The organism is Sphingomonas sp. 2R-10, from assembly GCF_030062225.1.
Taxonomy (GTDB): domain Bacteria; phylum Pseudomonadota; class Alphaproteobacteria; order Sphingomonadales; family Sphingomonadaceae; genus Sphingomonas.
The window spans coordinates 1-57,262 of the sequence record NZ_JASCXF010000006.1 but is presented as its reverse complement, the minus strand read 5'-3'; the positions used below and the strand labels follow the sequence as shown (position 1 = coordinate 57,262).

Annotated in this window: 52 protein-coding genes (1 of these 52 cut by a window edge); 20 read left to right on the top strand and 32 right to left on the bottom strand. The window is 63.3% G+C overall.

From position 1 onward, the window contains the following. Positions 1 to 3,091: the 5' portion of a DEAD/DEAH box helicase gene (locus tag QLH51_RS04205; protein ID WP_283514288.1), read on the bottom strand. It extends 506 nt beyond the left edge of the window; the window shows 3,091 of its 3,597 coding nt (coding positions 1–3,091); the start codon lies at positions 3,089 to 3,091; its stop codon lies beyond the left edge, outside the window. A 294-nt stretch (positions 3,092 to 3,385) separates the two neighbouring features. On the opposite strand from QLH51_RS04205, the gene QLH51_RS04200 reads away from it, so the two are divergent. The 4 genes from QLH51_RS04200 (at position 3,386) to QLH51_RS04185 (ending at position 9,067) form a co-directional block, all read left to right on the top strand. Next, positions 3,386 to 3,520, top strand: a complete 135-nt coding sequence (locus tag QLH51_RS04200) for a DUF4113 domain-containing protein (protein ID WP_336620694.1) — start codon at positions 3,386 to 3,388, stop codon at positions 3,518 to 3,520. Positions 3,521 to 3,696: 176 nt separating this feature from the next. Next, positions 3,697 to 4,809: a hypothetical protein gene (locus tag QLH51_RS04195; RefSeq protein ID WP_283514286.1), complete on the top strand. Its 1,113-nt coding sequence runs from the start codon at positions 3,697 to 3,699 to the stop codon at positions 4,807 to 4,809. A gap of 382 nt (positions 4,810 to 5,191) precedes the next feature. Further along, complete coding sequence (locus tag QLH51_RS04190) at positions 5,192 to 6,085, top strand: hypothetical protein (protein WP_283514285.1); 894 nt, start codon at positions 5,192 to 5,194, stop codon at positions 6,083 to 6,085. Positions 6,086 to 6,109: 24 nt separating this feature from the next. Further along, positions 6,110 to 9,067, top strand: coding sequence for a TrlF family AAA-like ATPase (locus QLH51_RS04185; RefSeq protein WP_283514284.1), 2,958 nt, complete (start codon positions 6,110 to 6,112; stop codon positions 9,065 to 9,067). A 3-nt stretch (positions 9,068 to 9,070) separates the two neighbouring features. On the opposite strand, the gene QLH51_RS04180 is transcribed toward QLH51_RS04185, so the two are convergent. The 3 genes from QLH51_RS04180 to QLH51_RS04170 form a co-directional block, all read right to left on the bottom strand. Further along, entirely contained in the window at positions 9,071 to 9,388 is a 318-nt protein-coding gene (locus QLH51_RS04180; protein ID WP_283514283.1) for a hypothetical protein, read from the bottom strand. 164 nt (positions 9,389 to 9,552) lie between these two features. Next, the gene (locus QLH51_RS04175; RefSeq protein WP_283514282.1) at positions 9,553 to 9,822 is read right to left on the bottom strand and encodes an HU family DNA-binding protein; all 270 of its coding nucleotides are present in this window, start codon (positions 9,820 to 9,822) and stop codon (positions 9,553 to 9,555) included. 100 nt (positions 9,823 to 9,922) lie between these two features. Beyond that, on the bottom strand, positions 9,923 to 10,369 hold the full coding sequence (locus QLH51_RS04170) for a hypothetical protein (protein ID WP_283514281.1): 447 nt from the start codon (positions 10,367 to 10,369) through the stop codon (positions 9,923 to 9,925). Between the two features lie 349 nt (positions 10,370 to 10,718). Here QLH51_RS04170 and QLH51_RS04165 point away from each other — a divergent pair, with 349 nt between their 5' ends. Beyond that, positions 10,719 to 10,853, top strand: a complete 135-nt coding sequence (locus QLH51_RS04165) for a hypothetical protein (RefSeq protein ID WP_283514280.1) — start codon at positions 10,719 to 10,721, stop codon at positions 10,851 to 10,853. Positions 10,854 to 11,237: 384 nt separating this feature from the next. Here QLH51_RS04165 and QLH51_RS04160 read toward each other — a convergent pair whose 3' ends face one another. Both QLH51_RS04160 and QLH51_RS04155 read right to left on the bottom strand, forming a co-directional pair. Continuing rightward, positions 11,238 to 11,426 carry a hypothetical protein gene (locus tag QLH51_RS04160; protein WP_283514278.1) on the bottom strand — a complete coding sequence of 63 codons (189 nt, stop codon included), beginning with the start codon at positions 11,424 to 11,426 and terminating at the stop codon, positions 11,238 to 11,240. A 124-nt stretch (positions 11,427 to 11,550) separates the two neighbouring features. Then, a complete protein-coding gene (locus tag QLH51_RS04155) occupies positions 11,551 to 12,039 on the bottom strand; it encodes a MucR family transcriptional regulator (protein ID WP_283514276.1) in 489 nt (162 codons plus the stop codon). 155 nt (positions 12,040 to 12,194) lie between these two features. Between QLH51_RS04155 and QLH51_RS04150 the strand changes: the two genes are divergently transcribed. Both QLH51_RS04150 and QLH51_RS04145 read left to right on the top strand, forming a co-directional pair. Continuing rightward, on the top strand, positions 12,195 to 12,671 hold the full coding sequence (locus QLH51_RS04150; RefSeq protein WP_283514275.1) for a hypothetical protein: 477 nt from the start codon (positions 12,195 to 12,197) through the stop codon (positions 12,669 to 12,671). A gap of 131 nt (positions 12,672 to 12,802) precedes the next feature. After that, positions 12,803 to 13,525, top strand: a complete 723-nt coding sequence (locus tag QLH51_RS04145; RefSeq protein WP_283514274.1) for a phosphoribosyltransferase family protein — start codon at positions 12,803 to 12,805, stop codon at positions 13,523 to 13,525. Between the two features lie 332 nt (positions 13,526 to 13,857). On the opposite strand, the gene QLH51_RS04140 is transcribed toward QLH51_RS04145, so the two are convergent. The 3 genes from QLH51_RS04140 to QLH51_RS04130 all read right to left on the bottom strand — a co-directional run bounded on the left by QLH51_RS04140 (position 13,858) and on the right by QLH51_RS04130 (position 14,917). Then, a complete protein-coding gene (locus QLH51_RS04140; protein ID WP_283514273.1) occupies positions 13,858 to 14,001 on the bottom strand; it encodes a hypothetical protein in 144 nt (47 codons plus the stop codon). Positions 14,002 to 14,252: 251 nt separating this feature from the next. After that, a complete protein-coding gene (locus QLH51_RS04135) occupies positions 14,253 to 14,462 on the bottom strand; it encodes an antitoxin VbhA family protein (protein ID WP_283514272.1) in 210 nt (69 codons plus the stop codon). Between the two features lie 62 nt (positions 14,463 to 14,524). Beyond that, a complete protein-coding gene (locus QLH51_RS04130) occupies positions 14,525 to 14,917 on the bottom strand; it encodes a DUF3768 domain-containing protein (protein WP_283514377.1) in 393 nt (130 codons plus the stop codon). A 247-nt stretch (positions 14,918 to 15,164) separates the two neighbouring features. Here QLH51_RS04130 and QLH51_RS04125 point away from each other — a divergent pair, with 247 nt between their 5' ends. From QLH51_RS04125 to QLH51_RS04095, 7 genes are all read left to right on the top strand, one after another. Next, entirely contained in the window at positions 15,165 to 15,491 is a 327-nt protein-coding gene (locus tag QLH51_RS04125; protein WP_283514271.1) for a hypothetical protein, read from the top strand. A gap of 82 nt (positions 15,492 to 15,573) precedes the next feature. Beyond that, positions 15,574 to 15,903: a hypothetical protein gene (locus tag QLH51_RS04120; protein WP_283514270.1), complete on the top strand. Its 330-nt coding sequence runs from the start codon at positions 15,574 to 15,576 to the stop codon at positions 15,901 to 15,903. Position 15,904: 1 nt separating this feature from the next. Beyond that, complete coding sequence (locus QLH51_RS04115) at positions 15,905 to 16,129, top strand: hypothetical protein (RefSeq protein WP_283514269.1); 225 nt, start codon at positions 15,905 to 15,907, stop codon at positions 16,127 to 16,129. Between the two features lie 923 nt (positions 16,130 to 17,052). Beyond that, positions 17,053 to 17,763 (top strand): antitoxin Xre/MbcA/ParS-like domain-containing protein, encoded by a 711-nt coding sequence (locus QLH51_RS04110; protein WP_283514268.1) that lies wholly within the window; start codon positions 17,053 to 17,055, stop codon positions 17,761 to 17,763. A 4-nt stretch (positions 17,764 to 17,767) separates the two neighbouring features. Continuing rightward, entirely contained in the window at positions 17,768 to 18,349 is a 582-nt protein-coding gene (locus tag QLH51_RS04105; RefSeq protein ID WP_283514267.1) for an RES family NAD+ phosphorylase, read from the top strand. 4 nt (positions 18,350 to 18,353) lie between these two features. Continuing rightward, positions 18,354 to 20,414 carry a hypothetical protein gene (locus tag QLH51_RS04100; protein ID WP_283514266.1) on the top strand — a complete coding sequence of 687 codons (2,061 nt, stop codon included), beginning with the start codon at positions 18,354 to 18,356 and terminating at the stop codon, positions 20,412 to 20,414. Between the two features lie 340 nt (positions 20,415 to 20,754). Further along, positions 20,755 to 21,408, top strand: coding sequence for a hypothetical protein (locus QLH51_RS04095; RefSeq protein ID WP_283514265.1), 654 nt, complete (start codon positions 20,755 to 20,757; stop codon positions 21,406 to 21,408). 63 nt (positions 21,409 to 21,471) lie between these two features. Here the strand turns inward: QLH51_RS04095 and QLH51_RS04090 are convergent, their stop codons facing one another. Both QLH51_RS04090 and QLH51_RS04085 read right to left on the bottom strand, forming a co-directional pair. Beyond that, entirely contained in the window at positions 21,472 to 21,882 is a 411-nt protein-coding gene (locus QLH51_RS04090; protein ID WP_283514264.1) for a single-stranded DNA-binding protein, read from the bottom strand. Positions 21,883 to 22,795: 913 nt separating this feature from the next. After that, a complete protein-coding gene (locus tag QLH51_RS04085; protein ID WP_283514263.1) occupies positions 22,796 to 23,605 on the bottom strand; it encodes a phosphatase PAP2 family protein in 810 nt (269 codons plus the stop codon). A 371-nt stretch (positions 23,606 to 23,976) separates the two neighbouring features. On the opposite strand from QLH51_RS04085, the gene QLH51_RS04080 reads away from it, so the two are divergent. Continuing rightward, a complete protein-coding gene (locus QLH51_RS04080) occupies positions 23,977 to 28,578 on the top strand; it encodes a molybdopterin cofactor-binding domain-containing protein (protein WP_283514262.1) in 4,602 nt (1,533 codons plus the stop codon). Positions 28,579 to 28,678: 100 nt separating this feature from the next. Here the strand turns inward: QLH51_RS04080 and QLH51_RS04075 are convergent, their stop codons facing one another. From QLH51_RS04075 to QLH51_RS04045, 7 genes are all read right to left on the bottom strand, one after another. Further along, positions 28,679 to 29,638 carry a DUF2493 domain-containing protein gene (locus QLH51_RS04075; RefSeq protein WP_283514261.1) on the bottom strand — a complete coding sequence of 320 codons (960 nt, stop codon included), beginning with the start codon at positions 29,636 to 29,638 and terminating at the stop codon, positions 28,679 to 28,681. 35 nt (positions 29,639 to 29,673) lie between these two features. Continuing rightward, positions 29,674 to 30,405 carry a hypothetical protein gene (locus tag QLH51_RS04070; RefSeq protein ID WP_283514260.1) on the bottom strand — a complete coding sequence of 244 codons (732 nt, stop codon included), beginning with the start codon at positions 30,403 to 30,405 and terminating at the stop codon, positions 29,674 to 29,676. Then, a complete protein-coding gene (locus QLH51_RS04065; protein WP_283514259.1) occupies positions 30,402 to 30,713 on the bottom strand; it encodes a hypothetical protein in 312 nt (103 codons plus the stop codon). Before QLH51_RS04065 ends, QLH51_RS04070 begins: the two co-directional genes overlap by 4 nt. 71 nt (positions 30,714 to 30,784) lie before the next feature. Further along, on the bottom strand, positions 30,785 to 31,021 hold the full coding sequence (locus QLH51_RS04060; protein WP_283514258.1) for a hypothetical protein: 237 nt from the start codon (positions 31,019 to 31,021) through the stop codon (positions 30,785 to 30,787). Next, positions 31,014 to 31,958 (bottom strand): hypothetical protein, encoded by a 945-nt coding sequence (locus QLH51_RS04055; protein WP_283514257.1) that lies wholly within the window; start codon positions 31,956 to 31,958, stop codon positions 31,014 to 31,016. The genes QLH51_RS04060 and QLH51_RS04055 overlap by 8 nt, the downstream gene beginning before the upstream one ends. Continuing rightward, entirely contained in the window at positions 31,951 to 32,547 is a 597-nt protein-coding gene (locus QLH51_RS04050; protein WP_283514256.1) for a DUF6927 domain-containing protein, read from the bottom strand. The genes QLH51_RS04055 and QLH51_RS04050 overlap by 8 nt, the downstream gene beginning before the upstream one ends. Positions 32,548 to 32,586: 39 nt before the next feature. Further along, a complete protein-coding gene (locus tag QLH51_RS04045; protein WP_283514255.1) occupies positions 32,587 to 33,222 on the bottom strand; it encodes a hypothetical protein in 636 nt (211 codons plus the stop codon). A 117-nt stretch (positions 33,223 to 33,339) separates the two neighbouring features. Between QLH51_RS04045 and QLH51_RS04040 the strand changes: the two genes are divergently transcribed. After that, complete coding sequence (locus tag QLH51_RS04040; RefSeq protein WP_283514254.1) at positions 33,340 to 33,585, top strand: hypothetical protein; 246 nt, start codon at positions 33,340 to 33,342, stop codon at positions 33,583 to 33,585. Between the two features lies 1 nt (position 33,586). On the opposite strand, the gene QLH51_RS04035 is transcribed toward QLH51_RS04040, so the two are convergent. The 4 genes from QLH51_RS04035 to QLH51_RS04020 all read right to left on the bottom strand — a co-directional run bounded on the left by QLH51_RS04035 (position 33,587) and on the right by QLH51_RS04020 (position 42,060). Beyond that, positions 33,587 to 34,558 carry a phosphoadenosine phosphosulfate reductase domain-containing protein gene (locus QLH51_RS04035; protein WP_283514253.1) on the bottom strand — a complete coding sequence of 324 codons (972 nt, stop codon included), beginning with the start codon at positions 34,556 to 34,558 and terminating at the stop codon, positions 33,587 to 33,589. Next, positions 34,555 to 35,478: an ArdC family protein gene (locus QLH51_RS04030; protein ID WP_283514252.1), complete on the bottom strand. Its 924-nt coding sequence runs from the start codon at positions 35,476 to 35,478 to the stop codon at positions 34,555 to 34,557. Before QLH51_RS04030 ends, QLH51_RS04035 begins: the two co-directional genes overlap by 4 nt. Before the next feature lie 143 nt (positions 35,479 to 35,621). Beyond that, on the bottom strand, positions 35,622 to 37,712 hold the full coding sequence (locus QLH51_RS04025) for a ParB/RepB/Spo0J family partition protein (protein WP_283514251.1): 2,091 nt from the start codon (positions 37,710 to 37,712) through the stop codon (positions 35,622 to 35,624). 127 nt (positions 37,713 to 37,839) lie between these two features. Continuing rightward, complete coding sequence (locus QLH51_RS04020; RefSeq protein ID WP_283514376.1) at positions 37,840 to 42,060, bottom strand: strawberry notch family protein; 4,221 nt, start codon at positions 42,058 to 42,060, stop codon at positions 37,840 to 37,842. Between the two features lie 198 nt (positions 42,061 to 42,258). Here QLH51_RS04020 and QLH51_RS04015 point away from each other — a divergent pair, with 198 nt between their 5' ends. The 3 genes from QLH51_RS04015 to QLH51_RS04005 all read left to right on the top strand — a co-directional run bounded on the left by QLH51_RS04015 (position 42,259) and on the right by QLH51_RS04005 (position 45,841). Further along, positions 42,259 to 44,532 carry a hypothetical protein gene (locus QLH51_RS04015; protein WP_283514250.1) on the top strand — a complete coding sequence of 758 codons (2,274 nt, stop codon included), beginning with the start codon at positions 42,259 to 42,261 and terminating at the stop codon, positions 44,530 to 44,532. A 115-nt stretch (positions 44,533 to 44,647) separates the two neighbouring features. Further along, positions 44,648 to 45,079, top strand: a complete 432-nt coding sequence (locus QLH51_RS04010) for a hypothetical protein (RefSeq protein ID WP_283514249.1) — start codon at positions 44,648 to 44,650, stop codon at positions 45,077 to 45,079. 93 nt (positions 45,080 to 45,172) lie between these two features. After that, a complete protein-coding gene (locus QLH51_RS04005; RefSeq protein WP_283514248.1) occupies positions 45,173 to 45,841 on the top strand; it encodes a hypothetical protein in 669 nt (222 codons plus the stop codon). Here the strand turns inward: QLH51_RS04005 and QLH51_RS04000 are convergent. Both QLH51_RS04000 and QLH51_RS03995 read right to left on the bottom strand, forming a co-directional pair. Further along, positions 45,813 to 46,742 (bottom strand): DUF7146 domain-containing protein, encoded by a 930-nt coding sequence (locus tag QLH51_RS04000; protein ID WP_283514246.1) that lies wholly within the window; start codon positions 46,740 to 46,742, stop codon positions 45,813 to 45,815. The genes QLH51_RS04005 and QLH51_RS04000 overlap by 29 nt on opposite strands. Positions 46,743 to 46,818: 76 nt before the next feature. Beyond that, positions 46,819 to 49,716, bottom strand: a complete 2,898-nt coding sequence (locus QLH51_RS03995; RefSeq protein ID WP_283514245.1) for a Tn3 family transposase — start codon at positions 49,714 to 49,716, stop codon at positions 46,819 to 46,821. A gap of 94 nt (positions 49,717 to 49,810) precedes the next feature. Between QLH51_RS03995 and QLH51_RS03990 the strand changes: the two genes are divergently transcribed. After that, positions 49,811 to 50,440 carry a recombinase family protein gene (locus QLH51_RS03990; RefSeq protein WP_056503899.1) on the top strand — a complete coding sequence of 210 codons (630 nt, stop codon included), beginning with the start codon at positions 49,811 to 49,813 and terminating at the stop codon, positions 50,438 to 50,440. Between the two features lie 38 nt (positions 50,441 to 50,478). On the opposite strand, the gene QLH51_RS03985 is transcribed toward QLH51_RS03990, so the two are convergent. The 8 genes from QLH51_RS03985 to QLH51_RS03950 all read right to left on the bottom strand — a co-directional run bounded on the left by QLH51_RS03985 (position 50,479) and on the right by QLH51_RS03950 (position 56,931). Next, positions 50,479 to 51,189, bottom strand: coding sequence for a hypothetical protein (locus tag QLH51_RS03985; protein WP_056503897.1), 711 nt, complete (start codon positions 51,187 to 51,189; stop codon positions 50,479 to 50,481). A 117-nt stretch (positions 51,190 to 51,306) separates the two neighbouring features. Beyond that, positions 51,307 to 51,618: a hypothetical protein gene (locus QLH51_RS03980; RefSeq protein WP_283514244.1), complete on the bottom strand. Its 312-nt coding sequence runs from the start codon at positions 51,616 to 51,618 to the stop codon at positions 51,307 to 51,309. Then, positions 51,615 to 52,220 (bottom strand): DUF7007 domain-containing protein, encoded by a 606-nt coding sequence (locus QLH51_RS03975; RefSeq protein ID WP_283514243.1) that lies wholly within the window; start codon positions 52,218 to 52,220, stop codon positions 51,615 to 51,617. The genes QLH51_RS03980 and QLH51_RS03975 overlap by 4 nt, the downstream gene beginning before the upstream one ends. A gap of 50 nt (positions 52,221 to 52,270) precedes the next feature. Next, positions 52,271 to 52,804 carry a thermonuclease family protein gene (locus QLH51_RS03970; RefSeq protein ID WP_283514242.1) on the bottom strand — a complete coding sequence of 178 codons (534 nt, stop codon included), beginning with the start codon at positions 52,802 to 52,804 and terminating at the stop codon, positions 52,271 to 52,273. Continuing rightward, entirely contained in the window at positions 52,795 to 52,986 is a 192-nt protein-coding gene (locus QLH51_RS03965) for a hypothetical protein (RefSeq protein WP_283514241.1), read from the bottom strand. Before QLH51_RS03965 ends, QLH51_RS03970 begins: the two co-directional genes overlap by 10 nt. 11 nt (positions 52,987 to 52,997) lie before the next feature. Further along, positions 52,998 to 53,621 carry a DUF6927 domain-containing protein gene (locus QLH51_RS03960; RefSeq protein ID WP_283514240.1) on the bottom strand — a complete coding sequence of 208 codons (624 nt, stop codon included), beginning with the start codon at positions 53,619 to 53,621 and terminating at the stop codon, positions 52,998 to 53,000. Between the two features lie 39 nt (positions 53,622 to 53,660). Further along, on the bottom strand, positions 53,661 to 54,575 hold the full coding sequence (locus tag QLH51_RS03955; RefSeq protein WP_283514239.1) for an ArdC family protein: 915 nt from the start codon (positions 54,573 to 54,575) through the stop codon (positions 53,661 to 53,663). Between the two features lie 94 nt (positions 54,576 to 54,669). Beyond that, positions 54,670 to 56,931, bottom strand: coding sequence for a ParB N-terminal domain-containing protein (locus QLH51_RS03950; RefSeq protein ID WP_283514238.1), 2,262 nt, complete (start codon positions 56,929 to 56,931; stop codon positions 54,670 to 54,672). Positions 56,932 to 57,262 lie beyond the last annotated feature (331 nt).

Below are 57,262 nucleotides of genomic sequence, written 5' to 3'. Positions count from 1 at the left end.
CGTGCCGCAGAACGTCGATCACCGCTTGCACCTCGCCCGGATTGTGCCACCTTGGGTTCCCACGTTCGGCGTGTGCCCGGTCACCGGTAGCGCTGACGTGCTTGAACTCAACGGCAACGACGGGGGAGGGCGGCAGCGGCGCTAAAACATCGAACGGTGGTAGTTGCGTGAAGGCCTCGTTTGTCCGACCAGGTGTTGTCGTAAGCCGGTCTTGGTAGAAAGCCTTCGAAACGATCCGCGCGATCGCGGGGTCCATGCGGCGCTGCGACGTGAGCGTGGAGGAGATCGGACGGTGCCCGGAATTTAGACGCGCCCGACGTTCGTCCTCCTCGACGAAGGTGCGGAAGGGTTCGAACAGCCGCAGCGCAGTATCCGCGACGTCGCGCAGCGCGTCAGGGTCGCTCGCTAGCGCGTCCAGCTCAGCGATCTCCCCGTCACGCATGAGCGGGCCGACATACTGGTCCGCCATCTCGATCGCTTCGACCACAACGCTGTGGTCGCGGAGCAGGGCGACGAGACGGTCCGCCTCAAAGGGCGGCAGCTGATGGTGGTCGCCGATCATCAAGCGGCGGCCCGAGAGCATCAACGCGCCCACCAGCTCGGGCCCAGTCGCCTTGGCTGCCTCCTCGACGATAACCCAGTCGAACTGCTCGCTTGCCTCCACGAGCCGCTCAACATCAGCCGAATTAGCCGTTGAGATGACGATGTTGGCCGCGTCGAGGATCAGGCTCGACAGGGCGTTCAGGGCTACCCGATCATCCTTCTCGACGGCGTCCTTCGAGCGCGCGAGCCGTCCGGACGCCGCGGCCAAGGCGTTCACCCGGTCTCGGAGGGCGGGAGGCGCGTCGCGCACCAGTCCGCTTTCGGAGAGCAGGGCAAGGTAGTTGCGTCCCGTCTTGTGTAGGTCCTCGTCGCTTGCCGACCGACGATCCGGCGTCGTCGAGCGGACGACGATGACATCGTCCTGGCCGCCGGTAGCCAGCGTTTTCCTGATGGCACTCTGCAGATGATCGAGCGCATCGTGACCTTGCGCGGTGACGAGGAGGCGCGAAGATCGATCGTTCTCAAAGCGCCGTCGCACCACCTCGGTCGCGAGACGGGTCTTTCCTACACCCGGCGGCCCTACGACATTGTAGGACGGTGAAGTAGACCAAGCGCCGAGCAGCGCTTGCTGTTTCGGAGGGTCGAGATCTCGGAAATGTTCGTCCTTCTGCCCTGCCTCGTCGATGGTCTCGCGGCTAGAACGGCGGACGCGCCAAGGATCGTCCAGCATCTCCGCCAGGTCGGCACGGGTGGACAGCGCCTTGATGTTCTTCAACCTCCTGGTGATGGCGTTCTCCGTGCCGGTATCGCGCTCGGGGCGTAAAAAGAGCGGGGATCCCCGCGGCGGCTCGTCGTCGACCTCGAACCTGAGCGCGTGCCGGCCCTTATGCTGGACCACGTCGAGGAACGTGGCGAGCACGTCGTTCTGCCGACCCGAGCCAAGGCTAGCGGCGAGAGACAGGCGCCACTTCGCATCGCTGTCGCGCTGATCGTCCTCAAAAAGGCGTCGGAGCGCCCGCTCGGTCTCGGGAAGGCGCAGCTTGGCTGCCGCGCGGTCCCGCTCGTTTCTGGGTTCCGCGCGCAGCACCGCGAACCTGCGGCCCTGGTCACGCTCGACGTGTAGGACCTCGACCGGATAGACCTCCAGCGCCTTGATGACGGATTCGACGATTTGCACTAGAAGTAGTGCTTGGCGCACCCGGTCGCTGCGTCCCGACAGAGCAGACGAGGAGGCCGGCTCGGCGAAGCCGATCCAGACGAGCGCGTCGGGCCCGAGCCGTGCCCTGACTTCGGTAGCGTGCCTGACGGATGTCGCAATCTCGACCGGTTGCCCAAGCTCGTGTTCGTCTTGGTCGCCAATGCGGAGGGTTTCGCCGCGCGGCGCGACGTGCGAGCAGACCGCCACGTCCCAAGCAGCGACGCCATCGCTCCTCATCGGGGTTAGATCGTAGACCATCGCCGACGTCACGAGCTGTAGCTTCCCCGTTTCGGGGTCGAATGCACGAGGCACCAGCAGGGTGGCGCCTTGGTCAAGGTCCGCCCGTACCCAGTCTAGCTGCCTCCTATACTCATCGTTCGGTATATCGCCTCCGGTGATGTCGTAGACGACGTCGCCGAGTCCCGACCTTTGCGAAAACATGAGGACGAACGTTCCGGCTCTCGACGATCCAGCACGTCCAGCCTCCACCACGATGTCATCGATCGCCTTTGCGATCGAGCCTGCCTCGAGATTGTCGAGGCGGGTCGGTGCCACCAACCTTCTAAGCAGAGTCCGCTCGGAATTAGACATCGAGGCGAGCTGGCTCCCAGGCACCGCCGGTGCGATCTCGCCAGAACTCCTGATGGCAACCTCGAGGCACTCCGCCGCTAGCCGTCCGAACGAGCGCCAGTCCTCCGCGAAGGAATATCGGTTCGATCGGACGGCTTCCGCGTTTGCGTTAAGACGGGCGTGCGCTCGGTCGACCTTGTCTGCGGAGAGCCATAGGCTCCATTCGAAGCCCGTCAGCTGGAAGTCCGCAATCTCCGCGCCCTCTGTCATCACGGCGTCGCTGTCGATGCGGCCGTGGACGAGGCCCTGTGCGTGCACGATACCCAGCGCGATGGCGAGCCGGCGCATGTTCTGCCAGAAAAGTACCCGGGCGCGCGCCGCGCCGATGTTTTTCAGCCAGTGCTGCCGTGGCACCCGGCGGAGTTTGGCCGACAGCGGCTGTCCGGCGTGCTCTAAGAGCACTCCGAACTCCTCCTCGTCCTCTACGAATTCCAGGATATCGACGATGACTTCGCGCGCTCCCGCGTAAGACATCACTCGCTGGACCTGTCGCATCTCGTGTAGCCAGAGTTGCCTAAGATCCTCGTCGGCCGACGTGCCGGTCTTTCGCCACAGCTTGAGGTTACGGTCGAGCCCGGTGCTCGCGTCTGAAACCTCGAACTGGGCTGAGCGAAGGGCTTTACGGTCGCCTGGGGAGACGGCATCGCCGAGGAAGGTGAAGCGATCGGAAAGGGGCGAAAGACGCCTTCCCCTTTGCTTTACCGTCTTATGCTTCGCCACGCTTTTACTCGGATCGGATAGCTATCATGCGTCAATGATCACGTGCCAATCGGGCATCGTCAAGCTGCCACCGCCTAAGCTTCGCTGCCCGTGTCGAATTCGCTCAATCGCTATCAACCCAACCCGCCCTTGACGTCGCGATCGGCCCGGCTCTCGCCTCCACCAACGCCCCCCGCATCATGGTCGAGTCGCGGGAAAGATGATCGAATTGATGTTCGAGCCGGGGCAGTGCCTAGACGAAGTGCGACGTGTTGTTCGAGGATCTGACGCCCGACCCTTGCAGCAGCGGATGGGTTGAACGCCTGCTATGGTCGCGACACCGTCATCTTGGCCGAACAGGGTTGCCGGGCAACGGCGTTCGAGACGAGGCGGTCGCAAAAAAGCTCAGCCTGGGCGACGTCGATCGCGGAAATACCGATCGCGACATAGCCCTTGCCGGCGACGATCCACGATCCTACCTTTGCAGTGCCACCACCGTTGGCACGGCCGCTGCCTTGGCGAAGGACCTCATGGTCCAACGAGTTTTGAATGCTCCTGCGTCCGCACCCTGATCCGGCCGTTGGAGACGAGCAGCGCGTCTCTGTCTGGCCGAAAAGGAGATGCGTATGTATTCGACAATCGACGGTGCCAAACAGCGCGCCAATTCTCTCGATAAAGTGATGAAGACCAGCGGTTTTGCGTTTCCGCTGCGCAAGTCGCAGCATGCCGTAGCTCGCGGTGGCGGGTTTCGGGATTGGCATGACATGACCAGCGCTCTCAAGAAGCAAGAGCGCCATTGCGATCCGGAAACGTTCAGACGCCGACTGATCGAGGCGTTACCGGCCCCGTGCGAAGCTCCTGTCAGGGCTTGGCTGAACCGGGAGCCAAAGGAGGAAGCGCCGTCTGGCGATGTCCCGGCTGGATGGTATCGCTACGTCTTTCCCTATCAATTCACGGCAGCGGCGATGCTTCGTCATGATCCGGCGATCCGTCCGGGTTCCGGGCCGGGTCAGCGGCTGCGCGAAAAGCTCGTTCCTGGCGTGCTCCTCAACATGAACGGCGGCCATCGCCCCTATCCCCGGCTCGAACCCGACACGCTGGCGTTGGTCTACGAAGGGACGCCCGTGGACGTCTTCGCCGAGGACGCTCTTCACCCTCGGTTCGAGGTCGAACTGCAGGCGCTCCAGAAGATTGGCCTCATCGATGTCCGAAACGGCCAAGTCGCCATTGTTCCACCTGATCGCGACAAGATCCTCGACCGTGTGCTGCGCGACAAGATCGACAAGGTGACGTATTGGCTTAGCGAGCCGGGATATGCCGGGGATGCGAGCAATGCCCTTCGCGATGCGCTGGCGGCGATCGGGGTCGATGATGCCCTTAGGCTTGCGGAGACGCTCCTCCAATATGGAGGCGATGCCTATATCCTGCCGTCTGGCCCTATAAAAGAAACCCTGCGCGATCTTGCAGTGGCAGGTCGCGTCCAGGCGTTCGCGCGCTTCTTCGATCTGTCGGCAACAGTCTGGCCAAAGGACAAGGAACTGATCCGTGGCATGGTCCCAGCGATCATTCTCAATGCCTATTTCGCCGAGCATCTGGGCCTTGTGGGGTCGAGCAGGCTGATAGCCTGGACCAGGAACACCCCGGACTGGGCACATGATGTCGACGCCGCGCTGGCGACGCCGGCCATGTTCGAACGGGTTGTTCGTGGCATGGCCGACGCGATACGACCAATGCCGTGATGCATGGACGGCGGTCAGGGGGCCGGGAAAGAGCGTAGATCTACCCGGCCTACCGACGTGACGACCCGAGGCCGCAAGAACCGGTAGCGAGATACGCTGTGGACGCTTTTTGCGCTAACCCCCGGGTCAAAACTGACCAGGCTCCGGTACGTACTCTGAGGGCGTTCTGCGCGACTGCAGCGAGTCCCCGTCAGTCGATCGTAACCCGACAGGGCCGAGACCCGCGGGGGCTCGGCGGAGCGGCTAGCGGAATAGAGCGATGGTCTCAGCAGCAGCCGAGAGACGTTGCCCCCGACCGCTTTGCACTTACTCCCCGTGCATCCGCATCGAACCTGGCCGGAAGTGACTTTGATCGATCGTATTTTTGAGGCACGTTCGCGCTATGAATGAGCATCTATCTGATGCCGAAACATCGAAGGCAGTGCAGACCATGGCGGTTGGCCCGGCGGAAGAGAGCGTCAGATCATCGCCTTCTCACGACGACGCAGCGCTGATCGTCAGGCCGGACCTGGATGACGCGGACGCTGACGGGGGAGACGGCTATTACGTCATTCCGGAAGAGGCGATGCAGTACCTGCCGGAGGAGTGGCGGGCGGAACTGCAAGCCCGTGCAGAAGAGGGGCGGCGTGTTCTCGCATCGGCCGACAAGGAGCTGAAGCAGCTCTCCCGGCTCTCGCTCTCCTACTACCATGTGGTCGTGCTTCGGCATGTCCGCGATCGGTTGGCGGAATACCGGTTCAGGGCCGACATGGCGGCGATCCTCGAACTCGATATGCTGACGACGGCCTTTCTCGCTACCTATGCCCGCCTTCACACTGGGGGGGGTGGCAGCGGCTTCGCGCGGGACGCACTGCCCGCGCCGCTCCGCGCCGCGCATGACGAGATCATCGACCTGCGCAACAAGCGCTACGCGCACGTCGACGAGCACCATTCGGTGAACGACGAGATGGAGATCGTCGAGGAGGATGGTCGCTTCGTCGTCAGGCTGGGGACGAGGCTCGGCGTCTATATCGGTGGATCGAACGACTGGCCGAAGCTCGTCGATGCGCTCGACGGCATCTTCGCCGACCGCGGCGCGAAGATCATCGCCAGGCTCAAGGCACGGACCCGGCGCGATTGGACGATCGCCCAAAGGAATTTGCCGGAGAAACCTGATTCAGACGGCGCGATGCCCGTACATGTTGATGCGGATGAGAATGGACGCAATCAATCCCCCGGTCCATGGACAGGGGACAATACGAAACTATTGAATTTGCAAACAAAGCCGCAACAATAGCGCCAAGACAATCAAGGAGGTGGAATGCACCATCGGGTGGGGATAGGATCGGTGTGGCGGCGCTGGGAGCCTCATGTCCACGCTCCGGGTACGCAACTCAATGATCTGTTCGCCGGCGCTACCGCGTGGGAAGATTACGTTGCAAAGCTGGAGGGCATCACGCCGGCGCTCGAGGTGATCGGTCTCACCGACTATTACAACACCGACACCTATGCCCGATTGCGCAAAGCGAAGGACGAGGAGGGACGGCTCCCGAATTGCGAGACGTTGTTTCCGAACATCGAAATGCGACTTGGCCTCGGCACAGCGGCCGGAGCCTGGGTGAATGTTCACCTGCTCGTGTCACCGGAAGACCCACATCATCTGACCGAGCTCAACCGCATCCTGTCGAACATCACCTTTGCGGCGCTCGACGATCGCTTCAGCTGCACACCCACCGAGCTTGCCAGGCTTGGCTTCGCCGCGGACCCGTCGATCCGCGATGAGGGGGCGGCGCGGCGCCACGGATCGACGCAATTCAAGGTCAGCTTCGACCAGTTGAAAGAGCTTTTCAGCAGCTTCCGCTGGGCACGCGACAACATCATCGTTGCAGTTGCGGCGGGGGCGGACGGCACCTCGGGTCTTCGTGACGGCGCCGATGCGACGCTGCGCCGGGAGGTCGAAAAGTTCGCGCGCGCGGTCTTCTCCGCGACGCCGCGGGACCGGGACTTCTGGTTGGGCCGCAAGCTGCCGCAGGATGAGTTTCACCGGAAATACGGCACGGCAAAGCCCTGCCTGCACGGCAGCGACGCGCATGAACTCGAGCGCGTCGGCGCGCCTTATGGCAATCGCTTCAGCTGGATCAAAGGCGCGCCGACCTTCGACGCGCTCCGGCAGGCGTGCATTACCCCGGAACGTGCGTTCGTAGGGGAAGTCCCACCGACTGGTGCGTCGCGATCACAGGTCATCACCAGCGTGGCGATCCGGAACGCGGTATGGGCAGCGACGCCCGACATCCCCCTTAATCCGGGTCTCGTGACGATCATCGGTGCGCGAGGATCAGGTAAGACCGCCCTAGCCGAACTTATCGTTGCCGGCTGTGACGCCGTTCCGCTTCCGCTCGACCGTCACAAGCAGTCCTTCCTCTACCGGGCCCGGGATTTTCTCGAGGATGTCGCGGTCGAGATCCGCTGGGCGGCAGGCACGACCGACGCGCGATCGATTGCGGATGCGACAGAGGACGACATCTTTCAGATCAGGCGGGCGCAGTATCTATCCCAGCAGTTCGTCGATCGGCTGTGCTCGTCGGACGGCGTCTCCGACGAATTGCTCCGCGAGGTCGAGCGTGTTGTCTTCGACTCTCACTCGGTCAGCACCCGCGACGGCGCAACCGACTTTGACGCGCTGCTGGATTTGAGGGCGGCGCGACACCGCGAGGCGCGGGTTCGGGACGAGACTGCCCTGATCAACCTGTCGGATCGGATCGGGGAGGAGATCGAGAAGACCAAGAGCATCGCCACGCTGCAGAAGCTGATCGCCGAGCGCGAGCAGTCGGTTGCCCGGGCCGCGCAGGAGCGCGCGGCCTTGATGAAGAAGGGAGATGCGCAGACGACCGCGCGTCTGAACGAGGTCAGTGCCGCCGCCGAGACCGTGCGGGGGTTCGTCCGGTACTTCAGCTTGCAGGAGCAACAGCTCCTCACCTTGCAGGACGAGGTTGCCGACTATCGGCGAAACCAATCGCCCGAGACATTGCGCCGGCTACAGGCGAAGTTCGGCTCAAGCGGCTTGAAGGGGGCGGATTGGGATCCGTTCGGCACCGATTTCATCGGCGTGGTCGGTGAGGTGCTGGCCGATCGGCTGCAGAAGTCGCGGGCGAGCAGCGCGTCCTGGAAAGGCGTTCCCGTCGATCCGGCGCTACCTTCCGTCCCGCTGGCACCGGATTGCGAGCTTGCGCGCCAGCCACTAGCAACGCTCGAACGCGAAATCCTGCGGTTGAGCCAGATCATTAACGTTGATCGCGTAACGCAGGAGAAGTTTACGCAGCTGACCAATCGCATAACGGGCGAGGGTGATCTCGCAAAGGGATTGAAGGAGCGGCTGGCGGACGCCAAGGGGGCGGCCCAGCGCCGGGAAGCCCTGACCACGGAACGGACGATGGCCTATCGCAACGTCTTCGACGCCGTGATCGCGGAGGAGCGGGTTCTCAATGATCTCTACGCCCCCATCAAGGCGAGGCTCGAGGCGGCGCCGGGGACGCTCGGCAAGCTGTCCTTCACGGTGCGACGGGTCGCAAATGTGCAGCAATGGGCGCGCGCAGGAGAAGCGTTCGTCGACCTACGCAAAGCCGGGCCTTTCAAAGGCCGGGGAACGCTGCTCGAATTGGCCGACGAGCACCTTCGCCGAGCCTGGCTAAGCGGTACGGCGGATGAAGTCTCCGATGCCATGCGGGCCTTCCGCGCTGCCCACGATCAGGTTCTGTTGGCGAGCTCGCGGGTGAGCGAGACTGACCCCGCGGCGCACCGCGCATGGCTTCGCGCGTTCGCCAAGTGGCTGTACAGCACCGATCATATCAGCGTGCAATATTCGGTGAGGTACGATGGCACCGATATCCGGAATCTGTCGCCGGGCACGCGGGGGATCGTATTGCTCCTTCTATATCTGGCGCTGGATCAATCCGACGACCGGCCGCTGATTATCGATCAGCCTGAGGAGAATCTCGACCCCAAGTCGATCTTCGACGAGCTGGTGCCGCTGTTCGCGCAGGCGAAACTTCAGCGTCAGGTTATCATGGTGACGCACAACGCCAATCTCGTCATCAACACCGACGCGGATCAGATCATCATTGCAGAGGCAGGCACGCATGTGCCGGGCGAGATGCCGCCAATCTCCTACCGGTCGGGCGGCTTGGACGAGCAGGACATTCGCGAACGAGTCTGTGCCATTCTCGAGGGCGGCGAAGAAGCGTTCAGGGAGCGGGCTCGTCGCCTACGCGTCGCGCTATGACGGTCAGGTTTTCGAGACGATGTCCTCTTCGGGCCCAAGAAGGTTAAGGGCGGTGATGCCTGATGGCGTAAGGGTGAAGCTGCCGTCGGCTTGTTCTAGCCAGAACCCCTTCGCGGTCATCGAACCTGTTGCCGCGGCGAAGCTTTGCGCGCGTACGTTGCGGGGTACAAGGTCGAGCGGTTCTGCCATAAGCCGCTGGACGTCAGCACTCGTGAACCGGCGAACGCTGCGTCGTGCGTCAGGCTTTAGAACGTTCAACAACGTGTCGAGCCAGACCTGCTCCATCGGCGGCTGCGGTTTCACTCCGAATATATTCTGCATCGAACCCTCCTTTCTGGCACTGCGAGATGGTGGCGCGCGCTGCAGCGCGCAAGAAACGGCAGCGGTAAACGCCGAGGCTGCAAAGTCCGGGAGCCTTGGCTCCCGGGCTGTCTGAAACCTTCAGAAGAGGATACCGGCGGCGCGAGCGCGCCGGCACGATGATCCTAAAGCTTGTCCTTCAGCCCCTTGGCGGCGGTGAATGCCAGCTTCTTCGACGCGGCGATCTTGATCGCCTCGCCCGTCGCCGGATTGCGACCGTCCCGTTCGGGCCGATCCTTAACCGCGAACTTGCCGAAGCCGGGAATGGCGACCTCTTCACCCCTGGCAGCGGCGCCGGCGATCTGGTCGAACACCGCGTTGATCGCGGTCTTGGCGTCTGCCTCGCTGGTGCCCGTCACGCCCGCGACGCCCTTGGCCAGTTCACTGATGTTCATGCGAGTCTACTCCCTGAGAAATCCGGCGCGACCATTAGGCATGACGGGCCACGAAACAAAGACGATATGGCATGTAGACGGGCGGGGAGCCTTACCGCGCTCAACGCTTCGCCAACCGCTCACGTGTGATCCGCGGATCCTCGTACATATCCCGAATGGCGCGCCGCCGAAATACATTCCACCAGCGTTGCCAGCGATGTTCGGCCGCGTCATGGATCATGTGGCAGCGCTGGCACAGCGCCGCCAGATTGGCAGATGCGCTGTTGCCGGGATCGTGATCGAGATGTGCGCAGGCCAGAACGACGTAGGTCGTGCGAACCGCGGCCAGCGCGAAGCCGCCCTTGAGCACGATCCGCCTGCCACGCGTCGAACGCCAGCACTTTGCGTCCGCATCCCACCAGCGGCCGTCGCCCAGATGGGCCACCCGCCGCATGTGCGGTCGCGCGCAATGCTCGCACCGCGCACCGGCCCGCTCGAACCGGACGGTAATGGACAACTGCCGCCAGTCGATCGGATATAGCCAGCGGTTCTCGGGGCGGATCGGCATGACGATTTTATGAGTCACCAAGCCAGCGAACGAAAGCATTAAATTCATGATTTGTTAGCGCTTCGTATCTTCTTCGTTTCTCTCCGCAGGCCGGGAGAGTGCATCTGGCCGGAGCGCTCCACGAGGCGACCGCCCGCAGCGGTTCATGGGCCGATGACGCGGCGACAACCCTGTTCCTTGCCGGGCTCGCCGCCCGCGAAGCGGCCGGGACGGGTGGCCGGTCCTGTGGGCGAGTTGCCGATCCGATCTGTACGCCCCGGCACTGGCCCAGGCGGGGCTGCCCTCTGCCAATGTCATCCATGCGCAACCGCCCAACGATGCCACCCTGCTGGCGGTCATCGAGGACGCGGTGCGTGACGGCACGCCGTCCGCGATCGTCGCCGCGGCAGGCAAGGTGTCGATGATCGCCACTCGTCGCCTGCAACTGGTGGCAGCGGAAGCCGACATGTCTGCTACCGCATTGCCCCGAGCGCTGGCCGCTTGAGCTCTACTAGGATACCGCCTCGCAAACGAATGAGATTGGCCGCGCCCAGGGCGTGACCGCTGCCTTCAACGGGATCGTCCGTCAGCTTCGCAAAGCAGGGCGATATGAGGATGTGTTGCCTCGGTGAGCAAACGACCGACGATCGAGGCACCTTACAAGACGCTTGCCGAATGGGCGGCTGATCGCACCAATATACGGATTGTATGTGCCTGCGGCCACACCATGAACATGCCGGCAGCCGACATTCTCGGACGCTTCAAAGGCGACGGCGAGGTGTCATCCAAGGTCATCCGGCTACGCTGCCGCGGGTGCGGTCGCCGCGGTCATGCGTCCGTGTCGTCGATCCCGATTTTCCGGCGGTAGGCCATCAGCCGTCGCCGATTGTCAGCGCTGATCGACCACCATCTGCCTTTCCGGCAAGACCAGGCACCTCATCGAGCTGGCGGAGGTCGGTGAATGTGCCGCAATCCTCACGATAACGCAGATCTCGAAGCCATGCCCCTTGAGCTCGGGCACAGCATCCAGTTCATCGGCCGTGGCGGTGTTGACGTTGACGAGGGTGGCGTCGCTCATGGCGGTCCTTTTGCGATGGTGGCCGTCCAACGCGCATGTCGCGTCGCGGGACCCATGCTCAAGCCCGCAAACGCCGGGGTGCGATAGCGATCGCAGCCCCATCGCTGCCATGGAAGCTACGCGGTCAGGCCGGCTCGGTCTGGGCCGGCTTTCGGCCCCGCCGCTTGGGCTCTGTGGCGGCCTCATTTGCGGCGACAGCCTTCGAGGGCTTGCGGCCAAGCCCGATCTTTTTCGCCATATCGCGGCGCGCTTCCGAATACCCTTGTGCCACCATCGGGTAATCGGCCTTGAGGTTGTAGCGCGCGCGATACTCCTCCGGGGTCGTCCCATGGGTCGACAAGTGCCTGCGCAGGGTCTTGTAGGGCTTGCCGTCGATCATCGAAATGATGTGATCCTTGCTGGCAAGCGACTTCCTGACGCTCACGGCCGCCACATGCTCGGTGGGCTGTTCTGATGCGGGCTCCGCGACATTGCCGGCCAGCGCATTCACGGCCTCGTGCATCGAGTTGAGGAAGGCGGGGACAGCATCAGCGTCTGCACGGGTATTGGGATTTCCCAGCCAGGCAATCGTCAGTTCGGTCGCCAGTTCGATCGTATTCAAGGTTTCGTCCATCTGAATGCCCCTATCGCGAGCCGGCGCTACTGCCCAACTGATACCTTCATGTAGCTGAACTCATTGGCTGTTCCACCCCCGGAATGACTTCCATCGCTTGGGTATCGCTTGCGCCCTGAAATTATGTCAAAAATCCTCTCAGGGGGTCAAGGCAGATGGTAGATCATAACTTCGAGCGCTTGAAGGCCCACATCCTGCCCCGGTCGGTTGCGAAAGATTTCGAATCCGCACGATCAGAGTGGGACCTGATATATGTCGAGATTAGTGACGAACCAGACCATTGCCCCTGCGGGCAGCAGATTCTGGAACATTGCTATATCCGGAACCGTCTCACTCACCGTGAAACCTATGTCGGCAACATATGCATCAATCGATTTCTCGGCATCGATACCGGCAACCTCTTCGACGGATTGAAAAGGATTCGGAGCGATCCATCGGCCAATGCAAATGAGTCGGTGATCGAATATGCCAGGCGCAAAGGCTTTCTATACGAGAGTGAATATCAGTTTCTTCATAGCACCAAACTCAAGAGAAAACTGAGCGACCGCCAAGTGGCTTGGAAGGTGAAGATCAATCGCCGTATCCTCAGTCAGACCGTGGTGCAGAGACGGACAGAAAGGTCCTCGGGCTAGGAGCGTGGCTTTACACCTGAGCTATTGCATAGAGCCAGGCAAGTCGGCAAATATTGGGACATTGCATCGTCCAGTGGCTTGCCTCACCTGAGCGCCTACGGGTTCGAGACCATGAGGCGTGAAGGACTGGTATGGGTATTGTGGTGTCGGCGACGAAGGTCGTGACGGTCAATGATGCTCATCAGAACGGTGTCGATACGTCGGTTGAAGCGAATCCCACCTTCGGGAGACTGAAGGGCATCCGGCTTGTTCACGTCTATAGCCGAAACCAGAAGGGCGATCGGCGCGACGATGGCAATCCCCTGATGCACGCGCTGAAGGCACGGCGGGGCTTCACCATCGCGCCGTTCTGGGTACAGCAACTCATGACGCGCGCGCGTCAGATTCTCGAGAAAGTGAAGGAGGATCTGCAGGGCTTTGATCATTGCCTGCCGATCCCGTCGTCGTCGCCTTTCTGCGCGCAATTCGCGGCTTTGGTCTCCGACATATCCGGCGCACCGCTCCTGGATCCTTCCTTCCTGCGGAAAAGGCAGGTCGGTGAGCTTCTGGCGGACGCCCGCGCCGCGCCCCCTCGGATGCGGCCGGGCTTGAGAGGCGCCTTTGCCTCGCAGCTGCACGCTTGGGACCAGATGGAGCCGACGGCGGTCTATCAGGCCAAGGACATCGATGTAGGACTTCGCCCGTTCTTCGGTGCCTTTACGCTGGGGGGAGATCCGCCGGAGCTGCATGGCAAGCGCGTTCTCATCGTGGATGACCTGTTCGCAAGCGGATCGTCGCTGCTGTCGGTAAGGGAAATCCTGCAGAACCAGCTTGGTGCCGAGGTGGCGGGCGTCTGCTTTCTCAGCGGTGTGTAAGGTCAAAATCATGATCTTGACCTCACACGCCATTATGCCTACATCAAACGCACAGTTTGGAGCGATCCACGACCTTGTATCAACCTCAGGGTCGTTAAATATGAGGCAGGGCGTAAAAAACCTTGCAGGTCCGTGCTGGCACCGTGTCCCGAGGTCATACCCGTAAGGGGAAAGTATCGGGAAGCCACGAAGCGGGTGGCGCTAATAGGGAAAGGGAGGCTGAAAGGCCTCCCTTTTTCGTATTGTCCGGTTTCGATGCGTTTAGCACGCTCTCAACCACACCGCACGTCCGGAGTACGGTTCGCAGGCGGCTCAGCCGCCTGCAGCAACGTTCACTCCTCCCAGAGCGGCTTGAACTTGCGGTTCCGCTTGCGGGCGGGGCGGGGTGCCTCGGGCATACCGAGTGCTTCGATTTCTGCCTGTATGCTGGCCAGTTCCGCGAGCCAGCTTTGGGTGCGTGCGGTCTGAGTGTGCATGTGAGCCTCCTGTTCGTTTACGACAGGGGCGGGCTGACGAGCGGAATGGGTTGGGGTCAGGGACCGCGCAGCGGCCGCGAAGCGGGGCACGGAGGAACCGGTTTGCGCAGCAAATTGGAGGGGCCGTGCATCCTTGACGCCGGCCCATTCCGCTTGTCACGATGGACAGCCGTCGACGACAGAGCCTTTCCGACGTTGGTGGGGAGCGGGGAGGCCGCCTCACGGCGACACCTCCTGCTTCCTCCGCGCCGTCACGCGGACCGGACGGTCTGCGATGCCAGGATCGCGCCGGTCAGCTCGTCACTGTCGATTTCACCGGCGATATAGCGGGCGTTGAGCAGCTCGATCTCGTCGGAGAGGATGCCGCCTTCGTAGCGGACGTCGCCGCGTGCGAAGTCCACCTCACGGTGACGGCGTGCGCGCTCGATTGCGCTGATCCGGTTAATCGTTTCGACGGTCATGATGCGATCCTTTTGAGAAATAGAGGGAAAGCCCCACCGGCTATGCGTCGGGGCGATCCGGGTCATCGTTCATCTACGCGCATGATGGTGAGGACGCGCGTGGTCCGGGAGGGATCGGCCGGATCCTCCGAGCCTGCGGTCAGATCAGGATTATAATAGTCGATCTTCCAGTAGCAGTCCGTCCCCTCGAATTCGAACTTGCCCATGTCGCGCTCGCCGTACGGGTCGATACTCAGGTAAAAACTGTCGTAATCGCGGATGGCGCGCATCAGCTCGGCTCGCTTGTGGAAGTTGCGGAACAGGCTGACATCGCCGATCAGTGCGGCAATACCGCTGGTCATCACCACCCGGTTGTGGCCGGGAGCATGAATGTGTTCGCGCAGCCAGTCATTGTGGCAGGCGATCTCGCTGGCGCCACCTTTGGCGCGTCCGGATTGAGGCGTTTGCTCGGCCATGATGGTCTCCTCGTCCATGACCCCGCCAATCGGGGTCGTTCGACAGGCGACGGGACCGCCGGGGCATAGTTCGCCCGGCGCACCCGGAGGGTCGTAACAATAGTGGAGAAGCCCGCGTGCGGGCTTGCGCGGGTGTACGCCCCGGCAAGGACCCATCGCCCGGATGACCTTCTGATTGGCGAGAGGATGAGACCATTCCCCGAGCCATTGCTGGACGGCTGCGCCGATCGGGGAGTATCGTTCGCCGATGCAAGGCGCTGCCGACATCGTCACCCTGTGGCCACGCTGGATGGAGACCGCCGGCGAGATGCTGCGCCTGAACGCTCTGGTCCGGACGCGCTGCTCTGGCTGCGGGACATTAATGCGCGCCGACCTGAACGACATCGTGGCACGGCATGGTTCGGGATATTCGCTGGTCGACAGGCTGGAGCGCTGCCGGATGGTCGAGTGCATCGGTTCGACCTTTTATCTGGCCTCGCGCACCTATGGCAGCCGGTGGACGACGCTACTGCGCGACCCGATGCTGGTGACGGCGTTCGAGGAGTTGCCGCCCGTGCGGACGGCGCGTGGCTGAGCACCGGACATTCCAGCGCCAGCTCGACCGGACTTCATCAGGATACGGCAGGCAATGATGATGCATCGGCCGCGTCGTCCCGGTGTCGCTGGAGGCGAATAATCGGGGCGGCGTGTCTGCGCGCGATCTGGTCTGCCGCGACCGGGTGAGTCCTTGCGGAGCGCAGCGGGGCGGTTACGATCCCGGTCGGGACGATCAAGTCGACGGAGGCCGGATGCGCAACTTCACTGCAACCGTAAAGGAGCGCGACGTCGATCAGCCGTGCTTTGTGGTCATCGAACTGGATGCCGAGCCTTCCGAGCGCCACATCGTGCTCGACCTGCCGGCAGGCACGACGATCGAGGATGCGCAGGACGTGGCGCGGATGCTTAACCGCAGGATCGAACGTGCCCGGATCGGGTTGCTGGGCTGAAATGGACGAGGCGGAACGCCTGCTCCAGCAGCGGATCACCGAGGAAGAAGCGCATCTGGTCGCCCGGAACCTGATCGAGGAGCATGGTGAGTCCGTGGCCGCGTTCGTCAATGGCAAGGTCACCGCGGCGATCGACTGTGTCGATCTGGCCGGGATCCTCCGATGGTCGACCATCCGGAACGCCGTGTCGATGGCCCTACGCGGAGGTACGACCCGTCGCCAATGAGGCCAGACGTATGCGAAGGGTAGATACGCGGTCCGCGCCGCATGACGTTCCCCGATACGTGCTGCGAGGTTCGAACAACCAACCGGGCCATCATCCGCGTAACCCGCCGATGCTCATGCGGACGACCTGCCTACGGCCGGACCGACGGACTTCTGTATCGCGTCCGGCTATTCCATCTGGCGCGATGGGTGAGACCTAATCGCCGGCTCGTCGATGAGCTTTTGGATGCGCCCTATCGGAGTGTCGTTGATGGGACGGATCGTCTCCCCGCAGCCCGGGCAGTCGATAGTTCGTTCGAGGCGCAGCGTCTTGTACGGGATGTTCGATGTGCGGCCGCACACCGGACATCCCGTTTGCGCGAGGATGTCGTCTAGGTCGTGCGCCACGCCGCCCTTCATAGCCCGGGACAGGTGTTCCCAGGAAGACTGCGTAGGCCATTGCGGCCGGGCCGGGGCAGGTTCGATGCCTGCCCCGACCCGTTAAGGCATCGACCGGAACCGTGCCTGTCGGCAGCACCGCCCCGGCGGGGCGGAGGGACGTGCCTGTGCCCGGGAAAACAGATCCGGCGCGGCAGCGTCCGTCAGTCGATCGTCACCCGAATGGGCCGAGACCCGACAGTGGCTCGGTGGAGCGTCAGCGGAATAGAGCGGCGGTCCCGGCTTGCCAGGAGACGCCAGCACCCTTCTCGATCCCGATGCGCAAGCCGCATAGGTCGAGAGCCATGCACATTTCCCGTCATCTTGATGCCAAAACGTTTCGTGAGGAGGCCATGGCGCTCAAGGTGGTGAGGATCCGGACGACCTGAACGTTGCGTTCGGAATGCAATAGTTCAGTTATTCCGGACAGCCCAAGCCCGCCCGAATGTTAAGCAAACTGGACAATTCATGCAATCGGTGCTATCTAGGCTGCACAAGGAGGCAAGTATGCCCAACGCCGCACTGATGCCTGCTGACGAGGTCAAGTTGCAGAGCCTTACCGAGGACGAGGTACGTGCTGCCCTCGAGCAGCACAATCCCGGAGCTCCCGTCGGGAATGTCCGCGCCATGGCGGCGATCCTGACCATCGTCTCCGACGTTCTGGCAGAGCTTCCGGAGGCGCGGCGCCGTGAACTTGCCCGCGGCAAGAGCAGATTCCGGGAAGCACTCAAGATGGCGACCGGTGGTGCGGGCGCCGGGCCGGAACGGCTCCATATCGAGACATCTGGGCGGGTGGAAAAGAGCCAGGGTAGTGGACTGGGCGAGCGGATTGGTGCCGTGGAGGGCAGGGCACGCCTCGACCGCTACGCACAGGTACGACCACTGGAAAGCTGGGCAGGGCCGGTCGCCGGCGCCGGGGAGATCGAGCAGCGGCTTGGAATTCCGCGCTCGACGCTGAGCAGCTGGCAGCAGCGCGGCGTGGTTATTGGATTGCTTCGCGGAGAACGGAAGCTGGCTTACCCGCTCGAACAGTTCGTCGATGCCCGCCCCCTCGAAGGTATCGCTGAGGTGCTCAAAGTGGCACCCGATGCCCGCTCGGCCTGGCTGTGGTTGCGTCAGCCGCATGGGGCGCTCGCGGGGCGCTCGCCTCTCGTGGTGCTGGGGACGCCGGGCACGCGCGATCGGGTCGTGCAGGTCGCCGGGCGCGACTTCACATAGACCGATGTCGCTCGATCCGGCGATCATCGCACAATTCACCATCCGCTTCGAACCCATCGGCTATATCCGCGCTACACCCTGGGACCATCGGGCTACCCCGCTCGGCATGGGCTATGGCAACACCCGCTTCGCCAGCCCGACGAATGATTTCACGTTGCTCTACATCGCCGTCGACCTGCCCACGAGCATCGCGGAGGCAATCGTGCGCGACCGTTTCGAGGGGCACGTCGCTCGTGAACTGATGCGCAGCGAACTAGCCGACTGGGGCGTGTGCGAGGTGTCGGCAAAAACGCCGCTCGCCGTCCTTGACCTGCGCGGCGATGCCTGCTTCGAACTGGGCGTTTCGACGGACATCGTCGGTGCGAAGGGACAGGACGAAGCGCGTACCTTCAGCCAAGCCCTGTACGATGGCACCGACCTCGACGGCATTCTCTATCGATCGCGGCTGCGCAAGCGGCACGACTGCGTCGCCGTGTACGATCGAGCGGTGTCGTCCGGGCTGGATGCGACACCGGTCGAGCCGCTGGAGACGCTGGCCGGAACGCTGCCGGCGCTGCGCGCGCTGAAGACAGCGCTGATCGCCTGAACCGATGCCGTTTCTGCCCGCCATCGAGACCCCGTTCAGGCGGCATGCCCGGAGTCTCACGACGCCGCTTGCCGTACGCTTCGATCCGACCGCATGGCAGCAGGCCTTTTCTGCGGTCGCGGAACCGACTGTGCAGGACAGACAATTGCTCGACGCCGCCTTGTGGGTGGGACGGGAGGTGCATGCGCTCCACGCGGGGCAGGAGAACCGGTTCGGACGACTGGCACCGGCCGATGCCGTGATCCTGGCGGTCGCATCGGTCAACCGGCAATTCCAGGTCACGAACGTCAATGCCCTCGCCGAGCGCGAGCGCGCTTCGCGCGCCGGCGCGCTGGCCTTCGATCATCTCTCCAATGTCCGGATCGACAACGAATTCGGCCAGCGGATGACGTCGGGCGACTTTATCGAGCCGGCCATCGATGCGCTCGAATCCTGGTTGTTCGATGCCGTGCGGCTGCCCGGCGACGCTAGCTCCGGATCATGCCAGAACGATCGGGCGGCGATCACCGATGGCCTGATGATATTCTACTCGCTGCGCCGGGCGCTAAAGGGATTGTTCGACAAGGCGCTGTACCTTGGCCACCACCTGTCAGGCATCCCCCGCAACCAGTGGCATCCGCTCGATCAAGGTTTCGCCGAGCTCGGACAGGCGTGGCAAGGGCGCAGCGAGGCAAACCAGATCAGCGGCCCCTTGCATCTCAGCGCTGCGTGGACGCGGATGTCGCCGGCGCAGCGGCGCAAGCGGGGGCTGCGCCGATCCGTGATCGGGGCACGCCACAGGGCGGAAAACGCCGAACTGGTCGTGGGCGATCTGACCTATCTGTCGCGCAAACCGACATTCCGCGCGATGGATCGGCTCGCTCTTGACGAGTCATACGTTCGGATCTTTCTGGACCGGGCAATGCCGCTACATCCCGATCTGACACCCGCCCTGCTGGTGGATGCATGGTGGGTGATTGCCGATGCGGCGCATGCTCTGTGGGCGATCGCGCCGATATCGGCGACATTGTCCGAACGGGAGGCGCGGGGGATGGCGTGCGCCGTCTCGCGAGCGACACTCGAATCTGCCCTTGTTGACGCCCTCGACATCGAGCGCGGCCAGGCGGCGGAGGTGATCGACTTCCTGACATTCGCGGAGAAACCGAAGGTCACGCGCGGCAAGCGCGCGCGCCGCGATACCGGCGACAGAGAGCAAGGCCATCGGGGCTTGTGGTCCGCACCCCTTGTCCGCGTGCCGGACGAGGACACGATCCTGTTGCCGCGCGCCGTCTTCGAGGTCGGATCGTCGCTTTATCGTGTCGAGGCGTGGCTGGAAAAGGGGGGCATCGATGACACGGAGATCGAGCATCGTGGGGAGGTGTTCGAGGCATCGTATCGTAGCCGGATCGTCGATGCGGTCGGATCCAACGCCAGCCTGCCCAAGGCGGCGGTCGTTGCAGGTGGGATCGACGCGAGTGATGATTTCGTCGAACAGATTGACCTCGTCATCCGCCTTGGATCGAAGTTGCTGGTGGGCGAGATCAAGTTCCTGCTGACCCCTGCCGATCCGCACCAATGGCAACGCCATTTCGTGAAACTGGCGGATGCGGCAGAGCAGGCGAACAGGAAAGCCCGCTTGCTGGCGTCGAGGCCCGACGTCATTGCCCAAGCTTTGGGCATGACAGAGGCAGACGCGCAGGATTTGACGGTGACGCCGCTGGTCGTCCTTAATCACGGCGCGGGCTTCTCGCTGGACGTCGATGGTTGCCGCGTTGTCGATGCGGAGTTTCTCTGGACCTATCTCAATGCACCACGGATGACGGTCGCAGGTGCGCGCATGACCAAGGGCCGTATCGCCGAACGGGTCGTCCAGCTTTACTCGGACGAAACCGATGCCGCGGAAAAATTCGACCGGGCCATGGCAAAGCCGCTACTCCTTGAAAAGCTCATGGGCCGGATTGAATGGAGCATGGTGCCCTATCCCCGCCCAAGCGGCGGTCGCTTTTACGTGGCCTCTCCGTTCCGCGGCGATCTGACCGTGGTCGAGCGCATCGAGGGCGCAGGGCTATTCAACCTTGCGGTTTAACGTTCCGGCCAGCGCCGAACGCCGCATTCGAATTACATCAAAGCCCGACCCGAACAGCATGATCGCACGCTGTAGTTGCGCGTCTCAGGAGCACATCTGGGCGACGGTGGACCCTCAGCGATGCTTTCGGGCACATCGATAGCGCCGGGAATGCAGATGACGCGAAACACCGGGCCGAGTCATTAACATTTCGGCGCGATCAACATTCCTCGTCATGTTTCGGCTTTAGAGGATGTCCATGCCCATTATGGAAACACCAACAGACGTCACACCCACGGGAGAGGATCAGGATTCCGACATTCCAACCACCCAAGGACCACGATCGCCGCTAGGGTCTGGCGTGGTGACGTTTCTTTCGACGATAAACGTCGCGACCCTCCTCAGTCTCTCGTTCGGCCTCTGCTATTTTTACAGTCACGCCTATCATGAAGCGTATCTTGGCCGGTTCGGGCTGGATACCAACGCCATCCCCGTAGCGGTCCAGGACGCGATCGTAGATGGTTTTCTCGGTCTCAATGAGAATGTCCTGTGGCTGCTGGTGATCTTTGCCATCGTCATAGTCGCGTACGTCGCCGCTATCTGGTTCGGGTCGCGCTGGCTCGAGAAGATTGCGTCCGGGTACGGCATAACCGATCGTCCAGGTGCTCCGCCGGCCATGCTGGTCGAGTTTGGCAGAAGCGCGAGCTTTCGCGCCTCGCTGCTGGCCGCAGTGGCAGCGCTTGCCATGACGATAACGAGCGGCGCTGCCCTGGTCTTCGTCGGCTCGCCGGCCGACGCGGCCGGAAGCCGCGCCGCGGCGCAGCTCAGAGGGCAGGTGAGGTCGAACAAGGCGCTGTGCGTCCGCTACGGCCTCAAGGGGAAGGCGGTGATCATCGGTCGAAGCATCGGCAGCTCAGCGGAGCGTCAGTTCATTCTTGGCAACGACGACGCTGTCCATGCCGTCAAGTTCGATGACATGGACAGGTTGTACCAGACGCCTGTGAGGTGCCGCTGAGCGGCCGGTGTCTCCAAATGCAAGAACACCCGGGAGCCGACGCTCCCGGGTTGCTCGTGCGGGTCAGAACGGGACGTCGTCGTCCAGATCGTCATGGCGGCTGTCCTGCTGCTGCTGGCGGGACTGGCCGTAGGAGAGGAAGGTCACGTCGTCGGCGATGATCTCGACGCCGTAGCGTTCGATGTTCTCGTTGTCCGTCCAGCGGGTGTAGTGGATGCGGCCCCGGACCATGACCTTTTGGCCCTTGTCGACATACTGGGCGACCGTCTTGGCGATGCCGTTGAAGCAGGTGATGCGGTGCCATTCGGTGTCCTCGACCCGGCGACCGCCTTCGTCCTTGAGGATCTTGCCGTCGCTATCGCGTTTCGGACGCGAGGTCGCGAGGCTGAAGCTGGTGATCCTGGTGCCGCCCTGGGTGTTGCGGGTCTCGGGAGTAGCGCCGACGTTGCCGGCGAGGATGACGAGGTTCTGCATTTCGAGGTTCCTTTCTGTCCTGTCTGAGGGTTCGTTCCCTCGACTGAACACCCTCGAAGACGGCCAGGACGGCGGCTCCACTGAGCGGCGCAGACGCGCGAGGGAAACCCCGTGGCGAGGAGTGGTGCGGGCAGCCGCGAAGCGGCAACACGGTCCGAAGACAAGCGGGTTGGAGCCGTTGGACGGCCGGCTTAGGTCGTTCAGTTAAGAGAGGGGATGGACCCCCACGGCCGGATAGATGCAGGGAACCGGGATGCGGATCCTTCCTGTCCGGCTGATCGACGTGGTTTCACCCACCCGCCTGCCACTACACGAGGCTTCAGGCCGGCTCTCGCGCGACCGGTGATCGATGTCCGGCGAAGGCTGTTCCTGGACACGCGGGCGCGGACCTGCCGGTGATCGTTCCTGCCACGATATCGTGAAGTCGCTCAGGTCGAATAGAAGAAGCGTCCGCGTTCGAACTGCATCCCCCCAATGGCGAACGGTGGCGATGGTTTGGCGCCGATCCGCCGGTAGTGCGCCCGCCCCGGCAAGCCGCTGCACGAGAGGGCTTTTGGCCTACGATGGGGAAAGCCATGCCCTGTCCGGGGGCAATGGTCCGGAGCCAGCACCGGCTCTTATCCGGCACTCCTCCATGCTATCCCGGCATCGGGCGCGGCAACGCGTCGTCCGATTGATGGCTTGGTTTCGAACCCGATTCTGCGGCAAAAGTTAGCTTGGACCGGAGCCTGAAGGCTCCATGGATTCGATGCACAGCGAATATGGACGAGCTTACAATATTCGCCATAACAGCCAAATTCACTGGGCAGCATATATGTACGCGGAGAAAATAGTGAAGCGGATGTCATTCGCGGACTTGTGGGGGCACTCAATGAGGTTCCGACAGTCCCCGTGAGGCTTTTGTGTTGCTGGTTTATGGGGTTTTTGTTGAGTCAGATCTATATTTCTCGGAAAGTGCACCGCAGGCGGCTGAAAGATTTGAGCTGACCCCATTATGGAGTTTGCCCAAGCGATCGAGCACGTCTTCCTCGATGGCGCAATCCACATCCCTTCTGAATCGGGGGTCGACATCAATTTTGCTGAAAAGGAAGCGGGCAAAGACCTGTCCGACGGCAACATCGGTCGGATAATGGACGCCGCAAATGACCCGATTTGTGCCATAGCGCACACCACGCGCCATGACGGCTGCGCGACGGTCCGGCATTACCTCCGCAAGCACCAAACCAGCCAGGTATCCGTTGGTAGCATGGCCTGACGGATAGGAATATGTATAGGACACCGCAGGCGGCGGTGTCTGCATCAGGTAAGATGCATAACATGGTACGATTGACGGATCTTCGACAAATGGCCGCTGCCGGGCGGGGCCCGTCTTGATATCGCTGTACGTACCAGCATCGGCCAGAACCCAATTCAGAATATGAGCAAGAATTGGCCTTTTTGTTTTACTAAGTGTTCTGCCAGCTGATGTTTCGAAGCGTGGCAGCAGCGAGTCATAGGAATACGCCTCGGCATCTTGAAAAGCCTCGACTTTCGCTGCCGCGTCCACGAACTGTGATGCTCGGACTTGGTCGAGATCGATCATACCAGCATCTGATTCTTTTGGGCTCGGGGGCTTCGGGGGCAGTGGAAATTTCAGACTTGTCGTAGTTGGATACTGCACAAGGTAACGGTTCTGCTGCGTCGACATGGTTTCCGCATATACAGCAGAATAGCCAAGAAGCATCGTAGCGACAAAGCCCACCCCGGATGCTCGCATCGCGCCACCAAAAAGCTGACGGTTGCAGCGTAAAGTGTCTGAGACGCAGGATTTGCCGACTCTCACCCGCTTCATGTTGCAGACCCACATTCTATTCGACCCCCCGGCGGCATGGAACACGACAACCGGCGGAGATTAGCATTTTTTTGCGAGCCGGATAGTTCCAATCCACCGTAAAATGCATGCTGTTTTGGATGTATATTTTTCAGTGAATTAGTCGAGAACATGATATCTATTCCAGACAAGGCACTGCGGGCCTCAAATTCCCGGATGGGTAATGCTCGCGGTCGAAGACCAAGACGTTACGTTAATATCAAACTGGCAGGCGGAGGGTTCAGATGGGTATCGAAGTTGCCGGGGCGACAGCGGGCACGCTGCGATTTTTCCTGAATGGCCATCGTGTCGAGATGGATCATCCCTCGGTCGATACCTTGCTCATCGATTATCTGCGGGAACCGGAGGTTGGCCTGTCCGGCCCAAAAAAGCCTTGCGGGCAAGGCGGCTGCGGTGGCTGCACCGTTATCGTGTCGGAATGGGATGTAGCGCAGGACGCCCCGCGTCACAGGGCGGTCAATGCCTGTCTAAAGCCGCTCGTCAGCTTGCAGGACCGTGTCGTGACCACGATCGAAGGTACCGGTGCCGCTCGTCGACCCAATCCGCGCAATCTCAACTTTACGCCGGTCTTCAGTCGAACAGCTGCGCCTGCACAGGAAGTCCCGGCATCTCTGGAACATGCGCAGGCTGCGAACGAGGCGAAAAGTCGGGAGGTGCTGGAAACCGCCGACAATGCCCAACAGATGCAAGGCGGAGGCGCGACGACCTTTGGGCTGCAGGTGTCTCTCCGTGACGACGTGCCGGACTTTCCGTCCGAATTCAGTCACTCGGGCATCAACCCCGTCGCGTGGCGGCTAGCGATCAACAACGGCACGCAGTGCGGATATTGTACGACTGGCTTCGTCATGAACATGTCGGAGTTCATCAGCAACAATCCACGAGCGACAAAGCGCGAGATCGAGGCCGCACTGGATGGAAACCTGTGCCGGTGTACCGGATATCGACCGATCGTGACTGGTTTTCAGACGCTCGCCTCCGACTGGACGGAGCAGGACGAAGCCAATCGGATGAAATGCCTGGCGGACCCTGAAACCGAGGCTCAGAAACCAACAGGCGAACTGGTCATCCCGTTTCCCGATCAGGCCCGCCACGCGCCATCAGGCGTCGACGTTTCGGACGGAGATCGACGCTGGCTGTCGCCGCAGGATCTCGATGCCCTCGTCAGCCTGATGCAGGCCAATCCCGAGGCTCGCCTTGTGGCGGGCAATACGGCGTTCGGGATATATAAGTCCGAGATCGAGGACAGTGTGGTTCGCCTGTCGACCGCTCAGCTTCCTGAACTTCACGGCGCGCCCATCATCGATCACGACTTGCTCGATGTAGCGGCGGGAACGACCTATTCCGACCTTCTTGCTCTGGCCGCCCAGGTGATGGCCGACCAAGGCGAGATGGAACCGGGGCCCGATGGTGTAGACATTCCCGTTGCCACGACCGCTCTGGGTGCCGTGTATTACATGGCAGAGCGTACGGCCGGGCGGATCGTGCGCAACGGTGCGACGCTCGGGGGCAACACGATGTTGGTGCTCCATCATATTCTGTCGGGGCAGCCCTTTCCCAGTGACCTGCTGACTGCGCTCGTTGCGATCGGAGCAAGCGTCGAGCTGCTTGAAGTGCCCGCAGTCGGCCCAGCCATCCGTTCCGTTGAAACGCTGGAAGCGCTGGTTGAACGCTGCCTGGATACGGCAGGCCTTGCCGAACGACTGGTCCTGCTGCGGTATCGGATCCCGACGAGGCAGCCTGGGTCAGTCATCCTCCCGCAGAAAGTCGCGTTACGGGACGTAAATGCCCATAGCATCATCAACCATTGCTGTCGGCTGGAACTGAACGCCGCGGGTGAAGTGACCGAGGCGGTTCTGGTATTCGGTGGCGTGGCCCCTTATCCTTGGCGTGCCTCACAGACCGAAGCTGCGCTTCGCGGTCAGCGACCAACGCTTGCGGGCGTGGATCAGCTCGCGGAAAAGTTGGCAGGCGAGGTTCGCAACGAACTCGATCGCTGGAGGGACCGAATGGCCTCCCTGCCGTCAGAGGGGTTCACCGATGGTTATCGGGTGATGCTGACACTGTCGGCGCTCTACAAGGACATCGTCCATGCCTGCATCGTCACCGGCGAAGCGGTGCCGTCGGAAGACCGTTCCGCGGCATTGGTCACATGGGGACGATGGCCAGCCAGCGGAGGCATGCAGAGCTACAAGATTCAGGATTGGAAGGCTCCGGTATCACAGCCCTATGTCAAGATCCGGGCAGTCGACCAGGCGTCGGGCCAGGTCCGCTATACCCATGAGCTTCCCGTACCGCCGAGGACGATCAACGCGTCGTTCGTACAAAGTACGCAGGCGTTGGCCGACTGGCATTTCACGGTGCCTGGTGTCGGGGAACCGGTCAGCCCCGAGGAACTCCGCCTACATCTTCGCGATCGCTTTCCGGCGTTTATAGACCTGATCAGCGCGCAAAACGTGCCGACGGCCGGGGTCAACCTGCAAGGCATGGGCGGGGATCAACCGGTATTTGCCACGAGTCGATGCGAATATGTCGGTCAGGCGCTGGCCCTTGTCGGCGCAGCGTCGGAAACCGACGCCCATGCGATTGCAGGTTACGTAACCAGGCGGTGCATCGGCTATTCGGTGCCGGAGGCAGCGCCCGGTGTGGTTGCGCAATGCATCCTGACGATCGACGAGGCCATCGAACACGGCAGCATCTATCCCGACTGGCCCAAACAGATGACCTTCATGTCGCACATATGGCGTGTGACACGGCCCGGCAGCGATTTTGCCTGGGCGGCCTATCAGCGGCCACCGCTTGACCGTACCCGGAGCGCTGTCGAAGGTGTCATCGACAATGCGCCTTGTATGGTCGTCAGCGGCACCCAGACGGTCGGCGGGCAGGCCCACTTCTATATGGAACCGCAAGCCGTGCTGGTGGAACCTGGAGAGGGGCGGCGTTTCACCGTTCGACCATCGAGCCAGAGCCCGATGGAGATGCACCAGTCGACGGTGATGGCGCTGGGCGTCCAGTTCAACAGCATCGACGTGCGGGTGCCACCGCTCGGGGGTGGCTTCGGCGGCAAGACCGAGCAGGCGCGCTTCGTCACGGCGGCGGCCGCGATCGCCTCCTACGCAACCAAACGACCGGTTCGCCTGACCTTGTCGCGTGAACAGGATATGGCCATGATCGGCAAGCGCCATGCCTATTATGGCCAGTATCAGGTGGCCATCGACACGGGAGAGAGCCGACCGGAGGACAAGGGCCTCATACGGGGCCTGCTGAACCGGATGTGGGGCGACGGGGGCGCATTCTACGACTGCTCGTTCATCGTTGCGAACTGCATTCAGGCGCGTGCCGATAACGCCTATCGGATCACGAATTTCGAGAATCAGGTTGACGTCTGCAAGACCAACACCGCACCCAGCACCGCCTTCAGGGCGTTCGGGGATGTCCAAAGCAAGATCATCCTGGAAAGCGCGATCGATGACGCCGCCTTTGCCATAGGTCTGCGGGCCGAAGCGGTTCGCGAAAAGAATCTCTACTACCGAGGCGATGTTACACCGTTCGGGCAGGCATTATCCGATTGCTATATTCGAGATGTTTGGGCCTTTCTGAAAAAGGCCTGCGCCTTTGATGAGAAGGTCGCGGATGTTGAAAGGTTCAATGCCGCCAACCGCTGGCGCAAGCGCGGTGTCGCGATGATTCCGGTAAAATACGGATCGGGTTACAATCTGGCGATGCTCGAACAGGGCGGCGCCATGATCTCCGTATACCAAGGCGATGGCACGATCGTCATCCATCAGGGCGGTGTCGAAATGGGGCAGGGTCTGCTCACCCAAATGCGTCAGATCGCCGCTTATGTCCTGAATGTACCGATGGATATGATCGAGGTGAAGGCTGCCCTTACCTCGGTCATCCCTAACCCAAGCAGCACCGGCGGATCGACTGGCACGGCTTATAACGGTGAGGCGATCAAGCGCCTGTGCGCCAAGCTACGGGAGCGTCTGGCTGGCTTCGCGACAGACATGCTGACAGAGCATGGTCCCGATTGGTGCGTGATGCAGGGCATCGACTTCTGGAATCATCCAACCGAAGGATGGCAGGCGAAGGTCAAGGTCAACGGGCGTGAGGCGCTCATCTGGCAAAATCTCGTCGCTTTGGCCTATCAGAACCGACAAAGCCTGATGGAGGCGCTAACAGTCCCGATCGCCGGTGGAGATACGCAAAGCCCAGCGCTCACCTACAAACCCTTCGACGAACAGCCCGACTTGCCGGGCTATACCGCGACACAGGGGCAACCGGGCGAATTCGATAATTTTGTTGGATTTACCTATTCGGCCGGATGCAGTGTCGTCGAAGTCGACATCCTCACCGGGGAGACGAAGATTTTGTCGTCCGATTTGGCATACGACATGGGCTGGAGTCTCAATCCGGCGATCGATATCGGGCAGGTCGAAGGCGCCTTCGTTCAAGGTATTGGCTATGTTCTCTCGGAGAAGCTTGTACTGGAGGAGCGGGGACCACAGGCCGGTCGACTGAATTCCGATAATACGTGGACCTACAAGCCGCCAGCTGTCACGAGCATTCCGCTGACGCTCAACACACATCTGTTTCCACGCGATTTGGCGAACGTGCCGTGTAGTGCGACAGACGGCGTCTTGTCGTCGAAGGAGGTGGGAGAGCCACCGCTGGTCTTGGCGACAACGGTCTTTCTCGCTGTCAAAGATGCGGTCCGGACGTCGCGCATCGAGCGTGGTCTTAGTGGCTTCTTCCAGCTTGATGCGCCTGCGACCGTCCAGGAAATTAGTCGGGCCTGTGAGGTTGATGCGGAGCATTTCAAATGATTGACATGCCTGCTGCCCCCTTTCGTGTCGGCGACACGACGTTCCTCGGGCAAAACCGCACGCGGTTCGACCGCTGGTCTTCCAGCGGCCGAACCGGCGCTCAGGCGAATTTGCGGTCGCGCTGAGCGTTCTGTGCTGCGGGTGGGGTGCCGAGCGGACCGCGGCGATCCACCACGCGGATGCCGGCCTTCTTCGCGTCGATCACGAGGCGCTCGGTCACGCCGTTGCCCTGTAAGGCGATGACGTAGCGGGGCTTCAACGAGAGCATCTGCTCGTTGCGTCGGAAGCCGGCGCGGTCGCCGAGCTTGCGGTCGAGACCGAAGCGGACTTGCTGGATGCCGTGCTGTTCGGCCCACGACGCCGCGATACGCTCGATCCCCTTCATGTCGCCGCCATGGACGAGATACATGTCGCCGACACGCTCCCGAACCGCATTGAGGGTGCGCAGCAGGTTGTTGCCAAACGCCTTCATGTCCTCGTCGGTCCGGAAGGTCAGCCGTCCTCCGGCAAACACGACCGGGGTGCCCTGTGCCGTGTTCGCGTCGCGGACCCGCTCGCGGCGAGCCTGAAGGAAGGCGCGGCCGTCAACGATTGCCGACGTCACCCCGAGCGAAATGCGGTTGCCAGTCGACGGGATCCAGGAACGGCCGGTTTCGCGGATGTAGTGTGCCGCTGCGGTATCGCGCATGTGTTCGTAGCAGGTGGCGGCTTCCTCGATCTTCTTGGCAAGATCGATCTTGTCCTCGAGGTTGGCGGTGTTGATCTCCGAACCGTCCTGGTCCGCAAGGAGGAGCCTGATCTCGTCGGTGAGACGGTCGATCGTCGCGTGCTTCTTGGCCGCGGCCCGGTGGAAGAGGTTGACCAGGCCCCAGCCCATCTCCTCGATGTCGCGTTCGAGCGACGTGTTCTGGAGGGTTGCGAACAGGTCGCTCCAGATGGCAGTGGTGGTCTGCTGCAGTGCTTCGGTCGAGGGCGGGCACATGCCCGAAACGTCTTCGGCGCGGGGTTCGAGGTGTCCCAGCTCCAGAGCGGACAGTGCGGCAGCGAGGGAAGTGGTCACGGGGTCAAGCCCTTCATCTGATGGAGGCCGGCGGCCTATCCGCCGGATGCGCACCTCCTGGGCGGCCGAATAAGAGGCGCCCGCACCGGAGCGAAGCGCAGGGAAACCGCAAAAACCGGGGTGGTGCGGGCAGCCGCAAAGCGGCAACTCGGCCCGGATTTTTGCGGTTGCGGGGGTCTCGCGGCCGCCCATGTGCCGCATCTCTCTGGCGGAAGGCTACGGTAAGTCAGGTGGCGTCGGACGAAGACGTGACCACGCTTGCTGCTACGGTTGAAGTGGGGCTCAACCCGAATGTCGCGATGTCGTCGAGAAGGGCCTGCCCCGTTGCACACAGGCGGACCATCGCTGCTGAAGTGATCCGTAGGCGTTCCCTCGGCGCCGATCGCATCGATCATGATGCGGATCTGGTCGACCAGATCCTCGCTCCCGGTCGCGGCATAACCCGCGCACGCCGTCACCTCGGAGAACAGGCCCGGGACGGGCAGGACGGAGGCATCGCCGCCATCCGGGACAAAGCGCCAAGGATTGACGTCCGCACCCTCAGCGATCGCGCTGACGTAAGTGGGATGCTCCGTGTCCAGGCTCTTCCACCCGTCGGTCGTATGCGACGCGTCGATCGCGGAGCGGCAGGCGCTGACGACATCTTCCGCCTCGACCGTGATTTCCGCACGGTAATGGGCAGGGTAATCGCAGTGGACGATGAAGGTTTTCTTGGGACCGGACTCCTGAAGGTTGACGAAATGGGAAACCCGAGCGGTTCGGGTCATTCGTAGCGGGGACGCTCGGTCGGAAAGGCGAGAGGAGGCCAGCCATCGTGAACGCGGGCCTCGAAGCGACCAGCGGAAAGGACGCTGCTGATCGATCGCGCGTGGTCGCCGGTGTTCCAGTCGCGATCGAGATGCGCCTGAACCTCGACTGACATTCGCCGGGCACGGTACTCGTGACCGTTGGGGAAGGTGATGCCAAAGGCGGTCAGCGCCGGATCGGTGCAGAGTTCGCTGGCATCGTACCACCAGCCACCTTCCTCGGGGCCGCCATAGAGCCGTTGGGTGAGGTAAACGGCGACGCTGTGCATGATGGAGATCCTTTCTCGACCGTGAGCCTCGCAGGCTCACAATCCAGAGGAATCCTCTCCTCCAGTTCGGGCTAGTCGATTACGCGCCAGCCCGCAGCGATCCAGCGTTGGCGGTTGGGTGCGTATTTCGCGATCGTGGCGAGGATGATCTTGCGGTGCGGCGTAGCCCCGCCGGCATTAAACTGATGGGCAACGATCGCGGCCGCGTCAGCGGCGCGCGCCGGCCAGCACTCGTCGGCCGTCAGCATGGCGAACGGGAAATCGGTCGCGCCTTCGACGACGAATTGCTTGATGATAGCGCTAGGCATGGGGCCGGCTCCTTGCGAGCGCATCGGTCGCGCGATGGAAGTCGTCGAGCCAGCGCCCCATCGGGGCGCGCTGCTCGGGCGGAAGCGCAGCCTGTGCCGCCTGGAAATCGAGGAGCGCTGTCGGCGCGTCCTCGATGATGCGGTCGACTTCGGCGGGTGAGAGGAGGCCGCGTTCGCGGATGAACTCGGTGATACTGCCGGGACGGGGCGTTGCGCCGCGATGGCCAAGCACTGGCCTGCGCCACAGGCCATCGACGTTGCGGAGGCGAGGCTTGGCTCGCGCCTCCATCAACACGATGATGCGTAGCTCCTCGGCTGAAAGCTCCAGCACCTCGTCGGGCTTGATGCTGCCGCAAAAGTAGCAGCTCGACTTGGGCGGGACGGGGAGGCCGGCGCGCGCGATGCGCGCCTCGCAGTCGGCGCGAGACCAACCCCATTCCCGCAAAGGGTAGCGATAGGCGTAGCGAGGATCCTCGCACCCGATCGCGTGGTGATAACGCTGCGTGTCGCGTCCCGAGGCGTCATAGCCGATCAGCTTCACGACGCGGCCGCCTGCGTCCCAGCAGCGCCGCGCCGGCTCCCACTTGGCGGTCCACGCATCTTGCGGGGCCACCTTCCATTTTTGCGAGCAGGACCCCCCACCAAAGACCACGGAGGGCAGGGTGGCGTTGGTCAGCATGTTCTCGGCGATGCCCGCATAGGGCGGCCAATGTTTGAAGTTTTGGGGCTGGTAGCGGACGATCTCCGACGCGATGCCGCGGTCTGCCATCCACGCCCGGAACAGCGGGATATAGGCATAGGTCTGCGACTTCTCGGCGCCAGGATCTGCGAAGAGAACCATGTCGATCGGCTCGCCGCATTCGGCGAGCTCGACGATCATAGCGGTGGAATCGACGCCGGCGCCCCAGGCGGCGATCACTGGCGGGCGATCAGTCATTGGTCGCGTCCCTGACTACGATCGCGGCGTGAATGATCCGGTAGGACCGCTTGCGGAACGCCGGGATACGGCAGATCGCGCGGGTCTCCGGGTCGCGGAAGAGCGGCGTCTTGCCCTTTGGATTGGCGACGACCTCGAAGCGGGCGCGGTCGCTGCCGTCGCTGAAGCGCATGGGCTCGTCGAAGATGATGGTTTGCCCCGGTTTCGGCGTCGGCTTCGCCTGTTCGAGCTTTCGAGCGGCGAGGTTCGCACGACAGCGCGCGCGCCACTCCGATGCGTACTTGCTGTCGGTCGCTGTCAGCTCGTCGAGGACCGCCGCAGGGCATTCGCTTTCGCACGGCCCCATATGCTCGGTCATATCCTTGTACCCGAAGACGTGACCGTCAGTGGAGCGCGGATTGTACCTGGTGAGGCAGACGACGGCGAAGACTTGGCGGTCGCCGCTCGCCTCAATGCGTTCGCACGCGGCGTAATAGGTCGACCCGACCATGGACGAGGCCAGCACGGTGAGGCGGTGATCGTCGCGCGAGTAGGTGAACTGGTTGTCGAGATAGGCGCGCGGCGTCGCGTGCCCGCGCATGTCGCGCATGTAGAGCCAACCCATGGCGATGCTCCTGGGATTAGAGGATCAGGCGGCAGCGGCGAGGCGCGAAGCGCCTACGTCGCCGACCGTTGCAGAGAGCCGGCGCTGGAACGCGGCAGCGTCCAGCAGCTCGGCGATCGGCGCGCGCTGGACGGGACCAGCGTGTTCACCGTTCCGGCAGCGATTGAAGGTGATCTCGCTGTCGGGAAGGAAGCTGCGCGGGCGCACGCGGACCGAAAGGTCAGCATGACGCAGCTCGGTCGTGCCGTCGTCTGCATGATCGCCTGTGTCGGTGTCGATGCGCATCTCGTGTGCAGCGATTCCGATCGCCTCGGCGAGCGAGGCAAGAGCGAGGCGCGCCTGACGATGGAAGGTCCGCTTGGCCGCGGCGTCACCGGCAACGCTGTTGCCGGCGATGGCGAGCAGGGCCGAGCCGGCAATGACGGTCATGCGGTCTTCCGCGCAGCGGAGACGCAGATCGTTGGTGGTGGGCGCGTCGCGTTCCGCGACAGCGGCCAGATTGCGGATCAGCAGCAGGATGGAGGCATCGCGGTCGATCGGTTTGCCAGCGCGCCGGCAGTCGTCGACGCCCGCGTTCAGGGCGTGGAGCGCCGCGGGGACGGTGGTGAGTGCCTCGGGCGAGAGCGCCGCGTTGTGGCAATACTGCGTGTCGTAGAACATGGTCGAACCTCCCGAGCGCCAGGGCGCGCCCAAAAGGCCGAAGGCTTCCTCTCCTCTCCCTGGAACAGAACGGGACCGATGATTATATCTGACCGGTTCTGCTAAGGGGAGTTCGAAATGGCCGACGCTATGGTTCTCTTCACAATGTTCAGCGTCGCGATGGGCGCTGCGATCGTTGGGATCAACAATGAGCCGGTTATCGCGGCGGGGCGCATTCCCGACCTGCACCGCAAGTTGAATGTCGATCTGCGTTCGCCTTCGGCGATCGCGAGCGGCAGGGCGGCAGAGCTGGCGACCAGGTTGGCGGCCGGGATGGCGATTATCTCGATCCTCGTCCTCTTCGTCCGGCACCTTTCCGCCTGAACTACACCGGACCTGCCTGGTCGCCGAAAGCACCGGCAGGGAGCGTCCAAGGATCGGCGAGGATCGAGAGACGCCACGCGGGGTCGTTCGCCTGGGCGAGTTGGTCGGGATGGAGAAGCGCAGCCGGGAACGGCGTGCCGCGATCCGCGAGCTGCACCACGCTGAGTGAGCGGTGGATGGTCTTGCCGCTCGCCGCCTCACAGGCGGCGATGCGCGCGAACGCCGTGGGGAACACAAGGCGGATCGTCGCCCACTGGTCGGGCGATCCGAAGATGCAGGCGCGGCAGGACAGGCGGCCCCAGCCCAGGACGTAGGCTGGGTGAGGGCGCACGCCCGACCGTTCGATCGCGGCCCATACCTGTTCTTCGGTCCAATCATGGACCGGACGCCAATGGTCGACGGCGCGGGCGAGCGTTGACGTGCGGTGCGGCTCGAACGTCGCATAACGCGCGCGGGAGGGGCTTTCCTCGGCGCGCTCGCCGGTAATGACCAGGGTGCGGCCTTGGCTGAAACGCGGTTGATTGCGGATCGCGGCAGCAAGGACGTCGATCTTCAGGGCTGAGCTGCACCAGCGCACGCGCAAATCGGGCGATGTCTGCGGAAAGAGCCCGCGCGTGCCGGCAGGGCCGTTGCCTCCGGCCCGGCCGAAGCCTCTCGGCGTCTCGAAAATGATCGGCGCAGTCGGCGCGTCGGCGCGCGCCAGCTCGCGCGCGAACCCGCCATCGCGCCACGAGCAATAGAGCGCGATCTCGAAGTGGTCGGCGATCGCGCGCACGTAGGAGAGCGTGCAGGGCCAATCCATGAAGGTCGGGCCGTGGCCGTCGACATCATGATGGTGCAGCTCGATGGCGTGCGGGGGCACGCCGAGGCTGAGGAGGTGCAGGAGGGCGGCAAGGCTGTCCTTGCCGCCACTGAACGCCACGACGAAGCGCCGGTAGGCGCCAAGGTCGGGGCGGGCGGCCTGCCCGGTCATGCCGCTTCACGGATCAGTTCCTCGGGCTCGACCGAGACGTCGAGGCCCGTCGCGCGGAGCAGGTAGCCGGCTGCGGCCTCGGCCTTGGCGGCTGCGGTCATGATTGCGCGGCTGTCCTTGCGCAGTACCTTCAGCCACGAGCCGATATAGGCGGCGTGGTCATCGAGGTGCGAGGTGGGGAGACCGAGGTCCGCGCCGAGCAGCGCGGAGGTCATCTCGGCGCACAGCTCCTCGAACGCGTAGGCGTCGTCGCCGAACCGCTTGCCGAAGGTGCGGTCAAGGCGGTCGGGGTGGCCGCTCCAATGGCCGGCCTCATGGGCAAGCGTCGACGCCCAATAAGCGCGGGTCGAGAACAGCTCGACGGGCGGCATGGTGATGCTGTCGGCGATGCGGTCGTAGAACGCGCGATCGCCGCGCATGTGGACCTTCGCCGGCAGCGCGTCGATGAAGCTCTGTGCGCGCGGCGGAAGCTGGTCAGCGGGCGGGACGGCGCTGGCCGGGCTCGGGTAGTAGTCCGGCGAAAGCCCGTCGATCTGGTCGCAGTTGAACACGGCGTAGGAGCGCAGCACGCGTCGCATCTCGTCCGAGGTGTCGCCGGTCACGACCGATTCCACAGTCTTGCTGTAGGATTTATAGAAGATGGCGATCTGCGAGCGCTCGCCCTCGCGGACCTGGCCGCCAAGCGCCTGTGCCTGCTTATACGTCATCCAGGTGCGCGAATTGTAACCCGCGCCCTCGGCACACAGCCACAGCCAGAAGCAGTTGATGCCCTTGTAGGGATCGCCGGTCGCGCGCAGCGGACGGCCAGCAAGGCCGGGTCGCCACGGTTTGACCCATGGCCTCACGCCCGATTCCAGCTTGTCGATGATGGTGTTGGTGATGATGTCGGCAGGCGACGGCTTGTCGGTGGTCTGTGCCATGACACGTTCTCCTGATCTGGTTGAGGCAAACCCGCGCCAGCTTCCTTCCCTTTCGAGAGCTCGGTGTCGGGTCGCAAAAAGAGGGGCGACACTCCGTGAAGAGTGCCGCCCCCAGTCGCCTCGAAGTGCGTGGGAGGGAGGGGCTAGGCCGCCTCGCTCAGATGCTGGCCATCGTCCTGATCGACGTCGGCGTTATCATCGTCGATACCGTCACCATCGTCGGCATCGGTGTCGGTATCCTCATCCTCGTCGGGATCGGTGCCGCTGTCGTCATCGACGAAGCTGGAGCGGAGCGCCGACTTGGCGGGTTTCTCAACGGCGTCGAAGCGCATTGCCTCAGGCAACCAGGCCGTCGCTTTTTCGCGGATCTCGGCCTCGACAATGCCCTGGCCGTTGCAGAGCGAGGCACAGGTGCCGGCAAGGTCACCCTTCTTGGCGTCCTTGTAGCGGCCGCGCAGGATCGGACCGCCAATTTCCTTGAGTGCGTCGAGCATGACGTCCTTCTTGACCCGTCCGAAGTAGTTCTCGGCGGTCGGGCGCCACCAATTCCCGACCTGGATGTCGAGAAGGCGACCAAGATGGTCGTGGAAGCCGTTCTGGCGATAGCCTTCGGCGACGTTGAGGGTCGGTTCGAGCGTCCGCGCGATCGAGAACGCCACCCATGCCCCCCGCGCTTCGTCATCGAGCGCCCGGAAAGCGTCGAAGCGCGCGGTCATGGTCGGCAGACCCGCCCAGCTCGTGTCGAGCCGCTGGCGTTGGTCGTCGATGGTCTGGGACGCCAACGATCCCTCGTCGCGGAACCCGACGATCGGGAAGCCCGCGGCGCTCGACTTCAGGGTCGAGTGGCTGGGGATGTGGGCCTGCTCGAAAACCACGTTCTGCGCCATCAGGAAGATGGTCAGGTCGAGCGCCATCGCCGGGTCGCTGGCGATGTGAGCGACGAGGATCTGGCGGCGCTGGGTCGCCAGTTCATCGATCAGCGTGGCGCTGAGCTTCGGACCCTGTTCGCCGTCGCCGGCATCGCTGTCCCCGGCTGCGCGCCCCGACTCCTTGGGCGGTGCGTTCGGATTCACGATCGGCTTTTCGCTGAAGAGGCGGGTGTGGACGCGGGGTTCACCGTCGCCCCCGATATAGAGGAACGTCCCGATCTGCGCTTTCAGCGCCGGATCGATCTCGTGACGGGCGTCCTCGATGGTTTCCAGTTCGCGCTCGATCGCCTCGATGCGCTCGTTGGCCGCCTCGGCCTCGGTGCTGCCGTCGGGCAGTTCCTGCTCGAGTTGATCGATCAGGGCATCGTTCTCGGCCGACAGTGCCTCGACGCGAGCGGACTCGTCGTCGGTAAGGGCGCGGGCCGGAGCGTGATACTCATGAAGCTGGCGCTCGATGTCGTAGGGGACGTGCGTCGCCGCGATCGGCGTGACGAACGCGAGACCCTCGGCCTGCGCCAGTTCGGCCGCGGCCACTTCCAGCTTCTTGGCCGCGAGCCTCTCGATCAACTCGACATCGGCCCAGTTCTCGTCGATCTCGGTGGCGAATAGATCGGCTTCGATACGGCCGCCTGCTGCGACATAAGCGTCCCGACCGACGAAGCGGGCCTTTGCATCATTCCCCTTGACGGTGCCGTTGAGGATGGCGCGGCGCACGTTGTCGGGATTGTTGCCGTAATAGGACCGCTGCATCTGCTCGAATACGCGAGCCTGACGATCGGTATCGGGACTGACCGCATAGGCCTGCGCGACAGCTAGCGTGATCTCACCGGCGCCGAGTGCCTCGAAGATGGGGGGCGCGAGCTTGGCGAGGGCGAGACGCTGCTCGACGAACTTGACCGACACGACCTGCTGGATCGCTACCTGCTCGACGGTCATGCCGTGCTCATCGATCAGCGTCCTGAAGGCATCGCAATCGTCAGCCGGATTCATCGGCACCCGCTGGCGGTTTTCGGTGAGGCTGGCCCCGACGGACGCGGCATTATCGTTCGCCAGGACGAGGACGGGCACCTCGTGATCGGCAGGCAACGTCCCTCGCTCGATCAGAAGCTGGATCGCGCGCAGGCGTCTGCCGCCTGCCTTGACGGTAAAAGTGCCGGCCTTCTTGAGCGGCGTCACCACCAGATTCTGCAATAGGCCGTTCTTGGCAATGCTCTCGGCAAATTCTTCAAGGCCGACTTCACGGTTGCGCCGGCGCACATTCGCCTTCGACAGCGACAGGTTCTTGACCTTCACGGACTGGATCATCGGTCATACTCCATTCGGGGATCGGCGCGCCGTTGTCCCACGGTCACGCAAGCCTGCTCATCAGACTCAAAAAGCCGAAGGCTCCCTCCCCTCCGTTCGATCGAGCGGGGAGAAAGTCCTTGGTTCCTCAGGCGGTGATGCGGTCGATCACCGTCGCGGCGGTCGCGACGGGCACGAACATCCGCGTCTTGTGCTGGATGATCTCGGTGAAGCACCCGGCCGCCTTCAGCTCGGCAAGCCGCGTGTGCGGCCAATCGAGCAGTTCGAGGCGCTGCTGGCCCGCGACCAGGCTGCGCTTCAGCCGGTACGCGCCCACGGCCGCGATCTCGCCGCTCGTGATAACGTGCTTGGCGGTCTCTGCCCCCGAGACGGTGATGGTCGCGGCGATGCCGAAGGCGTCCGCGAGCTTGGAGACCAACGGGGCAGGCACGATCCGGCCGAGGAAGGACTCGCCGTCATCGGTGTTGAGACGCCAGACCTGGACATGATCGTCGGGCAGGCGATCCCACACCGGCAGGAGCAGGCCGGTGACGAGGTATAGCGTGCTGGTGCGGGTCTTGCCCGACATCTCCTCGACCTCGGCCTGCCACAGCGCCGCCCACTCGTCCTCGCTCGCCTCCTCCCACATCGTCTCGGCGAGAAGATCCTGCCGCATCCGCTCGCTGCGTGTCGGGCGAACCAGTTCGTAGCGGCGCACGATCTCGCCGTCGTCGTCGGTCAGCGAATAGGTGCTGCACCGGATCGCGGCCTTGCCCGATTTCCGGTTTACCATCGGCCGGGAATCCTCGCCGAGGGTCCGCAACGCGCGATCGAGCGCGAGCGGCTTGTAGCGTTCCTCGGTTTCGAGCCGGAGGATCTCGGTCTCGGCGGCGCTGGTCTGGTCGCGCCGGATGACGGTGCGATCGAGGATCGTGATGCGCTCGGCGTTGATGCTCTCGACACCCAGATCGAGCGTGCCGGCCTCCTTCGCCGCCTCGATGCGCGCCTCGATCAGGCCGAGATACTCGTCAAAGATCGCGTTTTGCATCGCGATGCGCAGCGCCAGGATGCGATTGAGCCAGCGCTGGATAGGCGGCAAGTCTTCCTTGAGACCGCCCCCTTCGCCCTCCAGATCGAGGCCGGTGAGCTTCTGGAACTGGTCGAGCGTGGTGGAGCGCAGCTTGCCATCGGCGAGCAGGCGAAACCACTGTTCCAGCGACTCCTTGGCATAGTCGCTTTCGAGATTGTCGCGCGGGTCGAACAGGCCCTGGCCGCCCGTCTGCCGCTGGCCGCGGGTGAGCGCGCCCAGACTGTCGAGCCGGCGCGCGATCGTCGAGATGAAGCGCCGTTCGCCCCGGCAGTCGGTCGACACGGGCCGGAACGATGGCGCGGTCGCCTGATGCGTGCGGTGGGTGCGGCCGAGCCCCTGGATGGCGGCGTCAGCACGCCAACCGGGCTCGAGGAGATAGTGGTTGCGACGCGATTGGTTCGCGCATGTCAGGCTCGCATGGTAGCTGCGGCCAGTCCCGCCAGCATCGGAGAAGATCAGGATCTTCTTGGCACCGCGCATGAACGCGTCGGTTTCGGCGAGGTTGGTGCGGGGCGAGCGACTTTCGACGCGCTGGCGGCCGTGTGCGTCCATGACGACGCGCCGGCTGCGCCCCGTCACTTCGGCAACCGCATCGGTGCCGAAATGCCCGATGATATGATCGAGGGCGGAGCCGACGACGGGGAGGGCGCAAAGCTGCTCGACCAGGTTATCGCGCATCTCGAGCGCCTCCTGGCTGAACACAGGTCGCCCGTCTTTGTCCGACATTGGTTCGGAGCGGATCTTGCCGGTCTCATCGACATAGGTCTTCATCTGCCGCACCGGGAAGGCAGCGGTCAGATACGACATGACGAACTCGCGCGGGGACAGCTCGATGTCGAGGTTGGCACGTTCCTCGACCGTCAGCGCGGCAAGCGCCCGGTTGAGCATTGCCTCGGACGTGGAGACGAGTTGGATCACGACGCTCTCGCCGCGGTCGAGATCGGCGCGGATCGCGGGGATCAGCGCGGGCAGCTTCATGCCGATCAGGAGTTGGCAGAAGAACCGCTGCTTGGTGGACTCGAAGATCGAGAGCGCGGCCGCCTTAGCGCCGCTGTTATAGGTATCCTTCGAAAAGCTGTCGGTGACGCGGGTCGCGTCGAGTGCGGCGCGCAGATTGGAATGAATAATTGCCCACGCATCAGCGTATGCGTCGTACACCTCGATCTGGTCGGGGGTCAGGTTGTGGTTGAGGATGTCGTACTCGACCCCGGCGAAACTCAGGGCGCGAGCGACATAGAGACCCTGCATCTTGAGGTCGCGGGCTATTAGTTCCATCGCCGCGATCCCGCCACGGCGAAGGCTGTCGACGAAAGTCCGACGATCGGCGAACGCCGTACCCGGACCCCACAGGCCGAGGCGGGTGGCATAGGCGAGATTGTTGACGTCGGACGCGCCGGTCGCGGACACGTAGAGGACGCGCGCGCGGGGCAGGAGGTTCTGCAGGCGGACGCCGGCGATCCCCTGGTCGGAGCCGTCCTTGGTGCCGAAGCGGCCTTCGCCGCCTGCGACACCGGCCATCTCGTGCGCCTCGTCAAATACGACCATGCCGTCATAGTCGCCGCCAACCCATTCGAGGATCTGCTGAAGCCGGGTGCCCTTGTCGCCGCGATTGGAGCGGAGCGTCGCATAGGTGAGGAAGAGGATTCCCTCGCCGGCTCCGATGGGGGTGCCGAGCTTCCATTGGTTGAGATGCTGGATGTCGAGCGCGAGACCGCCCACGGCGGTCCAGTCGCGACGTGCGTCCTCGAGCAGCGTTTCCGTCTTCGAGATCCAGATGTGCTTGCGGCGACCCCGCAGCCACTGGTCGAGGATGATCGCGGCGACCTGACGGCCCTTGCCGGCGCCGGTGCCATCCCCGAGGAAGAAGCCGGTCCGGTAGGCACGGCCTTCCTCGGCGGGCGTGAGCGAGAGGCCCTCCTCTACGGGTTTGAACCGGCCGGGGATGTCTCGCTCAAAGGCGTCGCCGGCATAGATCAGCGTTTCGAGCTGGGCGTCGGAGAGCGTCTTCGCGTCGACCACCGACTGCGAGAGGGTAGGGACGTAGGAGGGCCGGGGCGCGGTGATCGAGCCCATCGCGATCGATTCCACCAGAGCCGTCGGATGCGCAGACGCGCACGCGATCGCGATCCGGCTCGGCCGGTAAGGCAGGTAGACACCCACGGCTTCGCCGGTTCGAAGCGGTTCAGCGAACACCTTGTAGTCTATCGGATGCGCGACCTGCGATTGTCCGACTTTTGCGGCGGGTGGGCTCAGGCGCGATTTGCCGGAAAGACCGGCCAGCAGCGTGCTGCGACCGGCGGGGCGGGGGAGCAGCGCGGACACGCGCGGGGCAGGGGGCACCGCCGGCGCGGAAGTGGCAGCGACAATCGCCGCGAGGGCATCGGCGAGCGTCGCGCAGCGGACCAGCTCGGCCCGGTCACCGTCGCGCTTCTCCAGCACCATGATCTTCACGGGCTGTGCGGTGCCATGCTTGGCATAGGCGTTCGCCGGCAGCGCGAGGTGCAGCGTGAGCGTGCAGCCCTCGGTCGCCTTCGCCCAGGCCCGGCTCGACGTCTCGACCCGGTCGGGCAGGATGGCCGCGCAACGACCTCCGGCGCCCAGGCGCATCAGTGCTGCGCGGAGGTGGCGGAACGCAGCAATGGGATCGGCATGACGGCCGGCGCTGCGTGAGAAGGGCGGGTTGATGAGGACCGCGGTAGGACGAACGCCCGGTGCCAGCAGGTCGTGGATCAGCTCGGCGTCGTGGCGGGTGACAGTGACGCCGGGGAAGGCTGCGGCGAGCATCCCGGCGCGGGCAGGATCGAGTTCGTTGAGAACGAGACGGGCACCGGCACGGCGCGCGAACGTGGCAAGCAGGCCAGTTCCGGCAGAAGGTTCGAGAACCAAGTCTGTCGATGCGATCCGCGCCGCCAAGGCAGCGAGATACGCGATCGGGGCAGGGGTAGAGAATTGCTGGAGTTCGATCTGCGCTTCACTGCGCACAGTATGCGTTGGGAGGTTAGCGACGAGTTCCGTGAGCATGGCGAGGCAGTCGAGCGGCGCGGAGGGGAGACCGGCCTGGCTCAGGTGCATGACCTGGGCAAGTTCGAGCATATCGTAGGTGTCGCGCTGCGACCAGTGGCCGTCGGCCGACGATCTCCCGTAAGCCTGCTCCATGACCCGCAGCAGCGTGTTGCGCTGAAGCGATCCGGTACGAGCGATGATTTCGGCAACTACCCTTGCCGCGGTGATCGAGGGTTCGGTACAATCGAGTTCGAGGGCTGCGGTTGAAGTGCGCATCATGGCCTCCGTTATGTCCACCCGGTGCCCATCACCGGATCAACAAGCCGAAGGCCCCCTCTCCTCTCGACGGCGGAAGCGGTGCACAGAGCCGACGCAAATGTGCGCGGACGGTGGACGCCATTGAATATAGCAGGCCGGATAGTCGGCTACCGGTTGTGGTCGATACGAGAAATACGAGGCGGTAGGAACGTCGTCATGAAGGCGTGCAAAAATGCTGTACGAACACCCGGCCTTACTATCCGGCGCCTCGACGAGGCGTTGATAGCAAGCCTATTTTTCTTGTGGCCTTGCGCGGCTGATGCATTCCAGATCGAGGCGTCGTCGGAGAACGATATCGTGGTGACAGGCCGCAGACCGGCCTCGGACGTGCCAATCGTCGATCACTATTCTACCGAAAGCATCAATAATCTCGGCGCCATCTCCATCGGAGAAGTTATAGCCCGGCTGGAGCGACGCAATGGCGGTCGATCCTTCTCGATACTCGTGAATGGACGACGCCTCGCGAATATCTCCGATATAAGAGAGATTCCACCGGAAGCCTTGCAAAAAATCGATATTATTGATCGTTCACATGCAGGAATTTTCGGATTGGATCCGAACAGCAACGTTCTTAATCTGGTGCTTAAACCCAGTTTCAATGCCATATCCGCAGACGCGAGCGTCAAACAGCCGACTGAAGGCGCTGCGACAAATGGCGTGACCAACCTACGATATACACGGATCCGGGAGGAACGTCGGCTCAACGCGTCATTGTCTGTGCAAGGCGCCGCCGCGCTCAACGCTCGCGACAGGCCTGGCTTGTTCATTTCTGATCGCAATGACGCCCTGTTACCGTACCGTACCTTGCTTCCATCCAGTCGGTCAGCGACCCTGACGAGCGGAATCGCCCTTCCGATTGCCGGCATCAGCACCAACATTTCAGTCGAAGCCAATAGCACTGCAACACGACAGATTACCCGCTTCTTCAATGGCAACGGAACTTCCCCTGACGTGCAAACATCTGCGGAGGCAGTTGTGCGTGGTATCATCGACGAGAGTCGAAGCCGATCCTATCAGCTTAGCACGACGGCGTCGGGCAATCTTGGGAGGTTGTCGTGGACGGCTGAGATGACAGGCGCGCGAACGGAAAGTCGGACTGGCAGCATGGCTTCGAGAATGACCGTCAATGCGTCAACGTCCGCGCTTTCAGCCTTGCTACCCAATAAGTTCGAAGCATTGGATGTCGATAGTGGTGGCGATAGTCTCACCGCTGCCCTGGCCGGCACCGGTCCCTTACTTAAGCTTCCCGCAGGAGATGTGACAGGCAGCGTCCGCCTGTCACGCAGCGTGCAACGCCTGCGTACGAGGTCGCTTACAAATCCAGACGGTTCGACGCTGTTTCGCCAGCACCGCTCCAGGGCACATGCTGCCATCGACCTCCCGATTACAGGGTCCGATCAGCCGATAGTTGGGCAGACATCGCTAAGTGCAAATGGTGATTACGAGTATGTCACCGGAGTCGGAGTACTGCCTGCCTATGATCTCAGCCTTTCATGGCAACCGATCGCGATGTTGTCGCTTAGCATAGGCCGAACAGTCACAAAGGCGCAGCCGCCACTAGGCCGTAACCGAGACCCTGTCATATCGATCCCTGGCGTGCTTGTCGTCGACAACACGAATGGGCAAAACGTGCTTGTGACCCGCATATCGGGGGGAGCCCCAGATTTACGAGCCGCTGGACAGGTAGACCAATCAGCACGCCTGAACCTGAACGGATCCATCGGGGCAACGGCGCTTTCAGCAACTATAGAATATGCTTCTACAGCAATCGTTCAGCCGATAATTTTCGCCGCCTATCCTACACCTTTGTTCCAACAGCTTTTTCCTGCGAGGTTTACGAGAGATGCAAGCGGCAGGCTAACGGCGATAGACGTGCGACCGTTCAACGGCACGGAGGAACGTCGAAAGCAAATCAGATCAACCGTTCACGCGGCCGGTCATTTTGCGGGAAGTGACGGCGACTGGGATATGAATATCTCTCATGGCTGGCTCTTGAGCGACAGGCTCCGCACAGAGGTTCCCGGCAGGATCATCGATCTCCTTGCGACGCCTCTGGACGGGATACAGGGTACTTCCCGTATGACTGCAAATCTGGATGCCAGCGCCTCCTACGAGGGGCTCCGTTTGCAATTTGGCTCACGCTGGCGGCAAGCGACCCAAGCGCGGGATATCACCGCCGCGCAGCCCTATTCGATCCGATACGGCCCACTTTGGACGATCGATACCGAGATTTCTTATACCTTCCGACGGGTCGATCATGCTGGCGCGGCGGAAGGAAAGCCGTTGCGGGTGTGGCTGTCGGTAGAAAATCTGCTCGGTCGCCGGCTACGTGTGACTGACTCGAATGGAGCTACACCACCCGCATTCCAACAAGGTTTCACCGACCCCACAGGTCGCGTGATCTCGCTGAGGATGAGCAAAGTCTTGTGACCACGAAGTGGAGCGAATCTATTCCGAATAAGCAGTCGATATCGGTCGAGAGTTTCCTACCCCTCTTCTATCATGACAACGACTGCAATCCGGTCAGCTTTAGGGAGTGGAAATAATGAGGTTTACTGCTTTTCTCGTTGCAGTTGGGGCCATGGTTGCCGGTGCGCCTGCCTTCGCAGCACCTGTATCGCTGAGCTTTCAAAATGCTGGCACCACGGCGATGACTGTCTCCAGGGTCAACACCTGCGGGGTGCTCGCGCCTACCCCAACGACCGTCAATATCGGCACCACCTCAGCTGTTTCGAGTACGGATTGCGGATCGGCGGCCTCAGCCGCGAACGTAACCTATCGAATGGGAACTAAGCAGTGCATCTTCCGAATCTCGACCATCTTCACGCCGGGAAACCCCATTCTCGGCACGTCGGGTTACTGGACCCCGAACGCCAACACCGAAGCAAGTGGCGGCGCCACCTGTAGGGTGGTCAGCCAGGACGTGTCCGGCGTCTTCACAACCGGCGCGTTCAAAGCTGTCTTCTCGATGAGGTGACGATCGAGCGGGGAGGGGGCTCCCCCTCCCCGTTTACGATTTGGATACCATGGCATGTTAGCTTGAAACGGTCTTTCCATGGGAGCAAGCACCGTGAACGTCGGCGTGACACGTAATGCCTACATGGCGAAGTATCTTTACGCCGGAGGTGCCGCCGCTCCACCCAGAAAGCCCGCTACCGATGCTGGGCCGCAAGGTACAACTCGACCAACCGCTGCCGGAGTGACCGTCCAGATTTCCGATCAGGCCAAAGCCGCTCAGTCGGCTCTTCAGAATACTTCTGCATCTGAAACGGTAAAGTCGAAGGTGAACTCGTTGTATGAAGAGGTCCGCACACGTGGCTCTTCTGTCACCTTCGATACGTCTTTACCGGGCGAGCTCCTAGACGTTTCATCGTTGACCGATGATGACCTGGCAAAAATCGCAGTCGACCGCGAAGGTGCGTTCTCGAAGGAGCTTTCAGATTACGCGACCGGCGCTTTGGCTGCCCGGATGAAGGTTTCACTGGAGCCGTACGAAAACAATGTGTTTTCCGGTGACCGGAGAGGTCATGCTATGACGATCAACAAGCTTTATGATCAGATGTCTCCAGACACGCGGATCGCGCTAGGCTGGACGCCAGCCATGATGGCTTCCAACAACAGGATGCTGGAAGGTGACACGCGGCTGTTCGGAAAATTCGACGAGGATATCGTTATGAGTAACCTGTTCGCCGCAACGAGACAGGGCGGGCTCAGTTTCGCTGTGAATAAGGCTGGCTGATACCGCAACGCGCGCGCCATGCATCGTTCCAGTCGTCGAATCCTTCGGGCGGTGGACGATCGATGACCTCCCGGCCATTGGCGGCGAGGTGACCATATGATTTCTGGAACAGGCGCTCAGCGGCGCTGCCGCGATCGCGATAGGCAATAACGCGACGAACTTTTTCCGGGATCGCGACGAACGCCAGACGCTCGACGCCCCCCAGCGCCCATGTCGGCGTGCCAAACCACGCCATTGCCGACATCGCATCCTCGGTTCCCTCGGCCAGCCCCAGTTCATCGGTGGCAGGTGCCAAACGGATGGCTGACGTACCAAGCAGACCGAGCGAAACCTTCGGTTTGGGGATCGGCTTGTGCAATACGTCCAATGGATCGAGGAAGGTGCGCTGGACGGCGACGACGCCCTCATCATTTTCGAACGCGGCGATCATGGCCGGCATGATGCGCTTCGTTGGGCCAGACCCGAGGATCGTGGAGGGGTTGAAGCGCAGGGAATTTGGGTAAGGGCCGGATAGACCCCGGGCGAGAAGATAATCCTGGGCGAGCGTCTGGGCGAGGGGCGGGCTCTCCCTCCAGAGGCGTAACGCCAGCGCGCTCAGGTCGCGCTTGGGCTTGGTCTCGGACATCGACAATGGGCCGCGATCATGCAGCTTGTGGCGCTGGAGCGCCTTCAGGACTTCAATCGTGGTGCAGCCCGCGAAGCAGTGAAAAAGAATGGCGGTATCCCCGAGCCGCACGCTGAGACTGGGCGAGCCATCCTCGTGAGCGGGGCACCGGCATTCGCCACGTGTTCCCCGCCAGACACCGCCGAGATGTTCGACAATGTTCTTGGCGCGGATCTCAGCGTCAAGCGGCAGTCGTGCCATCGCGATCGTCCTGTGGGCTTGATAGGTTTCGTTCATGGGAGCCTCCGGAATCAGGGAACCGAAGACCAGTTGGCTTCCTGGGGTCGGTTCCGGCTGAGGGCGAAATGACACCCTAAGCGTCGGCGTCTTTCGGCCAGAGGTATTCGCCGGTGAGCAGGATGTGCGCCCATCCCAGCGGCGAGACATGGGCGAGCAGATGGTCCGGCGTATCCAGCCCTTCGCGACGCCGGGCCTCGACGGCATGGCCGAGATGCAGGGTGTTCCAGTAGACGATGATAGTGGTGAGCAGGTTGAGGCCCGCGATCCGGTAGTGCTGGCCCTCGGTGGTACGGTCGCGGATCTCGCCTTGGCGGCCGATACGCAGGGCGTTCTTGAGCGCGTGATGCGCCTCGCCCTTGTTGAGGCCGACTTGGGCACGGCGCTGCATCCCGGTGTCGAGAATCCATTCGATGATGAACAGGGTACGCTCGATCCGGCCGACCTCCCGCAGGGCGGCGGCCAGATCGTTCTGGCGCGGATAGGCGGAGAGCTTGCGCAGGATGCGGCTCGGCGCGACCTGCCCGGCACTCATGGTGGCGGCGCAACGGAACAGGTCGGGCCAGTTGGAGACGATCAGCGCCTCACGCGCCTTTCCGCCCACCAGTGGACGCAGTTCGGTCGGCGTGGCGGCGGGATCGAATACGTACAGCCGTTTGGACGGCAGGTCGCGGATGCGCAGCACGAGGCGGTAGCCGAGCATGGCGCTGATCCCGAACAGATGGTCGGTGAACCCGCCGGTGTCGGCATATTGCTCCTCGATCCGCCGGCCCGCCTCGTTCATCGTCAGCCCGTCGAGCAGATAGGGTGCCTCGCTGACGGTCGCAGGGATCGGCTGCGACGCGAACGGCGCGAAGCGGTCGTTGACGTGGGTGTAGGCCTTGATGCCGGGGTCGTTGCCGTAGCGGGCATTGACCGTGTTCATCGCCTCGCCCTGTCGCGCGGCAGGGTAGAACTGGCCGTCGGCGGAGGCGGTGGTGCCCATGCCCCAGACCCGCGCCATCGGCAGTGCGCCTTGCGCCGCAACTACGGCGGCCAGTGCCTGGTCGATCGCCTCGCTCTCGACATGCCAGCGCGCGAGGCGGGAGAGCTGCCAGTAATCGTGGGTATTGCAGGCTTCGGCCATCTTGCGCAGGCCGAGGTTCAGCCCCTCGGCAAGAAGGACGTTGAGCAGGCCGATCCGGTCGCCGCACGGCACGCCGGTGCGCAGGTGGGTGAAGGCATCGGTGAAGCCGAGCGCGGCATCGACTTCGAGCAGCAGGTCGGTGATGCGGACGGGCGGCAGGCGACGGTACAGGTCGAGCACCAGCTCCTCGATCCCGTCTGGCGGATCGGCGGTGAGACGGTCGATGCGCAGCGTGCCGTCTTGGATGCTGCCATGCGGGATCGTGCCGTTGCGCGCGGCGCGACCGAGCCGGCCGAGGCCATCGGCAAGCCGTGCCTTGCGGTCGGCCAGCCAGACATGTGGATCGGATGGGACCGCCAGCTTCATGGTCCGCGCGACCGTCATCGGCACGAGAACATGGCGCAGGTCGCCATAGCGATGCGAGCGGTCGAGCCAGATGTCGCCCGAGCGCAGCGCATCGCGCAGGTGGAACATCACCGCGACCTCGCGGAGACGGGCATCGTCACCACCCTTCACCCGCAACTGACGCCGCCATTTGGAATGCGGGCGGAGGAAATCGTCGGTCGCCGGCAGGTCGCCCTTGGCGGCAATGGCCTTCACCGCGTCGAGCAGGGGGCGGGCGACCGGCGCAGCTACGAGATCAAGGCAGCGAAGCATACGCGGCGCATAGCGGCGGAAGCGGTGATAGCCCTGGTCGACATGGGCGAGCGGATCATCCCCCAGCGTATCGGTCAGCGTCCTGGCCGTTGCGACAAGGCGGTCGAGCCGATCCCAGCCTGCCGCGTGCGCGACCGCATCCTCCAGTGATGCGCCGTCGCCATGCGCGTCGAGCAGCGATCGACCGAGCGCAGCGAACCCGTCCAGCGTCGCGGTGACCGCGCCTCTGGTTTCCGCGGCACGCGCATCGTGCACCTGCTTCGCCTCGCGCCAGGTCCGGCCGACAATCCGGTCATGGGTTTCAATCACCGCATCGGCGGTCGCGGCAGCCCATTCGACGACGCAGACCGCGAGGATAGCGCGGCGCCGGTCGGCGTTCAGATCGCGCAGGCCATCGGCGAAGTAGCGTTCGCCCTGCCGACGCAGGCGAGCGACGCGGTGGGGCGGTACGCTGGCGAGCAGACTGGCATCGAGATTCATCCCGCGCAGGAACTCCAACCGGTCGAGCAGCCGGTTCGCCGCGGCGGAATTGTTGCCCGGCTCGATCCGGCGCAGCCAGATGAAGCGGCTGATCGTACCCGGCAGCATCTCGGTCGTCAGCCGGTCGAGCCGGGTGCAGGCGACGCGATCGAGGCGCGTGGCGATCCGCTTCTCGATATTCCGCTCGGCCGCGACCAGCGCGTCGGCGCACATTCGCTCGATGGTCGTGATCGCCGGCAGGATGGTCATGGTGTCGCGGCAGCGAGCGATGAAGCGCCGGGCGAGATCGTCGTTGGAGCGCGCCTGTTCGGCTTCGGCCAGTATCCAGTCGCGGAACGCACGCACCGGTGCGCCTTGACCGGGAAACGACCTGTAGCCGTAGGTACGGCGCAGCACCTCCATGTGCTGCTGGCGGGTCTGGCGGCGGACAGCATATCGGACGAGCGTGTCACCAGCGATGCCGAGCTGGCCACCGAGGAAGGCGGATACCGCCAGCGGGATCACCTCGCCCGGTGCCAGCATGCGACCGGGATAGCGCAGCGCACACAGTTGCAACGCGAAGCCGATCCGGTTTTCCGGACGGCGTCGCCGGTCGATATGGATCAGATCGTCATCGGCCAGGATGTAGTGCCTCAGCAGCGACGCCTCGTCGCTCGGCAAGTCGAGCAGCGCCGACCGCTGCCGGGCGCTCAGGATATGGCGGCGCGGCATGGTCAGGTGTCCCTGTTGAACAGAAGTCTGTTTTGGACAACACTGACCCCGCGCAGATCAAGGCTTTTCGGGGTCGGTTTTCGGGAAGGTTCAATTGGGACAACGCGCCGCCATCTACGCCCGTGTCTCGACCGCCGACCAGTCGTGCGAGCGGCAGCTGCGCGACCTTGCCGGTTTCGCAGAGCGGGGCGGCTATGAGGTGATCGAGGTCTTCCGCGAAACCGCCTCGGGCATGAAGACCAACCGCTCGGCACGCAGCGAAGTGATGAAGCTTGCGCAGGCGCGCCACATCGATGCGATCCTCGTCACCGAACTCAGCCGTTGGGGGCGATCAACGCAGGACCTGCTCGATACGCTGAACCGGCTGTCGGGCTGGCGCGTGTCGGTCGTCGCGATGAGCGGCATGACCTTCGAGGTCGACACGCCGCATGGGCGGATGATGGCGACGATGCTCGCTGGCATCGCACAGTTCGAGCGCGACATGCTCAGCGAGCGGGTTCGGTCCGGTCTCGCCGCAGCGCGGGCACGGGGACGCAAGCTTGGCCGGCAGACCGGTGACCGCCCCAAATCCGACCGGCACGCGCCCAAGGTGCTGGAGCTGGTCGCCGAGGGGCGCAGCTATCGCTGGATCGCGCGCGACCTCGGCCTCAGCAAGAACACCGTCGCCGCGATCGTTGGGCGCGCGCGGGTGGAGACGGCTCCCGATATCAAAATTGCGGAATAAGAATTCTCGGCATATGATCCTGTCGTAAAGACGCTGAATTATCGTTTGACCACCCGCCAAGGCACGAGCGCCGTAGAAGGTTTCCAGCAAGTTTCCAGGCTCGCTGCGAAGTCGTTCGCCCACGCACCGGGACTACCCGGCTTCAGCCATCCTTCGTAGCGTGATCGCATCAGGTACTCGCCAATCTCAAACGATATCTTGTCGGCGTGCAGCACAATCTCGGGCATCTGGCGGGTCTGATTTAACACGGACGAGAACCTGAGGTCTTCTCCAGTCGCTAGGTGCGCCATTGCGGCGGGACATTTGCGAATGTCAGCCTCGAGCCACTCCAGTCCCGCCTTATCGAGCGAACGGAGCAGGGCATCATCGCCTTGCGGCGGTGACTTTGCGATCATGGCGAATAGTCGCTGCCCGCGGGCTCGCGCCCTTGGCGGTTTGCCTTCATAGGGTGAACGGACCATCCGGGCTATCAGGCGATCTCCGCATGTCCGGCGTGCCTCGCCTACGTCGGCATCGGTGCAGCCCCTGCGGACTGCGATTGCGTAAACCGGAAAGCCGTAATCGTCTCCTAGATAGCGGACCGCCATCGCCGGTTCGGACCGTTCGGGAAAGAAGCGGGCCGGGTCGAATGCAAGTGCGCGAGTGCGTTCCTGGAAATCGTATGCCCGCGGAGCGTCCTGTGCTGCCAAGGGCGCGACTTGGCCGAGGACGAGCGCAGCGGCGATGTAGGCAGATCGGATCATGCTCATACATCACACGGCCTGTCAGGGCTGCATAGCCAGTTTCACGGGCGTCGCGAATGCCGCCTACCCCCAACCCAGTCAGTCCGCTTAGGGCGTCATTTCGCCCTCAGCCGGAACCGACCCCTAGTCGGCCGCGGCGATGCGCCGGAAGGGATAGCTCGCGGCAAGCGCCATATAGTCGGCGATCGACCAAGGCATGCCCCCATAGCGGCTTGTCAGCACATAGCCCGCGCTGTCGAGGTCGAGGCTGCGCAGACCGGTGGCATTGCCAAGCTGCCCGTGACGCCAGCCTTCCCAGGAGCGCCAACCGCCCCGATCACGCCACTTCGACAGGCAGTTGGCCGATATCAGCATCGGCTGATGCATCAGCTTCGCGCGTTCGAGGATGGGGCCGTTGTTGAGATGAGGCAGGCCGACGACGATCTCGATCGTCACGCCAGAAGCTCGACGCCGAGCGCTGCGAAGGTGTTGACCGGCCGTTTGCGATCGTATCGCGCAGCATCGCAAAGGCCCGTGAAGTCCGGCCCGTCATACTGGGTGAAGCCGAGATGGTCGCAGCCGATGATGCGTCGTCCGACCACACCGACCTTGCCCGTGGGCACCCAGTCGGCCCAATCGCCGGACGCGGACCGCACCCCGATCTCGCCAATCGACGCCTCGATCGCCGCAACCTTCGTCAGGACATAACTGTCGCTCGGAGTGATGACCTGGCCGGTGAACCGGCCGTAGCGGTCGGGCCGCCAGTGGCGCGCGGTCTGGTGGGCGATGCCGCGCTCGATGTCGAAATACGGGTCCTTCAGCTGTTCGAGCTCCGTCTCGAAGGCGAGGACCACAAGCGCCCAGTTGACGTCCTCCTCATAGTAGATGCTATCGAGCCGCAGCGCCTCGGGCATCGCCGCCTGACGCTCGTCCGACAGCACGAAGCCGCCATGCGAGGGGGTCTTCACCCACCAGACGCCGGGGAGCCGCTGGGTTGCCATATCGGGCGTATCCCACAGAGTATGTACAGGCGCAGGCGTGGAGGCGAAAGCGGGCATAAGGCATCTCCTTGAGCGATGCCCTCCCCATCCCTCTCCTCTCCTGACCTTCAGCGGCGCCGACGTCCTGAAGGCGACCCCTCGCACGAGAGCCGTTCGCCGCGACGCCATTTGGCCGGATCGATGAAATAGCCGGCATGAACGCCCGCACGGCGGGCCGTAGCGCGGTCATAGGCAGCGACGTAGCGCTGCGCGCGCGCCGGATCGTCCTTCAGGTAGCTGGTCGCAGGCACCGCCAGCCCGACCGCGATCATGCGTTCGCCAAGGTCCTCGCCATCCACTTCGACCGTTCCGATGGGGCGACCATAGCTTTGCTTGCCGGTCAGGCGGATCGTGCTGCTTCCCGCCTTCAGGAGCTTCGCGGCATAGTCCTGCGCGGCTTTGCCGCACGGCCAGCAGCCATCGATGTTACGGCATAGCTGGCGCTTTTCGAAGGCGTCGGCCCCGTACAGCCGGACATCGAACGACACGGTATCGCCGTCGATCGCGCGGCCGTCAGCCCGGATCACCGGCTCGTCGCTTGGTTCGGAGGCGGCACCCTCGCAGCCTGCGAGGAGCAGGGCGAGGCCAAGGATCAGACGCATGCGTGGACGTCCTCGTGGGCGATGGCCATAGCTTCGACCAACCGCCAAGGCTGTATCGGATCGCCAGTGGCTTCGATCGCGGTGTCGATCCCGTCACGGCGCATCCAGCGCGCGACGCGGACCGCGTTGGCATGGCTGCACAGCACGCGGCGCAGTGGCGAGAGGGGGGCATCGTCTGACATGGGCAAATCCATCATGCTGCATTCGCGGAAAGGGGGGACGTCGTGAAGACCGTCCGGTGGACCCTCGTCTCGGGCACGACCACCCAGGCGAGGTCGCGGAAGCCGGTGATGCGATAGCGGCTTCGCCCGACATCGCTGCGGAACGTGACGCTCTCACCCTTCTTGACAACGATGAAGTCGGTGCCGCTGTGACCGTCACCGAAGGCCATTGGCCTTGGGAAGCGGAGCCGCATACCGTCCTCTATCTTGCGGGCGTGGAGGCGCAGCCGGACCAAGCAACGGCGTCGCCAGTCGAGCGCGTGTTCGTTCGCGGTCGGCGACAGGAGACGGAGGATCCTGGCGGGGCAACCGGCTTCGCAGGGTCCCATCGATTCTTCCATTTCCTTATAGGCGAAGACGTATCGGTCCCTCGCCTTCGGGTTCCAGCGGACCAGGCAGACCAGCGCGATGACATATTGGGGTTCGCCGTCCTCCACGATCTCAGCCGCGGCATACCAGACGCGGTTTCCGACGCATGCGCTGTCGATGACGCGCATGCCTCGCGTGCCGCCACCATCCACAGTGCGGCTGTAGGTGAACTGGTCGTCGAGATACGCCTTGGGAGTGGCATGGCCGCCCACGCCGGCGCTGGTCATTGAGGTCCAACCCATGTCGTGTTCTCCGGTGCTGGTGGGTCATGCGGCAAGCCGCGTGTTCGCTGTTTGCAGGGCCTCGGATGAGAAAGCGCGGAGGTACGAAAATGCCTGCTCGGCCTTGGTTGCGGCGAGGAAGATCGCGGTCTTGTCCGCCTTCAGGACCTTCAGCCAGCTGGCGAGATAGCTGGCGTGGGTGTCGTGCATCTCGGTCGGCAGGCCGAGGTCGCCACAGATCATTGCCGCGCCGAGCTCTGCGACCAGTTCTTCCATGGCGTAGGCCTTGTCGCCGAACTTCTTGCCGAAGGTGCGGTCGAGCCGGGTCCGATGACCGGTCCAGTGGCAGCTTTCGTGTGCTAGAATCGACGCGTAGCCGTCGGCCGACTTGAAGCTGCCGGGACGCGGCATCTGGATATAGTCGAAGCTGATGTCGAAGAAGGCGGCACCGCCACCATGCCGGACCTTGGACGGGATCGCTGCGAAGAACGCGTCGATGCGATCCTGTCGATCCGAAAGTAGCTGCGGCGTCGGTGCGATCGGTTGCGGGTAGTAATAGTCCGGCAGGCCGGTGATCTCGTCGGCGTTGAAGACCTCGTATGAGCGCAGGAAGCGGATCATCCGGTCGGCCGACATGCCAAGCAGGTTGGGAACGCCGGCTTTGCGGAAGGTCGAGGCGTAGACGGAATAAGACGGCCTTGCGTCGGCGCGGACCGTCCCGCCAAGTTCACGCGCCTGGCGCGCGGTCATCCAGTAGCGGCTGCGATATCCGTGGGTGTCGCCGACCGCCCAGAGCCAGAGTGCGTTGATGCCATTGTAGGTCGATCCTTCATGACGAAGCGGGCGACCGCCCTCGCCGATGATCGACCATGGACGTTGCCAGGGCGTCGTCCCGGCTTCCAGCTTTGCGATGATGGTAGCGGTGATGTCGGCCGCGATGTCGCGGGTAGCAGAGGTCATGGCGCTGTCCCCTCGGGCGAGGTGAAAAGACACTGCCGGCACCGCGGGGTCGCGGTCCGGCAGTGAGGTTGCTCAGATCGGGATCGGGGCCGCTCTATTCCGCCGCGACCAGCTCGGTCTCGACGTGATCGTCGTTCTGGGGCTGCACTTCGGCGACGACGTCCTTGTTGTCCTGCTGATCGAGCGTGACGTCGTCGTCCGGACCGTCGCCGATGAGCGCCGCCAGATCGTCACCACCGGCCTCGTCATCGCCCGCACCGGCATCCGTGGTGTCGTCCTCGATCAAATCGGCAAGGTCGCCCTGTGCGTCATCCGCCTCGGCCGCGATCGGCTTCTCGGTGAAGCACATCGCCGCGGGCAGCCACTTCAGGGCCGCTTCCTTGACCGCTGGCTCGACGATTGCGTCCCCGCCGAACAGCTTCTCGCAATTGGCCGAGATAATCGGCTTCTTCTCGGTCGCATGCCGGGTCGAGAGCGCCGGTCCGCCGACTTCGTGCAGGAGCGTGACGAGTGAGCCCTTGGAGACGCGGTCGAAGAAGTTCTCCGAGGTGGGCCGCCACCAGCTGGCGACGTCGATGTCGAGGATGCTCGCGAGGCGAGCGTGCATCGGGTTCAGCTGGTTGGTCCCGTAGGAGATTTTGGCCTCCAGCGAGGTTGCAACGATGTAAGCCAGCCACGCCGTCTTCACCTCGTCGCCGAGCGCCCGGAACGCTTCGAAGCGCATCACCTGATGGTCAGATGTCTTCCAGGACATATCCAGCCCCTCATGCACCTCGGTCAGATAATCACGCGCGCGCGATCCGGGCGAGTTGGCGAAGGAGATAGGATCCTGCGGGCGGTCCGCGCGGATCGTCGTGCCGTCGTTCGCCGCGGTGCCGCAACGCTCGTCGACCATCGCGAACAGCATATAGTCGAGCGCCAATCCCGGATTACCGATCAGGGCGGCCCCCAGCACGTCGCGGCGCTGCATCGCGAGCTGGTCGCTGAGGACCTGGCTGAGCGCCTTGCCGCCCGGTGCCGCGTTGTCGGGCTCGACGACCTTGTCGCTCCCATCCTTCACCGGGGTTGAGGAGCCCTCCTCGATGCGGAAGGTGGGCGCCTGCACGACGCAATCGGCAACCCCATCGGCCTCACTCCCGTCCACGGCCTCGCTGCCCTCGGCAGCGCCGTCGACCGGCTCGGGCTCAACCACGGTCACCGTGATCGGCGTCTCGCTGTAATAGCTCTCGTTGAGGAGCATGGTGCCGTTTTGCGCCAGCGTCAGGAAGGCCCCGACGCGCGATGCGAGTTCGGGCGGCATGAACACCGGTCGGTTATCGAGCGCTTCCAGTTCGGCCGCGAGGGTATCCATCTCGGTCTCCAGCGTGGTGAAGACGTCGTCGGCCAGTTCGTCGTTCTGCATCTCGTCGTGCAGTTCGGCCATGCGCTGCTCGATCGCCTCGGCGCGCTCGGCCTGTTCCACGGTCATCGGCTGCTCGGGCAACGTGATCTTGTGGAGGCCGCGAACCGCGTCCCAGGTGCTGTGGGTCGCGATCGGCCGGATCCACGCCAGGCCACGTTCCTCACCGATACGGGTCGCCTCGGCCTCCATGATTGCGGCGGCGAGACCCTTCGCGATTTCGGGATTGCGCCACTTCTCACGGGCATCGCTGAACAGGTCGCGATCGATGACGCCGCCAGCTGCCTCGTAAGCCTCGGCGCCGACCAAGAGCGCGATCGGATCGTCGGCGCGCATCATGTCGTTGGCGATGATGCGGCGGATCGAGTCCGCGCTATAGTTGCTGTACGAACCGTAGGTCGTCCAGGTGCTCAGCTGTGCCTCGTGGCTGCTGGTGGACGCATAGGCCTTCGCCATGTCGAGGGTGATCTTGTTCTCGGCGAGCGCGGTGAAGATCGGTTCGGCGAGGTCAGCCAGGCGGAGGCGGCCGTCGATAAAGCGCCGCGTCACGCCGAACCGCTTGGCCACCGCGTCGATGTCGGCCTTGCCGGTCAGGAAATGCTGGAACGCGCGGCATTCCTCGGTCGGGCTCAGCTTCAGGTGATGGAAGCTGACGGCGAGCGAGGTTTCGGTCAGCTCTGCATCGTCGCCCTTCAGGACGCGCACCGGCACGTCATACTGGTCCGGATCGATGACACCGCGTTCGACCAGCAGATTGAGCGCGCGCCAGCGCCGGCCGCCATCGAACACCTCGAACATGCCACGCGATCGGGCAACCGGGGTCACGAGCAGGTTCTGGAGGACACCGCGGGCCTCGAGGTCGGCTGCGAACGGTTCGATCTGCAGGGTTGCGTCGGGCGCGGTGCGGACATTGCTGGCGGAGAGCCGGAGCTTCGACAGCTTGACGGACTGGATCATGGGAAAACACCCTTCGTATCTGAGCATCCGATCATTTCTCGGACACCCATCCCCTTCCCCCTTCGCTCTTTGCCGCCCTGGCTCTCCCGGTTTGTTCGGTTTGCGGCAGCAAACCAGTATTGTTGACGCTCGAAACCCGGCTATCTGGGTGTCGCCGGCGATCGCCGGGCTCCAGATGTGCGGACAATGCCATGACCACTGAAACTGACGTGACCCCGGTCTTTCATCCAGCGGCAACCAGAGACCGACCGGTGTTGTCGCGCATGAGCGCAGGCGAAGCAACGGGCGGGGTTAACCCCGCCCGTTGCTGTTCGAGTTCGGCGGCGAACGC

Coding starts and splice junctions, on each gene's coding strand:
- QLH51_RS04195 (WP_283514286.1), top strand. CDS start 3,697: ATGTATTCGACAATCGACGGTGCCAAACAGCGCGCCAATTCTCTCGAT.
- QLH51_RS04190 (WP_283514285.1), top strand. CDS start 5,192: ATGAATGAGCATCTATCTGATGCCGAAACATCGAAGGCAGTGCAGACC.
- QLH51_RS04185 (WP_283514284.1), top strand. CDS start 6,110: ATGCACCATCGGGTGGGGATAGGATCGGTGTGGCGGCGCTGGGAGCCT.
- QLH51_RS04180 (WP_283514283.1), bottom strand. CDS start 9,388: ATGCAGAATATATTCGGAGTGAAACCGCAGCCGCCGATGGAGCAGGTC.
- QLH51_RS04175 (WP_283514282.1), bottom strand. CDS start 9,822: ATGAACATCAGTGAACTGGCCAAGGGCGTCGCGGGCGTGACGGGCACC.
- QLH51_RS04170 (WP_283514281.1), bottom strand. CDS start 10,369: ATGCCGATCCGCCCCGAGAACCGCTGGCTATATCCGATCGACTGGCGG.
- QLH51_RS04160 (WP_283514278.1), bottom strand. CDS start 11,426: ATGAGCGACGCCACCCTCGTCAACGTCAACACCGCCACGGCCGATGAA.
- QLH51_RS04155 (WP_283514276.1), bottom strand. CDS start 12,039: ATGGACGAAACCTTGAATACGATCGAACTGGCGACCGAACTGACGATT.
- QLH51_RS04150 (WP_283514275.1), top strand. CDS start 12,195: ATGGTAGATCATAACTTCGAGCGCTTGAAGGCCCACATCCTGCCCCGG.
- QLH51_RS04145 (WP_283514274.1), top strand. CDS start 12,803: ATGGGTATTGTGGTGTCGGCGACGAAGGTCGTGACGGTCAATGATGCT.
- QLH51_RS04140 (WP_283514273.1), bottom strand. CDS start 14,001: ATGCACACTCAGACCGCACGCACCCAAAGCTGGCTCGCGGAACTGGCC.
- QLH51_RS04135 (WP_283514272.1), bottom strand. CDS start 14,462: ATGACCGTCGAAACGATTAACCGGATCAGCGCAATCGAGCGCGCACGC.
- QLH51_RS04130 (WP_283514377.1), bottom strand. CDS start 14,917: ATGGCCGAGCAAACGCCTCAATCCGGACGCGCCAAAGGTGGCGCCAGC.
- QLH51_RS04125 (WP_283514271.1), top strand. CDS start 15,165: ATGCAAGGCGCTGCCGACATCGTCACCCTGTGGCCACGCTGGATGGAG.
- QLH51_RS04115 (WP_283514269.1), top strand. CDS start 15,905: ATGGACGAGGCGGAACGCCTGCTCCAGCAGCGGATCACCGAGGAAGAA.
- QLH51_RS04110 (WP_283514268.1), top strand. CDS start 17,053: ATGCCCAACGCCGCACTGATGCCTGCTGACGAGGTCAAGTTGCAGAGC.
- QLH51_RS04105 (WP_283514267.1), top strand. CDS start 17,768: ATGTCGCTCGATCCGGCGATCATCGCACAATTCACCATCCGCTTCGAA.
- QLH51_RS04100 (WP_283514266.1), top strand. CDS start 18,354: ATGCCGTTTCTGCCCGCCATCGAGACCCCGTTCAGGCGGCATGCCCGG.
- QLH51_RS04090 (WP_283514264.1), bottom strand. CDS start 21,882: ATGCAGAACCTCGTCATCCTCGCCGGCAACGTCGGCGCTACTCCCGAG.
- QLH51_RS04085 (WP_283514263.1), bottom strand. CDS start 23,605: ATGCTTCTTGGCTATTCTGCTGTATATGCGGAAACCATGTCGACGCAG.
- QLH51_RS04080 (WP_283514262.1), top strand. CDS start 23,977: ATGGGTATCGAAGTTGCCGGGGCGACAGCGGGCACGCTGCGATTTTTC.
- QLH51_RS04070 (WP_283514260.1), bottom strand. CDS start 30,405: ATGACCCGAACCGCTCGGGTTTCCCATTTCGTCAACCTTCAGGAGTCC.
- QLH51_RS04065 (WP_283514259.1), bottom strand. CDS start 30,713: ATGCACAGCGTCGCCGTTTACCTCACCCAACGGCTCTATGGCGGCCCC.
- QLH51_RS04060 (WP_283514258.1), bottom strand. CDS start 31,021: ATGCCTAGCGCTATCATCAAGCAATTCGTCGTCGAAGGCGCGACCGAT.
- QLH51_RS04055 (WP_283514257.1), bottom strand. CDS start 31,958: ATGACTGATCGCCCGCCAGTGATCGCCGCCTGGGGCGCCGGCGTCGAT.
- QLH51_RS04050 (WP_283514256.1), bottom strand. CDS start 32,547: ATGCGCGACATGCGCGGGCACGCGACGCCGCGCGCCTATCTCGACAAC.
- QLH51_RS04045 (WP_283514255.1), bottom strand. CDS start 33,222: ATGTTCTACGACACGCAGTATTGCCACAACGCGGCGCTCTCGCCCGAG.
- QLH51_RS04040 (WP_283514254.1), top strand. CDS start 33,340: ATGGCCGACGCTATGGTTCTCTTCACAATGTTCAGCGTCGCGATGGGC.
- QLH51_RS04035 (WP_283514253.1), bottom strand. CDS start 34,558: ATGACCGGGCAGGCCGCCCGCCCCGACCTTGGCGCCTACCGGCGCTTC.
- QLH51_RS04030 (WP_283514252.1), bottom strand. CDS start 35,478: ATGGCACAGACCACCGACAAGCCGTCGCCTGCCGACATCATCACCAAC.
- QLH51_RS04025 (WP_283514251.1), bottom strand. CDS start 37,712: ATGATCCAGTCCGTGAAGGTCAAGAACCTGTCGCTGTCGAAGGCGAAT.
- QLH51_RS04020 (WP_283514376.1), bottom strand. CDS start 42,060: ATGCGCACTTCAACCGCAGCCCTCGAACTCGATTGTACCGAACCCTCG.
- QLH51_RS04015 (WP_283514250.1), top strand. CDS start 42,259: ATGAAGGCGTGCAAAAATGCTGTACGAACACCCGGCCTTACTATCCGG.
- QLH51_RS04010 (WP_283514249.1), top strand. CDS start 44,648: ATGAGGTTTACTGCTTTTCTCGTTGCAGTTGGGGCCATGGTTGCCGGT.
- QLH51_RS04000 (WP_283514246.1), bottom strand. CDS start 46,742: ATGAACGAAACCTATCAAGCCCACAGGACGATCGCGATGGCACGACTG.
- QLH51_RS03995 (WP_283514245.1), bottom strand. CDS start 49,716: ATGCCGCGCCGCCATATCCTGAGCGCCCGGCAGCGGTCGGCGCTGCTC.
- QLH51_RS03985 (WP_056503897.1), bottom strand. CDS start 51,189: ATGAGCATGATCCGATCTGCCTACATCGCCGCTGCGCTCGTCCTCGGC.
- QLH51_RS03975 (WP_283514243.1), bottom strand. CDS start 52,220: ATGCCCGCTTTCGCCTCCACGCCTGCGCCTGTACATACTCTGTGGGAT.
- QLH51_RS03970 (WP_283514242.1), bottom strand. CDS start 52,804: ATGCGTCTGATCCTTGGCCTCGCCCTGCTCCTCGCAGGCTGCGAGGGT.
- QLH51_RS03965 (WP_283514241.1), bottom strand. CDS start 52,986: ATGTCAGACGATGCCCCCCTCTCGCCACTGCGCCGCGTGCTGTGCAGC.
- QLH51_RS03960 (WP_283514240.1), bottom strand. CDS start 53,621: ATGACCAGCGCCGGCGTGGGCGGCCATGCCACTCCCAAGGCGTATCTC.
- QLH51_RS03955 (WP_283514239.1), bottom strand. CDS start 54,575: ATGACCTCTGCTACCCGCGACATCGCGGCCGACATCACCGCTACCATC.
- QLH51_RS03950 (WP_283514238.1), bottom strand. CDS start 56,931: ATGATCCAGTCCGTCAAGCTGTCGAAGCTCCGGCTCTCCGCCAGCAAT.